The following is a 57671-nucleotide window of genomic DNA, read 5'->3' as shown; positions in this document are numbered from 1 at the left end:
CAGCTCTTCTCGCGCGGAGAATTGCGGCACGTCGAAGGCCGCGGACGCGACGGCGTCGATCTCGTCGAGCGCAGCGTCGTCCGCGGCGTCGGCCGTCAGCTGGCTCAGCGAGGCCGACGGCCTCGTCGCGTCGCGCTTCACCTCGCCACCTCCGTGGGACAGCCGGAGACGATCTGGACTTGCTCCACCCGCCCGCTCTTGAGCTTCGTGCAGGCTTCCCCGAGGAGCTCGACGACAGCGGGCGACCTCCAGCGCCAGCCGTTCTCCGGGTCGTAGGCGACCAGCTCGTCGTCCAGGTAGACGTTCGTCTGTCCCGCCTCGGGAGGCGGGTCGACCAGGTCGAACTCGCAGGAGACGACGATGCTGGCGATCTTCGAGAGGACGTTCCCCAGCGTATCGAGGTTGTCCACCTTGAAGTAGAACGGGCTCACGAACTGCGCCGCGCCGCCGGCGAGCGCCATCTGGTCGAGGACATCGCCGTAGAACTCGCTCCCCGGGATGCCGACGACGTAGACCTCGATCCCGCTCGCCGCGAGCCGCTCGATCGCGGCGACCGTATCGTCGCGATCGAGGCACCCTTCGGGGCCCGAGAGGCCCAAGGGCGAGCAGCAGTTCTCGTCGGGGTCGGGGCACTGCTGTTCGATGTTGGCGATGCACCCGTCGGCCTCGCAGCTCGCCGAGCTGTTGCAGTTCGGGCCGCCGTCGGTCGCGAGCACGACGATGGTCTTGCCGGGGAGCTCGACGAGCTTCGGCGTCAGCGCTGCGAGGGTCGCCGCGGTAGGCGTGCCGCCGAGGGGCGCGGCCCGCGTCGCCGCGCGGAACCGCGATGTCGTCGTCGAGCCCACCTGTCCCTCTGCGAAGGGAGCCCCCGGCGTGACAGCGAAGACCTCGCCGCCCGGCCTGCACGGCGCCTCGTCGGTCGCGTCCAGGGGGAACACGGCGGCGCCGACGTTGATCAGCGGGCCCAGGTTGCGCACGAGGTCGACCGCGGCGTCATGGACCCGGTCGTATCGGGTCGCGTTCGAGCTCGAGGACGCGGGGCTGAGCATGCTGCCCGACGCATCGAGGACGAAGTAGATGTTCGGCGCTTCGGCGATCTCGACCTGGTGGATCCGGTTGCCGCAGAGCCCTCCCGCATCCGCGGCCGGTGGTCCGCTCGGGTCTTCGGTGTCCGGATCGAACCCCTCCTCCGGCTCCTGCGCCTCCTGACCGGTGCCGCTGCGCGGGCGCTGCTTCGTGACCTCGTCCTCGCATGCGGTCATCGCCGCGCCGCCGAGCGCGAGCGCGGCTCCGACGCAGAGGAGCATGCCGCAGGCGCCGGCTCGCTGCTTCACGGCCGTCTTCATGGCGAGCAGCGTATCACGCCCGTTCGCGCCGGCAGCGCTGGCGCCGCCGCGCGCGCTCAGGGCTCGCGGTAGAACCTGGGCACGCGGCGCGAGATGCTGGTCAGCACCTCCCAGGCGATCGTCCCCGTGAGCCCCGCGATCTCTTCAGCGCTGATCGTGCCGCGCCCGAGCGGCCCGTCCTGCGTTCCGAGGAACACCACCTCATCCCCCAGGCGTGCTCCCGGTACATCCGTCACGTCGAGCATCGTGAGATCCATCGACACGGCGCCCGCGATCGGCGCGCGTTGACCGCGCACGAGGGCGGCCCCGCGGTTCGAGAGCTGGCGGCTCAGGCCGTCGGCGTACCCCATCGGCACGGTGGCCACGACGCTCTCCCGGGAAGCTTGCCAGGTGTGGCCGTAGCCGATCCTGTCGCCCTTCGCGATCGTGCGCAGCGCGACGATCTCGCTGCGCACCCGGATGACCGGCTTGAGGTCGGGCGCGAGCCCCGCGCACGGCGATATTCCGAAGAGCGCGACCCCCGGACGGACGATGTCGAGCAGCGCCGCAGGGAGTCGCAGCATCGCCGCGCTGTTCGAGGCGTGCCGCACCCGCGGCGTGAGGCCGAAGCTCTTCGCTCGCTGCTCGATCTCCCCGAAGAGGCGCATCTGCTCGATCGTCACGCCGAGATCGTCGGCGTCCGCGCAGGCGAGGTGGGTCATGAGCCCGTCGAGCTTCACCTCCGGGTGCTTGGCCAGCGTCGCGAGCACCGCCTCGATCTCCGAGCTCGCGGCCCCGAGCCGTCCCATGCCGGTGTCGACCTTGAGGTGGACGCCCACGCGACCGCGCTGCTCGAGCCGCACCACGCTCGCGAGGCGCTCGATCTGGCCAGCGTCGTAGACGACGGGCACGAGATCGCGCGCGATGATCTCCTCGAACCCGTCGCGCCGCGGGCCGTAGTAGCCGCCCATGACGAGGATGGGCAGCCGGATGCCGGCGTCTCGCAGCTCGATGGCCTCCTCGAGCAACGCGACGCACAGGCCGGGGATCCCTGCGCGCTCGAGCGTCCGTGCGACCGCTGGCGCGCCGTGGCCGTACGCGTCGGCCTTGAGCACGCCCCAGATCTGCGGCTTCGTCGCGCCGGTCAGCCCTCGCTCGAGGACGCGCAGGTTGTGCCGCAGGTGCGCGAGGTTCACCTCGGCGCGGGTCGGCCGCACGGCGTCCGCGGGCGCCGCTCGCCGTGGCCGCAGCACCCGCATGGGGCCTGCGCTCGCACCGAGCCCCTCGAGGGGCGACGCCGTGCCGTTGCGATCAGGAGTCGTGCTGCTGAGCTCTTTGGGCGCGTGCGAAGCGGACATCGTGTACGCCGATAGCTCTACGCTCGATCGCGGGTCAAGATTCCAGGCCATCTTGGTGTGACAAGGTGAGGCATCTGCGCGAGGAGCAGACGACGTCGATCAGAAGCAGCGACGCATGCACCGCGTGTACTTGCCGGAGCATCCTTTTTCGCAGGCGGCGGATTTGCAGTCGTCCTGGCATTCCTTCCAGTCCGTCTGGCACGACGCGCTGCACTTCGCTCCCGGCGGTGCAGCTTCCTCCGCGGTGTTCGACGCCGAGGCCGCAGCGCCGCCGTCATTCGCGGCTGGGTCTGCATGGGCCTCTTCCGTTGCCGCCGGCGCGGCCACGTCGGCGGTCAGGAGCCTGGGCGGTGGAGCGAGCGCGCTGGTCGGCTCAGGCACGGCGGGGGCTCGGCTGCTCGGCGGAGTCCACTCGCCTTCGTCGAAATCACTGGCGTGGCTGAGCTGCCTGGCCCGCAGCGTGGCGTACTCCACACGGTCGCGCGTCTGGCCGAACGTACAGAACTGAAGCCACTCGTCCCAGCACGCGCGCCGCAGGGTCGGCTTGACGTCGGCCAGCGAGTCAAGCGCCATGCAGTGCTCGAAGCGTACGTCCCCCTCGTAGACCGCGTTGATGCTCGCGCCGCATGCGGTCACCGAGGCGGCGGCTAGGCAGAGGAGGGTCCTGAACCGCACGTCGTAGAACACCGATAGCAGAAAAGCTCGGCCCCGGTGCCAGGGCCCGTCCTATCCGCCGCGGGAACCTGCCGGTCGCCCGGTCGAGGTGCTCTCCGGTTGAACTTTGGGCTGTGATGCCGTACGTTGCCGCCCCTTCGCACCGGCGGCGGCGGCACGACGCCTCCGCGCCGGGCGCCTCAACGGAGCCTGTTCATGTTCCTCATGCTGTCGAAAGGTCCTCGGAAGACCACGCGCTCCAAGTCGAAGCGCCACCGGTCCAAGCTGAAGGCGAAGAACCGCAACCGGCGCAACCGCATCTACCAGCGCACCTGATCGTTGCGCCGAGCGCGAGCGAGCCCACGGGCTCGCTCGCTGCGCGTTCTTCGATCCAATCTCTGGGGCCGGCCCTTGGAACCTAGGGGCCGCCCTTCTTCAGCTCGGTCAGCACCAGCTTGGCGACCGCCTTGAGCGTGTCGAACACCCCGACGCCGGTCCGCGCGACCCCCTCGAAATCGGGGACGTTCGTCGGGTTGAGCAGCGAGCGGAGCTCCTCGACGGTGCCGATCTCCGGCAGATCCCGCTTGTTGTACTGGATGACGTACGGGATCTTGTCCAGCGAGTAGCCCTGCTCGGCCAGGTTCGTGCGGAGGTTCTCCACCGACTCCTGGTTCGCCTCGATGCGGCCGAGCTGCGAGTCTGCCACGAAGACCACGCCGTCGACGCCTTTCAGGATGAGCTTGCGGCTCGCGTCGTAGAAGACCTGCCCCGGCACCGTGTACAGGTGGAACCGCGTCTTGAAGCCGCGGATCTCGCCCAGCGCGAGCGGGAGGAAGTCGAAGAAGAGTGTCCGGTCGGTCTCCGTCGCGAGGGAGATCATCTTCCCCTTCGCGTCCGGGTTGGTGCGCTCATAGATGTACTGCAGGTTCGTCGTCTTGCCGCAGAGACCCGGGCCGTAATAGACGATCTTGCAGTTGATCTCGCGCGCCATGTAATTGATGAAGCTCATCGACCGCGCTCCTAGTCGTTGAAGAGGTTGTCGATGTCCTCGTCGGTGATCTCGGCGAACGGCGAGTCGGCGCCCGGCTCCTGCACCTTCTTGAGCAGCGCCTCGAAGATGTGGTTGAGCTCCTCGCTCGCCTTTCGCACCCGGAGCCTCACCAACCCGAGGCTCGACTTTGAGTCGAAGATCACCACGAGGATGACGCGGTTCCCGACCAGCTGGATGTGGATGTTCGCCTTTTCACCCTCGTGGAACTGAGTGGCGAACTCGTTCTCCTTGAGGAGCTTCGCCATCCCGCCCGTGGCGGCGATGTTCCCCGCCGTCAGCGAGGCGAGCGACGTGGTGTCGAGGTTGTCGACGTCTCCGCTCGCGGCGATCAGTTGCCCGTTCTTGTCAACGATGAAGACGACCTTCGCATTGGCGTCCTTGACGAGGCGATCCACCACGCTCTGGATCTGATTGAATTCCTCCTCGTACATCACCATCTGAGGGTTGACCATCGTTCCTCCGCCAGCGCTCTCGCGATGGGGCCCTGGGCATTGCGGGCTCTGTCGCCCTTGTCATCACCGGGCGCCGCACGTGCGGTCCCCGACCATCGTCATCCAACTGGCTTCCCGCTGCGCGGGCTTGCCTTACCACCGGTACCACGTTCGCGGCGTGACGCTCGCTGCCTTGGGGCTTGCACGGCTGGTTCGCAGCGCGCAGTGCGGCTGCTCCTCGACCGTGCACCCGTACATCTTGGGACGTTTCTATCCGAAGCAGGTGCGGCGGAGCAAGGCGGCCCTTTCTGGAAGTTGGAGGATCGCACGGCCGAACCTCGCCGGCCCTTGCCGGACCCCGACGGACCTCGCTCCCCCCTGCCCCCAGGGGAGGCTTGGTTCCGGACCTTTTCCAGGCGCCTGTCCGCCCCGGCCGCCCAGAAGGCCTGCATGATAAATATCGAAAATTGTTGATATTTTCTTCGTTGAATGCGGTCGGACGGCGCTCCGCCCTCCTTCGAGGGCGCTGGTGTGGGGCGCGCTGCGTGTCATCGCGCTGTACCCGGCCGAAGATCGACGAAATTCGCGGGATCGGCGCGCGCGGCGCGGCGAGTTCATGAAGCGGCCCGATGAACGCGGCCTGGGGGACGCCCTCCTGCCGGCGTGCGTTCCGCCGGCTCCTGGGCAGCACCCCCTTGACCTCGGCCGGTCCGACGCGTCTGCAGCCCTGGCTTGTGCTTGACCGATGGCTTCGGCCACGGGATAGCGCCTCGGATGCGTGACGTGCTGAGCCGGGCCGAGCCCCGTGAGATCGAGCTCATCCCGGGGACGACGAGGGGGCGCTCCTTCTGCGCGCTCACCGTGGGGACGGCGGCCCTGGCGTGCGCCATGTCGCTCGGCGCCGATGCGCGCGCGGAGCTCGGCGCGGTTCACCCTGAGGTGCTCTCCACGCACGCGGCTGTCCGCGCGGCGAGGGGCCCCGAGGTCTACGGCGCGTTACGTGAGCTCTGGCGCACGTGGGACCGCGCGGATCCCACCCAGGTCGAGGAGGCGATCGCGTCGATCGCTGAGGCCGGCGCGACCAGCGCGCCCACCCAGGTCTATGCGGAGCTCCTCTCGGCGTACGCGCGCAGGCGTCGAGGTGATCTCGACGGAGCGGTCGCGAGGATCCAGAAGCTCGGGTTCATCGGCCGCTGGGCGACGATCGGACCGTTCGACAACGAGAACAAGGGGGGCTTCGAGCGGGCGTTCGGGCCCGAGGAGGATCTCGAGCAGCCGGTGGCTGCGGGCAGGACGTACGACGGCAAGGCGCGCGCGGTCCGCTGGCGCGTGCCCCCCGAGGCGCCGCAGTACGGGTGGTTTGATTTCGGCGACTTCATCCGTCCGGTGGAGAGCGTCTGCGGCTACGCGACGACGTTCGTCCGCGCGAAGGCCGGGACGCGCGCTCCTCGGCCGATCTCGATCTGGGTCGGGGCAGACGGGGCGTTCAAGCTGTTCTGGAACGGCGCGAAGGTCCTGGCCGATCCGGGGTACCGCGAGCTCGACATCGATCGGTTCGCCGCGCCGGTGACGCTGCGGCCCGGCTACAACCGCTTGACGATCAAGGTCTGCGGAGGTGCGTCGGCGCCCAAGTTCGCGCTGCGCATCGGCAACGAGAAGGGGGCGCCGGATCTCGATCTGGATGTGACCTCGGACATCGCAACCCAGGTCACGGCGCCTCAGGGGGAAGCCGCTGACGCGAGGCGCGCGGGCGGGGCGCGGGCCGAGGGCCCAACCTCCGGCGCGAAGCTCGCCGCGCGCGCGGCTGCCATCGAGGGGCCGATGCAGGCGTTCGAGCGAGCCGCGAGCGCCGCTCGGCCTTCGCCCGCCGTGCTGGAGGCGTTCGCGCGGTACCTCATGCTCACCGGCGGCGACGCCGAGGGGGAGCACAGAGCGCGCGATCTCGCGCGGCGCTCCGCCGAGGCCGCGCCGAGCGTGCGTCGCTACCTGCTCGCGGGTCAGCTCTCCGAGGACAGGAACCAGCAGCGCGCTTGGATCGAGCGCGCCGCCGCGCTCGCGGGCGGTCGTGAGGACACCGACGTCCTGCTCTCGCAGGCTCGGCTCGCGCAGACGAGCCCGAACTGGCGCGAGGCGGCTCCGCTCTACGAGCGCATCCTGGCCTCCGATCCCGATCATGTCGCGGCCGTCCTCGGGCTCGTGGACCTCTACGTGGAGGCTGGGCTGAAGCGCACCGCGCTCGCCACGCTGGAGCGGGCGCTCGCGCGCCAGCCGAGCAGCGTCTCGCTCCTCCGCGCCTCGGCGGCGCAGCTGCGCGCGCTCGGGCGCGACACGGAGGCCGCCGAGATGGAGGCGCGCTACGCCGCGCTGCGGTTCGACGACTCGAGCTTCCTTCACCAGCAGGTCGAGCTCGCGGTGGCGCGCCGCGACCCTGCCGGCGCGGAGCGCTGGATCGAGCGCTTCCTCCGCAGCGAGCCTGACTCCGTCTGGGCTCGCGCGGTCGCGGCGCGCACGTACCGCGCGCTCGGCCAGGGCGACCGCGCCCTCGCGGCCCATCAGCGCGCGCTCGCCATGGCGCCCGAAGACATCGGAACGCTGCGCGCTCTCTCGGACCTCTACGGCGAGGAGGGGAACCGAGAAGCGCAGCTCGAGATGCTGCAGCAGATCCTGGCGATCAGCCCTCAGGCGAAGGACGTGCGCGAGTACATCGAGCACATCGAGCCGCCGAAGCCGCGCGCCGACGAGGCGTACGCCTGGGCGCCCGACCGCTTCCTCCCGATGCGGCGCAACGCCGACCGGCAGTACCCCAAGCGCACCCTGCGCAACCTGACGGTCACCACCGTCTTCCCGAACGGCCTGGCGAGCCGGTTCCGGCAGGTCGTCTTCCAGCCCCTGACGGACGAGGCTGCGGCGAGCGCCCGGCAGTACGCGTTCGAGTACCAGGCCGATCGCCAGACCGTGAGCCTCCGTGCCGCGAAGGTCTACCGAGCAGACGGCAAGGTCGACGGGGCGATCGAGAGCGGGGAATCGGGGGCGAACAACCCGGCGCTCGCGATGTACACATCGGCGCGCACGTTCTACGTCAGCTTCCCGCGGCTCAACGCCGGCGACGTTGTCGAGCTGCGCTACCGCGTCGATGACGTCAGCCCTCGCAACGAGATCGCCGATCACTTCGGCGAGATCGAGTTCCTCCAGGGGGATGAGCCGATCGCCAGCAGCGAGTACGTGCTGATCACCCCGAAGACGAGGCAGTTCCACCTCTTCGCGTCCGACCTCCCTGGCCTCGTGCGCGAGACCAAGGAGGACGGCGAGCGGCGCATCTTCCGCTTCTCTGCCGCCTCGGTGCCGCCGGTGGCGCCCGAGCCGGCGATGCCCGCGTGGTCCGAGATCCTCGCGCACGTCCACGTCTCGACCTTCAGGACCTGGGACGAGGTCGGCTCCTGGTACTGGGGCCTCGCGCGTGAGCAGTTCGATGTCGATGATGAGGTGCGCAAGCGGGTGCGCGAGATCACGAAGAACCTTGCCGACGATCGGAGCAAGGTCCGCGCGATTTACAAGTACGCGACCGAGACGCGCTACGTGGCGCTCGAGTTCGGCATCGAGGGGATTCGCCCGAGGAGGTGTGCGCAGACGCTCGCGCGTGGGTGGGGTGACTGCAAGGACAAGGCGACGCTGATCGTCACGATGCTCCGCGAGATCGGCATCCCAGCGACGATCGTGCTCGTGCGCACCCGCATGCGAGGCGACATCGGGCCGGAGCCCGCGAGCCTTGCTCCGTTCGACCACGCGATCGCCTACGTGCCGTCGCTCGACCTTTACCTCGATGGAACGGCGGAGCACTCGGGCTCGACGGAGCTTCCGATCATGGATCGCGGAGCGATGGCGCTTCAGGTCAACGAGGGCAAGCCGAAGCTCGTTCGCCTCCCGGAGCCTGCTCCCGAGGCCTCGGTCGTGCACCGGACCGTCGACATCGCGGTCGGCGCTGACGGATCAGCTCAGCTCGGGGTCGACATCCAGGTGGCCGGTGCGTCCGCGCCGGAGTGGCGGACCCGCTACATGGCGGAGGGGACGCGCCGCGACCGAGCAGCTCGTGACCTCGCCACGGATTTCGGCGCGGTCGAGCTGGCCCCTGGGAAGGCCGGGGTTGAGGTGAACGATCTCGAGGACATCGAGCAGCCGGCGAAGCTGCGGGCTCGAGGAAGAGCCGTCGCGCTCGCTCGAAGGGAGGGCGACAGCCTGTCGGTCCCGGCTGTCCCCACGCAGCGTCTCGCCACCGAGTTCGCCTCCCTGTCGACGCGCACCCGCGACGTGATCATCCCCGCGCTCACCACGCGCCGGGACGAATGGACCATCCGGATCCCTGCCGGGTGGCGTGTCACCAGGGCGCCGCTGCCCCAGGACGTGGACACCCCCTTCGGCAAGTTCTCGCTCTCGGTCGAGCAGTCCGCGGGGAAGATCGTCGTCCGCAGTCAGATCTCCCTCACGAAGTCCCGGATCAAGCCGTCCGAGTACATGGCCTTCCGAACGTTCTGCGAGACGGCGGACCGCGTCTTCGGTCAGCGGGTGGTGTTCGGAAAGTGAGCGAGTGAGCGACGGAGCGACGCCCGGACCCCGGCCCTTCGGGGCGCCGACCGACCCCTAGCCGCTGCCTGGACACTTGACAACCCCACGCCGGATCGCCATAAAGCGCCCCCTCTACGCATCCCTGCGGCGCAGAACAGCCTCTCCGGTGGTTCGGAGCGGTGGCCGCCGGGAGCGATAGGCATTCGGATCGAGGGCATCATGCCGAAGATGAAGACCAACCGCGCCGCGGCCAAGCGCTTCAAGGTGACCGGCTCCGGCCGCATTCGCCGCAGCAAGGGCGGGCTCAACCACTGCATGCAGGAGAAGAGCAAGAAGCGTCTGCGTCGTCTCCGCAAGAACGACATGGTCGATTCGGCGATGGAGAAGCGCGTCAAGCTGCTTCTTCCCTACGGCTGACCCTGGAGCAGTGAGGTAAATTACCGATGCCGCGTGTAAAGAGAGGCTTCAAGGCCCGTCGCCGTCGCAACCGTGTCCTCAACCAGACCGAGGGCTACTTCCTCGGCCGGAAGAACCGCTTCCGCCAGGCGGTCGAGGTGCTCCGTCACGCCTGGGAGTACGGCTACATCAGCCGTAAGCTCAAGAAGCGGGATTTCCGTCGCCTCTGGATCACCAGGATCAACGCCGCCGCGCGTCTCAACGGTACGACGTACTCCCGCCTCGTCAGCGGGCTCAAGAAGGCAGGCATCGCCCTGGATCGGAAGATCCTCTCGGAGATCGCGATCCACGATCCTGCGTCGTTCGGCGCTGTGGCGAAGCTCGCTTCGCCCGCAGCGGCGAAGTGATGGCCCCGCGGGGTGGTCTTGAGCCCGCCGCTCGACCACCCCGATGCGGAACAGTCGGAATTGGCCAAGGTCGCTTCCCTTTCCTCGGCAGTTCCCGATTGTCCTAGTATTTCATATATTTGAATCGCTTCCGCTGCGAACAATCCCTTGGGTTGCATCGCAGACGTAGCGTTCGGGTGCATCCCTCGGGCGGGGACGTGCGGCTGACGTCGCTGACGCTGATCAGCGTCAGCGGTGTGAGGCAATTAGGCACCGAGCAAATGCGCAGCGTGCATTTCGTGCGCACCTGCTATGCACCACCGATGGCACCCTATGATCGCGCGATCAGGGTAAAATCCGACCCAGCTCGTCCGTTGGCGACTGGCCGACCGTTCGTTGTTTCTACAAGGAGCTCCGCATCCCCAGCCGAGGGTTGATCGACCTAAGGCGTGCTCCAGGTCCCCTCCCCGGGGACAGACCTAGCGATAAATTCCGCTGAAGCTAAACAATTGGCCGGAATTTCTAACTTTCCAGGCGGTCTGTCGCGAAAAATAACCTTCTCCGCCTTCGTCCGTCGGGTGAGGGCTCGACATTGCCATCGGGAGGCCCAGGTTCAGGAAACATCGAAGCTCACTGAGAGGACGACCTCAGCGGCTAGGCGCGGGTTCCTACACGCTGGAAAAGACAGCGAAATTCCCTTGCCTGGGCCGTGAGGGCGGATCCACCGAACCGCGTAACGCTGGCGAGCTCGAGGTGTCCCCAAGGAGAACAGGTTGCCGATGTTGTTGCGTCCCCGAAAGCGTACCCAGCCATGCAGTTCGGCTCGGTCGCAGCGAAACGCCTCGCTCGACAGGACATGGACAGCGCCTTCCGCTCTACATAGCGCACCCCGGCCGAGCTCTCAAACAGGAGAAGCGGGAACGCACGCTAAAAAAGGCACTGTTTTTGCTTCTGGAGCTGGGCTGCTACCGGGGAGTGGCGCAGGAGCATCATTCTGCAAGAGCAGACCTGCCTCAGGTGAGAAGAGTTCGACCGGAATCAAAAGAAAGCACCAGCGGTTGCCAGTTTCAACAGGGGCTCCTTCGGTCAGCTCCTCCCCTCTGTTTGGCACGAAATCGTCTCGCCTGCCGTCAAAAGGTGGCGAGACATTTCAATCTCGCAAGGTCAGCCGTTTAGAAGTGAACGCCGACACAAAGACCAAGATGAGCACGTCGACCGCCCGCCGTCCAGAAACTGCGCGGAGAAACGCCAAGTCCTCTGCTGTAGGTGCCTCTGCGCGGCTCGCGGCATCCAAGAGCTCGCAGGGGGCCGAGACCGCATCGGCTCCCCGGCGGGAGGCATCGCAGACCACCGAGTTGGAGGTCTCCGAGGTCGAAGATTTCGGGGACAACCAGTCGCCGCGCTCGCACTTTCAAGGAGCTACCACCGTGGAGGGAGCCGCCATGAGGTCGACCAAGAGCAACGCCACTGTAGTGAAGGGCGACCCGCTCGCTCAGGGTGGGACGGCCACGCCGGAAATCGCAGCGCTCGGCCTTCTGGAAGACGACCAGACGGAGGAGACGGCTGTGCGACCCCGCCCGGCCGAGATCCTCGATGAGGAGCGGGCGCCCGACTTCATCGATCTGGACCTTGGGCCGCTCGATCGGCTGCCTCAGCCCGAGCGCGCGAGGAACCAGGATCGGGAGCTGAAGGATGTCGAGGACGGGGGCGGCGACTCGATGCTCGCCCGCTATTTCCGCGACATGGCGCTCCACCCTGTCATGGGGCCGGACGAGGAGCTCGACACCGCGCGGGCGGTCGAGCGCACGGAGGTGGAGCACTGGGTGGCTCTCCTCTCCTACCTGCCTGCGGCCGAGTACATCCTCACCGCGCTCGAGGAGGATGTCGCCAAGGCGGGTGAGGACGAGGTGAAGGCTCCGCAGATCGCGGAGATGCAGAAGCTCGTTCGCCTGGCGAAGAAGCAGAAGGGAAAGCTGCTCGCCGAGCAGGAGAAGCCGTGGACCCAGCTCTCCGAGGAGCTCGCTGCGGCTGTCCGCCTGCCTGACTCGGATCGCCTCTGGATGGCGCGTGCCTTCACCATCGCGCGCGATCTCGTGCGCGAGCCGGACTTCGAGGACGACGTGAGCGATCCCGAGGAGACCCGCCCCGCGCGGCCGAGGCTCCCGATGTCTGGCTCCTACCGGCGTTACCTCGATCGGGTCGAGCGATCCTTCCAGGCGCAGCACGACGCGAAGAACCGCTTCGTGAAGGCCAACCTGCGGCTCGTCGTGTCGATCGCGCGGCGCTACAACCGCGGGCGCCTGCCGCTCATCGATCTGATCCAGGAAGGCAACATCGGCCTGATGAAGGCGGTGGAGCGCTTCGACCACAGCCGTGGCTACCGCTTCTCGACGTACGCATCGTGGTGGATCAGGCACGCGATCAGCCGCGCCTTGGCCGACAAGGGCCGCGCGGTCCGCATCCCGGTCCACATGCTCGATACGTACAACCGCGTGGCGCGGGCGACGCAGGCGATCATCGCGCGCACGGGGCATGAGCCGACCATCGAGGAGCTCGAGAAGGAGACGGGGGTTCCGCGCGAGAAGCTCGACAAGGTGAAGGACTTCTACGCGGAGACGCCCTTCTCGCTCGATCGTCCGGTCGGTGACGAGGATGGACGCAAGTTCATCGACTTCCTCCAGGAGGAGAACGCGCTGTCGCCGTTCGATCACCTGGCCAACAGGAAGTGGAGCGACGAGGTCCGTCGTCTCCTGACCACGCTCACGCCGATCGAGTCGCGGATCATCCGCTGGCGCTTCGGCCTCGACGACGAGGACGAGCTCACGCTCAAGGAGATCGGCGACAAGTACAACCTGTCGCGCGAGCGCATCCGTCAGCTCCAGGAGCAGGCGCTCGGGAAGATCCGCAAGCAGATGCGCGACTACTGAGCGACGAGCTCAGCACGAGTCGGTGAAGCGGCCGCGCGGCGTCATGCTGCGCGGCCGCTTTGCGTGAGCCGCTCGAACACGCGGCTGCGTGGGGGCGCGCAGAGGTGAGCGGGGGCCGGAGCTCACCGCGGCCCAGCGGGCCGACACGAGACAACCCGCGCTTTCACGGCGTGCGTGCGTCCTTCCAGAGCTCGTCGGTGAGCGACTCGACGAAGTGGTCGATGGCCCTTCGTGCGGGGTCGATCTTCCCTGGGACGTCGGAGGCGAGCACGGCGAAGGCGATCGGGGAACGACCAGGGGGCGCGAGGATGTAGCCAGACAAGGCCACAACCGAGGCGAGCGTCCCCGTCTTGGCGCGGATGGCGCGCTCCTTCGACCACCCGCGGAAGCGGCTGCGCAAGGTGCCGTCGACGCCGCCGATGGCGAGCTGCGCGGTGAAATCTGCGCCGAGCGCGGGATCGAGGAGCGCGGCGCGCAGCAGCCGGACGATGGCCTCCGGCGATGCGCGAGCGGCGTCGAACAAGCCCGAGCCGTTCCTCAAGACGACGTCTTGTCCGAACGCATCGAGCTCCGTGAGGGTCTCGCCGACCACCTCCGCGGCGCCCTCGGCTGTGCCGGGGCGCCCGCGCTTCTCTGCGGCGAGCGTCTTGAAGATCGTCTCTGCGTAGAAGTTGTCGCTGTCCTTCCCGAGGGCGGAGAGGAGCTCGCCGAGCGGCGCCGAGCGGTGAGCCACGAGGAGCCGCTTCTGGCGCTCACCGCCGAGCCGCACCTCGCCGGAGACGTCGACGCCCACCTCCAGCAGCATCTCCTTGAGCGCGTACGCTACGACCAGGCGGGGATCGTCGACGCGCCTCGCCAGGCTCACCGCGCGGCCGCCCTCCGGGATGTGCCCGCTGAGGTGCGCGACGAGGCGCTGGCCGTTCGGCTCGAGCCGGACCCCGAGCTTCTCTGGTGTGCCGCGCTTCGCGGTGGTCACCGTGCCCTGGAGCACCGTGAAGCCTGGGGGATCGATGGCGACGGAGGCAGCCTGCCCTGCCTTCGATGGGCGCACCGTGAAGAGCAAGGCGTTCGCGTTCAGCGAGGCTGCCGCGACCGGGGCGCGGAAGGCCGCCCACTCCTCCGGCTGCTGTTCGAAGGCCGGAGGCACGTAGCGCGTGTCAAAGTAGCCCTGGTCGATCGCGATCGCCGCGACCTTCCGGACGCCGGACGCCCTCAGAGCGCGCGCCATCTCCCAGAGATCACGCGTCCTGAGGGAGGGATCGCCCGAACCCCGGAGCACGAGCTCGGCGACGGTCCCGTTCGACGCATCCCCGTAGAGGCCGGTCAGGTAGCGGTAGCTCGGCCCGAGCAGGCGAAGCGCGGCGGCCGCCGTGAAGAGCTTCGCGTTGGATGCGGGGTTGTACAGGCCGCGCTGATCGAAGGCCGCGAGCGTCGCGCCGCTGGCGACGTCGAGGGCGAGCACGCCGACCCGTCCCCCCAGGCGGCGCACGTCGGTAACGAGCGTCTCGACCTGCGCTCGAGCGCGCTCAGGGTCGATTTTTCGAGGTCCGTGCGACGCGAGGCGCGCTGGGGGCGCGCTCGGCGAGACTGGGGCGCCCTGGGTCGGCCTCGCTGTGGGGGTCGTGCGATCAGCGGGAGCGGCGCCGCTGTCGAGCGGCTGGGAGCCGCCGGGGCGGGCGAGGAGCGACGAGAGCACGAGCGCGACCGCGGAGACTGTACGGCGGGGATGTCGAGGCATGAGGCGTCTCCGCCTCTACACCGCCTCCACCGCGGACGCCTCCTCCGGTCGACCGGTCGTCGCAGCCCGGCGTCGCTCATCGGTGCGCGCGTGTGCGCTCGGGGTTGTCCTCGGAAAGGAGAGCTTGCTAGGGTGCGCGCAGACGCTCCTTCACGCTCTGTTCGAAGGGAGGACACCGTGTCCCAGCAGCATTCGACCCGCGCGCTCTTGCCGCTCCTCATCCTCGCGGCTGCAGCATGCTCCGGCGCCAAGCCCAAGCAGGCAGGGGAAGACTACAACTTCGATCAGGCACCGTCCGATGTTGCCGCGCCCGCCGAGACGGGGAGCTCGGGCGCCGAGGCGGGGAGCTCCGGCGCCGAGGCGGGCGCGTCGGCGGACAGCGGGGGCGGGCTCAACCCCGATCAGAAGAAGCAGATGGAGATCGCCCTGCGACGCGGAGGGGACAAGGCGGCGAACTGCGCCGAGGTCGTGTCCAACGCGCCGACGGGCGAGGGAGAGGTCAAGGTCGTGTTCGACGGCCAGAAGGGACGCGTGACCGACGTGCTGGTCGGGCCGCCCTTCGCAGGGACGCCCGCCGAATCCTGCGTGAAGCGCGCCTTCGTCGGAGAGATCGTGCTGCCGTTCGAGGGTGATCCGCTCGAGGTCCCGTACACCGTGAAGCTGCCGTCCAAGAAGTCGGGCGCGGGAGCCTCCGGAACGAAGACGCCATGAAGTTCGCCTCGATCGCCGTCGTCGCCGCGCTGGGGTTGGCCGCTGCCTCCGCCGGCGCGGAGGAGCCGGCGGCGCCTCCGCGGTACCCGCCGTCCTCGACACGCGTGAAGGTCATCGTCGGCGGGGTGGCCGTGACGGCGCTCGCCTACGGCGCCGCGTTCCTCGCCGCATCGTCATGGCCAGAGGTCCCCGGGGCGAGCGAGCTGAAGATCCCGATCGCCGGCCCATGGCTCGCGCTCGCCAAGAACGGCTGCGCCGCGGACGATCCGGACTGCGGAGCGACGCTGTACGTTCGCGGGGCGCTCACCGCCATCGGTGGGCTCGCGCAGCTCGCCGGTCTGGGCCTCGTCGGCGAAGGGATCTTCATGACCACGGAGGCGCGCTCGGCGCAGCCTTCGACCCCTGCGGCGCTGACGGTGCGGCCGGCCCCGGTGATCACCACGACCGGCATGGGCATCGGCGTCGTCGGCACGTTCTGAGCTACCGAGAACCGAGAACCGAGAACCGAGAACCGCGCGGTGAGGCGCCGACGCCGGCTCACCGGCGGCGCCAGGGCAACAGCGCGGGGCCGCAGACGGGCTTGCCGGTCATCCGTCCGATGCGCTCGATCATCAGCTCGACGCTGGCGCCGTACGGTACGCGCTGATCAGCGCTCCCACCGAGGACGCGGCCCGCGCCGATCACGTCGCCCGCGCGCAGCTCGACGTGGTTGCTGATGTACGCGACGGACTCCGCCAGCGAGAAGGTCCACTCGCCAACGCGCGAACAGGAACGCGCCTCGGCGTCGACGCGGACCTGGGTCCGCAGCGCCTCGACCGAGCTGAGCTCGTCGGGCGTGACGAGCACCGGGCCGAGCTGCGTTGCAAAGTCCTTCGCCTCCGACGGGGGGAGCCCGCGCACCAGCGACCGCGCCTCCAGGCCGCGCGCGGTCCAGTCGTTCAGCACGGTGTAGCCAGCGATCGCGCGCTCCACCTCCTCCGGGGTGGCGCGCCGCAGATCGTCGCCGAGGACCACCGCGAGGTTCAGCTCGTAGTCGGGCCTGTCCTCGAGCGGGGGGAAGGGGATCTCGGCAGCATGTCCAAGCAGCGCGCGGCTGTTGCCGAACCGGTACCAGGGGCGCTCGGCGCCGGGCGCGTAGGGGCCGAGCTGGATGTACGCCGCGCGGTCGGTGGCGCAGGGAGGCAACCACAAGATCGTGGCTGGGTGCAGATGCGCCGACGCGGGACGATCTCCGCTGAGCAGCCGATCATCCAGCGCGTGAAGGCCGGCGCAACGGAGCGCCACCACGCGCGTGTGAAAGTCCGATACGCCGCGGATGTCCGCGAGCCTCGTCCCGAAGTCGCGCTCCAGCTCCGCGACGTCGTAGAGCGCTCCGTCCCGTTCGAGCGCTACGATCGGGGTGGAGGTCGCGAGGTGGAGCACGTGCGCGATTCTCATGGCGTGACCAGGCCCGCCGGGAGCCGGCGGAGCGTACCATCCCGGTCCGCCGACGCTCTCAGGCCGGCGGAGCCCCCAGCGCGTGCGCCTGCGGCCGGCGGTCGGCGTCCGATCCCGAGGGACTCGACCCTTCTTGGGACATCGGATTGTCCTTTGCATTGACGCGCTGGGAGAGCGGCCTAGAATGCCGGCGGATTCAGAGCGGCATCACGTCGCGCAGGCTTGCCGTGGGTCCCTGCCGGTTGCAGATGGGCTCGTACGGTGGGTCAGGTTCTGTTGCCGGCGCGGGGTTCCCCGTCGCGGGGTTTCCTCCGGCTTCGGTCCTGCTGACGGGGCCGTGCGGCTTGTAAGCCGGGCAAGGTATTTGCCGTGGACAGCCGACCCTTGGCGGCGCTCACCTTGGAGCGCCGCTCGAGGGACTGGTTACAGGCGCGCACACGGCGCAGCGGAGCGATGGGTCATGAGCAAGCGGACCAAATTCGTCTTCGTCACAGGCGGAGTCGTATCGTCGATCGGCAAGGGACTGGCTGCGGCCTCAATCGGGGCGCTGATGGAGTCCCGTGGGTTGAAGGTCACCCACCTCAAGCTGGACCCGTACATCAATGTCGATCCCGGCACGATGTCCCCCTACCAGCACGGCGAGGTCTTCGTCACAGACGATGGAGCGGAGACCGATCTCGATCTCGGGCACTACGAGCGCTTCACGCTCGCCCGGATGAGCCGCCAGAACAACTTCACCACCGGCCGCGTCTACGAGGCGGTCATCTCGAAGGAGCGCCGCGGCGAGTACCTCGGGGCGACGGTGCAGGTGATCCCGCACGTCACGGACGAGATCAAGCTGCGCATCCGTTCTGCTGCGGATGGGGCCGACGTCGCGATTGTCGAGGTCGGCGGCACCGTGGGTGACATCGAGTCGCTTCCCTTCATCGAGGCGATCCGCCAGCTCAAGGTGGAGTCGGGCGCGCAGAACGCGATCTCGGTGCACGTCACGCTGGTGCCGTTCATCGCGACGGCGGGCGAGCTGAAGACGAAGCCCACCCAGCACTCGGTGAAGGAGATGCGCGAGATCGGCATTCAGCCGGACATCCTCCTCTGTCGCTGCGATCGGCCGCTCCCGCGCAGCATGAAGGAGAAGATCTCCCTCTTCTCGAACGTCGCCGTCGACTGCGTGATCGCGGCCGTCGACGTCGACTGCATCTACGAGCTCCCCCTCGTGCTCCACGCCGAGGGGATCGACGAGAAGATCACGGAGCTGCTCAACATCTGGGCGAGGCAGCCGGACCTGTCGCCGTGGCAGCGCATCGTCGAGCGATTCAAGAAGCCGTCCCGCGGCATCGTGAAGATCGGCGTCGTCGGCAAGTACGTGCACCTGCGCGACTCCTACAAGTCGCTGCACGAGGCGCTCGTCCACGGCGGGCTCCACAACGACGTGCGGGTCGAGCTCGAGTACATCGACTCCGAGCAGATCGAGGCGCGCGGCGCGGCCGAGCTGCTGTCGAACCTGGACGCCATCCTCGTGCCCGGCGGCTTCGGCGATCGCGGGACCGAGGGGAAGATCGAAGCCATCCGCTACGCGCGCGAGGAGAAGATCCCGTTCTTCGGGATCTGTCTCGGCATGCAGCTCGCGGTCGTCGAGTACGCGCGCCACGTCTGCGGCATGACGGGGGCCAACTCCGTGGAGTTCGATCGCAACGCGGCCGACCCGGTGATCGATCTGATGCCCGACCAGAAGGGGGTCGTCGAGAAGGGCGGGACGATGCGCCTCGGCGCGTACCCGTGCGTCCTGGACAAGGGCTCGATCGCCGCGGAGGCGTACGGGCAGACGAGCATCAGCGAGCGGCACCGGCATCGGTACGAGGTGTCGAACAAGTACCGCGAGGCGATGGTGCAGAAGGGGCTCGTGCTCTCCGGGACGTCGCCCGACCAGCGCCTCGTCGAGATGATCGAGCTGCGCGAGCACCCGTACTTCGTGGGCTGTCAGTTCCATCCCGAGTTCAAGAGCCGCCCCCATAGCGCGCACCCGCTCTTCGCGCGCTTCGTGCGCGCCGGTCTGGAGCGCCAACGCGAGCGCAACAAGGCCGAGAAGCCGAAGCCCGGCGATTCTGCCGCGGCCCACACCCAGCAAGCCGCCTCGTCCGTCAACTAGAGCGGGGTGCCCAGGTTCGTGCGCCACGGGCTCCGTCGAGGGGCTCTGGCCGCCGCATCGACGGCGAGACGGGCGGCGCTGCGATGGTCGTCGCGGGTTCTGTCGCGAGCTCTCGCGGACGAAGGCGGCCCTGCAGCCTCCGTCCGCAGATCATCGATGACGAACGCCGCGCGCGATCAGACGTCGCCGAGGCTCGGCCGGCCCAGCGGCGGGGGGTCAAGGGGCTCGGCGTTCGTGGCCCGAGGGGCGAGGAGCGGCGAACGCTCGCCGACCTCCTTGATCAGGTTCCGCTGCAGCACGTGCGCCGGCGCGGTCCTGAGCTCCCAGATCAGGCCGAGCTTCTCCATCGCGCGCAGGACGTAGAAGCTGACGTCGATCTCCCACCAGAAGAAGCCCTGGTTCGCGCTGCTCATGTAGTGGTGGTGGTTGTTGTGCCAGCCCTCGCCGAGGGTGATCAGCGCGAGCCAGAAGTTGTTGCGGCTCGTGTCGGTCGTCGCGTAGCGCCGCGAGCCGAACACGTGCGCGAGGGAGTTGATCGTGAACGTGCCGTGCATGAGCGCGCACGTCGACACGACATAGCCCCACAGGAACGCGTCGTAGCCGCCCACCGTGAGGAGCAGCGCCATCATGCCGATCGGCCCGATCGCGTGGTAGCGGTCCAGCCAGCGGAGCTCAGGGAAACCCGCGAAGTCGGGGATGCGCTTCAGGTCCAGCTCCTCGTGCTCGCGGCCGAGCCACCAACCCATGTGCGCGTACCAGAACCCCTTGCGGAGCGGGCTGTGGACGTCGCGCTCGGTGTCCGAGTACTTGTGGTGGACGCGGTGCGTCCCCCCCCACCACAGCGGGCCCTTCTGCGTGGCCGTGGTGCCGAGCAGCGCGAGCAGGAACTGCAGGCCGCGGCTGGTCTTGTAGCTGCGGTGCGAGAAGTACCGGTGGTAGACCGCCGTGATCGCGAACATCCGGACGAGGTAGGTCGCCGCGGCGAGCGCCGCGAGCTTCCATGTCGCACCTCGGACGATGGCGACAACGGTGCCGATGTGGATCGCAGCGATCCCCAGCACGTTGAAGATCTGGCCGAGGCTGGGGCCAGGTTTCGGTACGACGACCCGTGTAGGGCTCGATGCAGGCGCTTGCGTCATGGGTTCCAAGGTGGATGGAGCATCGAGCACGCCCGTCACTGGGGCTCACGACGCCGGTCATGATTCCGTCATGCGATGCAGCAGCCGGCTCGCCGACCGATCGGCGCAGGGCGTCGGCGAGCGCGCGATCTCAGCGGCGCGCGGAGAGGACGTCGATGGCTGGCCCGGCGGAGACCCGGATCTCGCTGGCTCGAAGGGGATCGCCGTCGAGGATGTAGGGGCCGTCCCCGAGCGAGGTCGCGCTGGCCTCGGCGCCGAACCGGACCGTGAAGTCTTGGACGAGGTCGTCGAAGTGGTCCGTGCCGCCGATCCGGCGGCCCGCGAGGACGAGCGGAGCGCGCGGCCCGAGCTCTCGAGGAGGCAGGGCGCTGGCGACGAGGTGAGGGCGATCGAGATCCTCCCCTGCCCGGTAGGTGACCAGCATGTGGATCCCGAGGTCACGCACTGCAGACGAGCAGATGAGCGACCAGGCGCGCGGGGCGAGCCGCCGCCCCCCCACGTCGATCGTGCAGGGCAGCGGGTCGAGGACGCGGCGCGCGTAGGCGCCGCCGTAGAAGGACTCGACGAACACCCGCGCCACGATGCGCGCAGCGGCGCCGTAGCCGTCGCCTCCGCGCTCGTAGTAGACATCGAAGAAGCTGGCCACGAGCCCGGTGCCGAAGATGAAGCCGATGCGCTCCTCGACGCCGCTGCGCGTCGTCGCGCGCACGCGCAGGGTGGGCCGGCGGACGGCGCTCGGGATGGCCGCGCCGCTCGGGAGGCCGCGAACCTCGCTGACCGTCCGCGCGAGGAGCACGGCCGGATCGCCGGTCATGCCCCAGTTCCGCGCGACGGTCGCCACGGTGCCGCCTGGCAGCAGGACAAGAGGCGGCAGCGAGCGCTCGCCGAAGGCGCGCGCGAGGGCCGTGACGCCGGCCATGAAGCTGCCGTCGCCGCCCGAGAGCGCGACGAGATCCGTGCCTCGCTGGGCGAGCCGCTCGCAGGCCTCCGCGAGCTCCGCGACGTTCGAGGTCGGGTGGAGCTCAGCCGCGCCAGCGCACGCGGCCGCCATGCGGTCGATGAGCGACGGCCTCGCCCGGTACCGGCGCGCCGTGGTGTTGACGATGACGTCGATACGCATGGTGCCGGAGCGTGACCGCCCTATAAAACGGATTCCCCGGGTGGTCGAGCCGAAGGGGCTTCGAACGCGAACTTCGGCGCGGTAAGAGGCGCGTCATGCGCCGCGTGCTCTCCCGGTCGATCCTCGCCGGCCTCCTCTCGTTCGCCGCCGTCACCGGCTGCGCGAGCTCGGCCTCCCTACGCGCAGCCGAGGCGGGCAGGTTCGACGAGCTGCGCCGCACGTTGAGCGACGAGCTCCGCCGCGGCACGCTGGACAGCGACGACGTACGAGCGATCGCCCGCGCGGTCGCGCAGGGGGAGATCGCGCGCGCGACGCCGCCATCGGGGGCCGATCGGCTGCGCGAGCTCCGGACGTGCGCGCGCGCGCTGGAGGACGCGCTCGCCGAGCGCGCCGCGGGCTCGGACGCGATCGCCACCACAGCGGCGATGATCCTCCTCGAGGCGGGGCTCACCGACCCGGAGCGCGTGAAGCGGTACGCGGGCGACGCGGCGGCGGGGCGATACCCCGGCAAGGACACGGCGCTCCGCGCGCTGGAGACGCGGGCGCTCGTCACAGCCGAGGACGGCGCGCTGCGCCGCTCGCGGATGCTCGACGGAGATCAGGAGGTTCGCGTCTCGGCGCTTCGCGCCGCCGCCGCCGCCGCGGACCCGAGCGATCGGGAAGCGCTGCTCGAGGCGGCGCGGCTCGATCCTTACCCGCTCGCGCGGACGCTGGCGATCCGCGCCGCCGGGGCCCTCGGCGGTCAGGACATCGTGCTGGCGCTGCGCGATGTCTGGACCCTCTCGGATGAAGCCGGGCGCGAGGCGATCGCCGAGGCGTGGGCGACGCCGCGCGCGCTGGAGGGCGGCGGGCGCGCGCAGCTGCGCTGGGTGATCTCCACCCAGCGCGGCGCGCCCGCGATCGCCGCCGCGCGCGCGCTGGTCCGCGCCGGAGGCGAGGGCGCCGGCGAAGCGATCTCCGTCCTCATCGGCTCCATCCGCTCCAGCCAGAGCCGGGATCGCGTCTACGCCATCCTCTCCGCGCCGCTCCAGGACCCGGCGGTGCGGTCTGCGCTCATCGAGGCGCAGGGCGATCCGGATGAGGCCGTGGTCTTCGCCGTCCATAGCCGCCACGTCGACGCCGCGCCGCGGGACGCCGCGGCGCGCGAGCGCTCCGCGGCCGTCGCCTGGCTGATGAAGCTCGCCGCGGGGACGTCGACGCGCGCGGTGCTCGCGCGGGGAGTCCTCGCACGTGCAGGGATCCGCGCGGTCGTGCCGCTGCTGGAGCGCGACGTCCGATCCCGCGAGATCCCGGTGCGCGAGGCGGCGGGGGCGGGCCTGGTCGCGCTCGGCGAGATCCCGCGCGCCGCATCGCTCCTCGCCGACGCAGAGCCCCGGGTCAGGACGTCGGTGGCCTGCGCCATCCTCGAGGCGTTCTGAGCGTTGCTGAGGTGGTCCGGTCGCTCAGAACCTGGAGACGAGCTCGAGCCGCGCCCCCTCGAACGGTGGGAAGAACCGGCACACGCCCGAAACGCAACGCAGGCCCCCGCGCCGCTGGCCCACGAAGAGCTGTACGGTATCGACGATACGGTCGAGCGTCGTCCTCCTCGACCCGGCCTTCCACTGCAGCCCCCCGTTGAAGAAATGGCAGAGCTCGGTGTCCTTGCCAGGTTCACACCCAGGCTGTGAGGTGTACTCGTAGCCGAACATCGCCGCGAGGTGGGGCGACCACTGGAGCGCGAGGTAGTTGTCCCCTTCGACCCAGGAAGATTCGAAGTTCTCTGGCCTGTAACGGCGACGGCTGTTGCCTTGCGCCTGGATCGAGAACGCGCCGGCGAGGTGCTTCACGACATCGTAGCGGACGTAGCCCTCGCTGTAGAAGACGTGGCCAGTGTCGGCTTCATCGGATTGCCGGACTCCAGCCCACGCACGCACGTGCGAGCGGCTGCCGTCGAAATCGATCTCGGTGCCTGCCGCAGTGTCCCAGGTGTCGGTCCTGTTCGTGTCGTCCGTCTTGCAATCATCGTTCGCCTGGCGCTCGGAGAAGCTCACGTAGCGACCGAGCCAGGCATAGATGGCGGCGCTCCGGGTGAAGCGGTAGTCGACGCGCCCGCGCCCGCCGGTCACGCAGACGTTGGGCGCTCCGATCGGCTCGACGTAGATGGGCTCCGCCGTCGGAGGCTGGTTGTACGCCACACCCTCGAACTCCGGCGCATTGAACCCCGGGTTCGACAGCGACGAGACGTCGATGTTGGCCGAGAGCGGGAAGAATCGCCGGTAATGCTTCCCTTCGATGGCGACGGCGAGCGGACCGCCACGCCCGTTCGCCGCCAGATAGACCGCATAGCCGGACACGTCTTTTGCCGGTATGTCATCACGGTCGAGATGACCGCCACGGAGCTGCTGACCGGCAACCTCGACGTAGACGTCCCCGCGCTCCGCGACGGACGGAATGCTCACCGAGCCGCTGAAGGTGCGGATCGTGTTGTGCTGCCGCGCAGGGGAGGCGCTGACGACATTGAACTCCGGGAATTTCCCGCCGCACAGGCGCAGCGCGACCTGAAGATCCGCGCCGCCTTCGTCCAGGCATCGATTGAACTCTTCGGTGTATGTCTTGCGCAGCAGCAGCGCGCCGTTCGCCGCGAGCTCCACGCCCTTCAGGCTTGCCTCCAGGCGTCCGCCGAGCACGGTGTCCTCCAGGTAGTTCGGCCGTGCCCCTTCGGTGACATCGCGGGTACGAGGGTTTCCCGCCGCATCCACGGTCGTCTCGCGCGTGACAAGGTCGTCGGCGCCAGGGAAGCCGAAGAAGAGCGGCGACCCGTCGCCATGGAGCCGCCTGCCGCTCGCATCATCGACGCGCAGCGGGTTCATCTGCCCGGCGAAGGCGGTGGCTTCGAGCCTGAATAGCTGGAAATCCTTGTCGAGCACGAGCCTGCCGCCCCTCACGGTCGTATCGATGGCGAGCTCGTCCATCTTCCGCACGCTGAAAACGAGGCCGCGTCCGAGTTGGGCGTAAAAGTCGCCTGCTGTCGCCTCGATGCCCGGCTGCGTGTAGGTGAGCCAGAGCTTCGCTGGATAGACCGTCGTCAAATAGCGGGAGTGAACCTCCCGCGCGGCGTCGTTCAGATCGAACGAGACCTCGTCGTTCAGGACCTTCTGTTGCAGCTCGAAGCTGGTCGCCGAGGGCCTGGCCAGGTAGAAAGAGGCGTTGAGCCGCGTTCCGAGCTGGAGGCGCCACCAGTTGAGCTGGGCGTCGAGCCGATCGACGATCTCACCGTAGTTGTCGTCGAGATGGCGGGAGGGATAGCGGCGATCGTCGTTGCGGTTGTCGAAGTGGTAGCTGACGGCCGCGGTGTTCACGACATCGAGCGAGATCGGTTCGCCGCCGACGTTCGGGAGATCGACCGCCGCCGCCGGCGAGGCCGCGAGGAAGAGCGTCGCTGTCAGGCAGGAACGGACGAGGCGGAGCGGGCTGCGCACCGCCCGATCTCTACCATGGACCTCGCCGCCGTGGAGCGAGCGAGCCGCCGATCGCGCCGACAAGGCGCGCCGGACGGCCGCCCCGGCGCTACAGGCCAAGCGCCTTCTCGACCTGCTCGGTGAGCGCCGCCTCGTCGCCGGGCTGGTACCCGCCGCGCTTGTGAAGAATCGAGCCGTCTCGGCCGATGAGCACGGAGAACGGAAGCTCGCGCTTCGGATTGTACCGGGCGGCCACGGTCGTCTCCTCGTCGAGGAGCACAGGGAAGATCATCTCCCTGTCGTGGACCGTGCTGCTCACCTGCGCCCGCGACTCCGGTCCGTCGAGCGACACGGCGAGCACGACGAACCCCTTGTCCCTGTGCTTCTTGTAGAGCTCGACGAGGTGGGGCATCTCCGCCAGGCACGGATCGCAGGTGGTCGACCAGAAGTCGATGAGCACCACGCTCTTGCCGGCATAGTCCGAGAGCCTGACCGTCTTGCCGTCGAGGGCGGGGAGCGAGAAATCCGGGGCCGGGCTCGCCGATGAGCCGCCGGAGGCAGCTCCGCACGAGGCGGCGGCGAGGCCGAGGACAATGAACGCCAGCGAGAGCGCGCAGCGGGTTTTTCGGTTCATTGGGTTTCCGTCGCGAAGGGGCCGGCCTGAGCGGCCGACCGGCATGAGGGCTCAACGTCGCGGGCGCCCTCTGTGGCGCCCTGGCAAATTCTCCCTACACGCGCGCGCCGACCGGTGGTTCGACGACGCGCCCACGGCGAAGCCCGTTCAGAGCTCGCCGTTCATGATCTTCTCAAAGGTCCGCCAGAAATTGCTGTTCTCCTCGGGCACGCCAGCGACGATCTCCATGATCGTCATGTCCTGCGTCCTGACGATCATGTTCGCCGGGAATGCGTCGGCCTGGAAAAGCGCGCCGAGCTTGTACGAAGGGTCGATCGCCGACGGGTACTGCACGTCGTACCGGGTCGTCCAGCGGTACAGGTCGTTCGGGACCGCCGCCTCGCCTGGGGTCCTTCCGTCTGCGAGCTGAACAAGGAACTCGCCGCCCTGGGGTTGATACTTCTTGTAGAGCCCGGGCAGGACGGACTCTGCCTCGATTTTGCAGGGGCCGCACCATACGGACGAGACGTCGATCAGCAGCACCTTCGGCTTCGGCTCTCCCGCGCCGTAAAGCGAGCCTTCCGGAAAGACCTCCGTCCCGGTCGGGTTGTAGAAATCGGCGAGCTGAATCGGCTGCATCGTGTCGTTGTGTTCGGCGGCGTTGGCGTACCCGACGAACTGATAGTTCGCGATCACCCGGTGGAGGCTCACCCCATACGGCCCAGCCGGATATCGAGCGTTCGCAGCTTGACCCGTCCCCTCGGGAAAAGGAGGAGCAGGAATGGGATCCTCTTCTGCGCAGCCGACGAGCCCTAGAGCCGCCACGACGAAAAGGCCCATCCCACCGAGAACCGCGTCGATTCGCATGATGCCACCGCCTGAAGTATGGTGTAGGAGTGCTCATTCTTCTGGGCGGCACGGGGGGCGTCAAGGGCAACCTTGGCGTCGCCGCTTCGCTCGGGAGCGCGTTTCCGCAATCTCCGGCCAGGCCCGCCGTGCCTGCCCCGATCCGCGGGTGTTTCCCGCGCTGAGGTCCTATGCAGCAGGTTGTCGCTTCTCACAGCGCCCGTCGGCCCCGTCTCCGTAGTATCCACGCCTTCCTGATGCTGTGCTGCCTGGCGAGCGGGGCGGCCATCGCGAGCGGCGCATGCTCGTCGGGTACGCCACAGGACAAATGCTTCGGGGGGGTCATCGTCGACGGCGTCTGCGAGGGCAAATGCAAGCCAGAGCTCTGCCTGGAGGGCAACACCTGCGTCGGCAACCGCTGCGTGCTCAGGTGCAGCAGCCACCGCGAATGTATTCCAGGCATCCAGGACTGCGCGCCGGCCGCGGAGGACGACACGAAGGCCGAGATCCTGGTCTGCACGCAGAAGGAGAAGATGGTGGGCTTCGGTGCGCCCTGTCCATTCGGCACCGAGTGCGGCCAGTTCGGGCGCTGCCCCGACGAGACGCCGTGCAACCCGACCCAATGCAACGGGAACCCAGGCGAGTGCCAGCGCGACACGGAGCGGTGCGGCGGCGACCCCGCCTGCTCCGCCGGCAAGTGCAGCGACGGCAGCGCCTGCGTCGTCCCGGCCTGCTCTCCCGACCAGTGCACCTCGCTCGGCCTGGAGTGCCTTGGCAAGGGGCAGGGCGACGCCGAGGCCTACTGCACGATGCCGCACTGCATGGGCGACGCGGACTGCCCCGGCGGCTTCGAGTGCGCCCTGTCCCGCGATCCTCACGCGATCTGCGGCACGGACAAGGGGGATGACGGCTTCTGCGGTGAGACCGACGAGGAGTGCATCGACCCGTCCACGTTCGGGGACGGCAACACCTATGTCGAGGGCCCGGTGTGCCTGCTGCGCAGCACCTGCGTCAAGCGCGCCCAGTGCGCGCCGTGCAGCACCGATTTCGACTGCTCGTTCGCCGCGGAGCAGCGCTGCGTCGCGATCGACGGCGAGCGCCGGTGCGCCAGGTCCTGCAGCGCGGACTCCGACTGCGACCTGGACTTCCGGTGCGACGAGGGCGCGTGCATCCCGCGGTTCGGCGCCTGCACCGGCAAGGGCAACTTCTGCGAGCCGTGCCGCAACGACACCGACTGCGGCGACGCGGACTCCACGATGGAGTGCACCACCACGCTGCGCGGCGAGCGGGCGTGCCTGGACGCGGCGCTCCCCATCCGGTGCACCGCGGAGAACGCGGCCGAGGTCTGCCCGAAGTCGCCCAGCGGGCTCGTCGGCGCGTGCGTGTGCGTCGAGCAGAACTCGAGCGGGGACTGCGTGGACTCGCGGTGCTACCTGCCGTCGCGCCAGCTCGATCGCGGCGACCCCGATTCCAAGGTCGCCACCTGCTGGTAACGGCGCCGGCCGGGCGCAGGAACGGCCTGTGTCGCGCCGCGCCCGGCCAGGCCAGAGCGAGCGCCCGCGGCGACGCCGCGCTCGCCGGTTGACGGGAATCCCGAGCAGTCCTAACTCCTTCGCCCCATGCCCATCACGAAGGACGCCGCGCTCGCCGCGCTGGCAAAGGTCATCGCGCCGGACCTCCAGCGCCCCATCACCGACCTCGGTCGCGTCCGGGAGCTCTCGGTCGAGGGCGAGGCCGTCTCGCTCACCGTCGAGCTGACCAGCTACTTCAAGCAGCGGCTCGCGACGGACATCGAGGCGGCTCTGAAGGGCGCCGGCGCGAAGGGCGTCCGGATCGCGTGGGACGTCGGCATCCCCACGCGCACCATCCTTCAGGACGACCCGTCCCCGGGCGTGCGGAACATCATCCTCGTGATGAGCGGCAAGGGCGGCGTCGGCAAGAGCACGGTCGCCGCGAACCTCACCCTGGCGCTCAGCCGCGAGGGGGCCAAGGTCGGCCTCCTCGACGCGGACATGTACGGGCCGAGCGTCCCGACCATGCTCGGCGTGATGGGCCGCCCGACGTCGGCCGATGGGCAGAAGTTCCTGCCGCTCGAGCGCTTCGGCGTGAAGCTCATGTCGATCGGCTTCCTGCTGGAAGATCCGAGATCGGCGGTCGTCTGGCGCGGGCCGATGCTCCAGAACGCCCTGATCCAGTTCATGCGCGACGTGGAATGGGGTGAGCTCGACTACCTCGTGCTGGATCTTCCGCCTGGTACCGGCGACATCGCGCTGACGATTTCCCAGAAGATGAGGACAACGGGCGCGATCGTCGTGACGACGCCGCAGGAGGTGGCCCTCCAGGACGTGTACAAATCGGTCTCGATGGCCCAGAAAGTCGGGATCGCCCTGCTCGGCGTGGTCGAGAACGAGAGCTACTTCGTGTGCGACGGGTGCAGCAAGCGGCACGAGCTCTTCGGGGCCGGCGGCGGGCAGAAGATCGCGGAGTTCGCCGAGGCGCCGCTGCTCGGCCAGATCCCGATGGATCCGGCCATCCGGGAGTGGGGCGACGCCGGCACGCCGGTCGTACAGGCTGCCCCGAGCAGCCCGATTGCGCGCGCTTTCGTGGATGTGGCGGAGCGGCTGGCCGGCCAGGTCAGCGCCCACAACCTCGCGAGCGGGGGCGGCCTCCGCATCGATCGGAGCGGGGGGACCAACAAGCACCTGCCCATCATGCGGTAGGCTCTCGCGTAAACGTCCCGGGTACGATATGGTTCCGGCCCCTTCCCCCATTCAACCGAGGGGGCCGCTGGAGAGAACGCGAGCACGTTTCGCCCCCATCGGCATGCGTTGTCGCGCGAGGCGCGGATGAATACCCACGAAAATACCACCACGCCGGCGGACGCGCCGGGAGCTCCGGCCGACCAGGGCGGCCCGCTCGAGTCGTCGAACGCTGCGCCCGAGCAAGCAGCCCAAGCCCATGAAGGGGGGTCCACCCCCCCGACCGAAGCGAGCCACGAGCCCGGCGAAGAAACGTCGCCGCAGGCGAGCTCGGCCCAGTCCGAGGCGACACCGGCCGCGGCGGCGAGCGCCGCCCCGGCGAGTGATGCCGACGACGAGTGGGAAGAGCAGCCGGGCGACGACATCGGCAACCGCGTTCCAGGCCTGCCGCGGGACGATATCGGCAACCGCAAGCCGGGGTTCTCGCCCGGCAGGCGGACCCCTCCGGCGGCCGCGAAGCCCGCGCCGGCCGCGAGGCCCGCGCCTGCCGCGAAGCCCGCGCCGGCCGGAGAGGCCGGTGCGGCCGCGCAGACCGAGGGTGGCGCTGGAAAGAAGCGCCGTCGCCGCCGTCGCCGCAAGGGCGCGGAGGAGGCCGGCCAGCCCGAGGGCGAGGCGGCCGACGCGGCCGAGGCCAGCGGCGCGGAGGCGGCCGACGCGGCAGAAGAAGAGGAAGGCGAGGAGGAGCAGGCGGCCGACGAGGCGGGCGGGCAGCCGCAGCCTGGTGGCGAGAAGCGCAAGCGGCGCAAGGGGCAGGGCGCGCCGCCGCCGCGCGAGCGCCCGGCCTTCAGCATCGGCGAGGAAGTGTTCGGCAAGGTCAGCAAGATCACCGACCACGCCATCTGGATCGACATCGCCGGGAAGGCGACGGGGCTGTTCGACCGCCGCGAGATCCTCGAGGAAGAGCCGCCCGTCGAGGGGGATCAGTTCATCGCGACGGTGGCGAGCACCGGCGTGCGCGGAGGCATGCTCCTCCTGTCGAGGGCGCCTGTGCAGCTCGATCAGGCGCGCGCGCGCGCCGAGGCTGCGCTCCAGAGCGGCGAGTCGATCGAGGGGTTCGTGACCGGGGCGGTGAAGGGCGGGCTCGAGGTCGATCTCGGCGGCCTCCGCGCCTTCGCGCCGGCGTCGCACGTCGATCTGCGCCACGGCGCCGACCTCAACTACCTCGTGGGCCAGCGGCTCGACTTCGGCGTGACCCAGTTCGCGAAGAAGGGGCGCGACATCGTCGTGTCCCGCCGCAAGATGCTCGAAGAGGAGAGCCGGAAGGCGCGCACCGAGGCGCTCACGTCGATCGAGCCCGGCTCGCTGCACAAGGGCATCGTGCGCAAGGTCGTCGCGTGGGGCGTGTTCGTCGCGCTCCCCGACGCCGGCGGGGTCGAGGGGCTGGTCCACATGAGCGAGGCGAGCCACGACCGCGGCGCCAAGCTGGCCGACCTGTTCAAGCCGGGCGCGGAGATCGACGTGAAGGTCCTCCGCGTCGACGACAAGGGCAAGCTCTGGCTGAGCCGCAAGGCCGCCACGGTCGACCCGTGGGACGCGGTGAAGGAGAAGTACGCGGTCGGCACGCGCCACAAGGGCAAGGTCGCTCGCCTGCAGCCGTTCGGCGCGTTCATCGAGCTCGAGCCGGGCATCGATGGGCTCATCCACACGGCCGACCTCTCGATGAAGCCGATCCAGCACCCGAACGAGGTCGTGAAGGTCGGCGACGATGTCGACGTCGTCGTCGCGACCTGCGACGCCGCGGGCCGGCGCATCGGGCTCCACCCTGCTCCGCCCGAGGGCGAGGAGAGCGAGCCGCGCCAGCGTGTTCAGCAGGGCAAGGCGGTGAAGGTGGCTGTCACGCAGGTGACCGAAGGGGGGCTCGTCGTCCGGGTGCTCGGCACCACGGGGCGAGCGGCTCGCGGCTTCATCCCGGCCGGCCACACCGGTACGCAGCGCGGCACCGACCTCCGGAAGGAGTTCCCCATCGGGACCCAGCTCGACGCGAAGATCATCGAGGTGGATCCGCGCCGGGGCGAGGCCAAGCTGTCGATCCGCGCCCTCAAGGAGGACGCCGAGAAGCAGGCGTACCAGCAGTACCGCGCGGGCGTCGCGCGCGAGGCCAAGTTCGGCACGTTCGCCGACCTGATGAAGAAGAGCTGATCCCGGGGAGGCGCGCGCCGCCCGTGCGGCGGCGCCTCCGCCTCCCTCCTCCGCCAGCCACCGCCCGCGGTCCGGCGCGCTTCGCGCTACTCGCGCCCCAGCGCGTTCACGGGATCCATGCGCGCGGCCCGCCGCGCCGGGAAGAACCCGAAGACGATCCCGATCGCCGTGCTCACCCCGAGCGCGACCGCGAGCGCGGCCGGCTCGAGCCTCATCGGCCAGCCGAACGCGCGCGAGAACCCGAGGATGACGCCGTACCCGAGCGCGCTGCCGACGACGCCGCCCAGCGTGGCGAGCACGAGCGCCTCGAGCAGGAACTGCAGCAGGATGTCGATCTCCCGGGCGCCGATGGCCATCCGGATGCCGATCTCCCGGGTGCGCTCGGTGACGCTGACCAGCATGATGTTCATGACGCCGATGCCGCCCACGACGAGCGACACCGCCGCGATGCTGATGAGCAGCGCCGAGAGCGCCGCGAAGATCGCGTCCTGCATGGCCTGGAACTCCGCCTGGCTCCGGACGGCGAAGTCGTCCTCGTCGTTCTCGCCGATGCGGTGCCGCTGGCGGAGGATCGCCTCGGCCTGCTGCCTGGCGCGCTCCGACGTCTCGGCCGACGTCGAGCTCAGCAAGATGGCGTGAACCTCCCCGGGCCGCGTGGCCATGACGTGCGACCGCATCGTGGTGATGGGCATCAGCACGATCTCGTCCTGGCTCTGCCCGAAGGGCGACGCCCCCTTCTCCTCCAGCACGCCGAGCACGCGGTACATCTGGCGGCCGATCCGCACCATCCGGCCGACCGGATCGAGCGATCCGAACAGATCGCGCGCGGTCTGGGCCCCGATCACGACGACCTTCTCGGAGAGGTTCTCCGAGGCGGGGCTCCACGGCTCTCCCTGCGCGACCTTCCAGCTCCGGATCTCGAAGTAGTTCAGGCGCGTCCCGACGAGCGTCGGGCTCGCGTTCTGGCCCTCGTGGATGACCTGGGCGCTCGACCTGAGGAACGGCGCGACGAGCCGGATGCTCGTCGACTCGCGCGCGAGCGCCTGGCCGTCGAGCTCCGAGAGCCTGGCGCCCGCGGTGCTGCGGACGCCCGAGGCGCGGGCGGATCGGGCGAAGACGATGAGCGAGTTGGAGCCGAGGTTCGAGATCTGCGCGTTGACGTTGGCGCGCGCGCCGCTCGCCAGCGCCGTGACGGTGACGACGGCCGCGACGCCGATCGTGATCCCCAGGATCGTGAGCCCGGCGCGGAGCTTGTTCCGGCGGACGGCGCGCAGCGCGATCACGACCGCGGAGAACACCCGGGTGAGCGTGGCGCTCATTCGTGCCTCAGGGCGGCGATGGGATCCTGACGGGCCGCGCGGCGGGCCGGGAAGAACCCGAAGACGATCCCGATCGTCGCGCTCGTCCCCACCGCGACGATGACCGCGCTGGCCGGCAACGTCATGTTCCAGCCGAGCGTCGCGGCGAGGGCCTTGATAACGCCGAGCCCCGCGCCGAGCCCGAGCACGCCCCCGATGAGCGACAGGGTGATGGCCTCGACGAGGAACTGGACGAGGATGTCTCCCTCGGAGGCGCCGATCGCCATGCGGATGCCGATCTCGCGCGTCCGCTCGGTGACGCTGACCAGCATGATGTTCATCACGCCGATCCCGCCGACGAGGAGCGACACCGCGGCGATCGAGGAGAGGAGCATCGTCAAGGTGTCCAGGATCCGCTCCTGGGACGCGCGGAACTCCGCCTGCGTGCGGATCACGAAGTTCGGCTCGCCGTCCGGCGCGATCTCGTGGCGCTGCCGGAGGATCCTGTCGATCTGCTCCACCGCGCGATCGACGGTCCGCTCGCTCGTGGCGGCGGCGACGAGCATCTGCACCCGGCCCGGCGCGCTCGGCACGATCCGCGATCGGAAGCTGCCGATCGGCATGAGCAGCCGGTCATCCTGGTCCTCGCCGAACGGCGATTGCCCCTTCTTCGCGAGCACCCCGATCACCCGGAACGGGTGCTTGCCGATCCGGATGTACCGGCCCACGGCCTCGCCCGAGCCGAACAGATTCTCCCGGACGGTCTCGCCGATCAGGCAGACCTTCGCCTTGAGCTGCTCGTCGGCCTCGGTCCAGCCCTCGCCCACCCCGACGCTGTACGAGAGGATCGAGAGGTAGCTCCGGGTCACGCCCATGACCTGGGTCGCGACGTTGGCCTCTCCGGCCACGACCTGCGTCGACGTCGAGCTGAACGGGCTCAGCGCGACCACGCTCGTCGACTCCTTCAGGATCGCGATCCCGTCGGCCTCCGACATCCTCGCGTTCTCGCGGCGCTTCAGCCCCGACGCCTGCGTCGACTGCGGGAAGATGTAGATCGAGCTCGCCCCCATGCCCGAGATCTCGCCCAGGACGCGGTTGCGTACGCCCGTCCCGAGCGCCACGACGATCACAACGGCCGAGACCCCGATCAGGATGCCGAGCACCGTCAGGGCGGCGCGGAGCTTCGAGCGGACAATGGCGCGCAGCGCGATCCGGACGGCGGCGAGGTAGCCGCTCATGGCGAGAGCTCGTCGCTCTCCGCCGCGGAGAGCGGCAGCGCGGCCAGCGCCGCGGCCGCGTCGACGGGGCGATCGTTCCTGAGATCGCTGCGGATCTCGCCGTCGCGCATCGTGATCACGCGGCTCGCGCACGCGGCGATGTCCGGCTCGTGCGTCACGAGGACGATCGTGATCCCGCCCCGGTTGAGCCGCTGCAGCAGCCCGAGCACCTCGTAGCTCGTGCGCGTGTCGAGGTTGCCCGTGGGCTCGTCGGCGAGGAGCAGCGGCGGCGAGGTGACGAGCGCCCGCGCGATGGCGACGCGCTGCTGCTGCCCGCCCGAGAGCTGGTTCGGCGTGTGGTGCAGGCGCTCTGCCAGCCCCACCGCGCCGAGCGCGTCGAGCGCCCGCTTGCGCCGCTCCGCCGCGCCGACGCCCCGGTAGACCAGCGGCAGCTCGACGTTCTCGAGCGCCGTGGTGCGCGGCAGCAGGTTGAAGCCCTGGAAGACGAACCCGATCAGGCGGTTCCTGACGATCGCGCGCGCGTCGTTGCTGCGCCGGGTGACGTCGAGGCCGTCGAGCCGGTACGTGCCGTGCGTCGGCCGGTCCAGGCACCCGATGATGTTCATCAGGGTGCTCTTGCCCGAGCCGCTCTGCCCGACGATCGCGACGAAATCGCCGTGCTGGATGGTCAGATCCACGTGCCGGAGCGCCCTCACGACGACGGCCTCGGTCGTGTAGTCCTTGCCGACGCTCGAGAGCTCGATGAGCGGCTCGTCTCGGGGCGCCGCGGCGACGTCTTGGCTCTGGGGCAGCATCACGCCTCAGAACAGCCGAGGGCCGCGCCCCCTGCCGCTCGCTGACGGATCGTCGTTCTCGTCGGTGACGACCTTGAGCGGCCCGAGATCGGACCCGAGCGCGGTGAAGATGCCGTCGGTGATCCCGACGTCGACGACGCGCGGCTCGATCTTCTCCGCCCCGGGCGTCGCGTCGGTCAGCACGTAGATCCGGCCCTTCTTCGGCGGGAGCGGCTCGAGGGGCGGCGCCTTGATCTCCTTGCCGTCCTTGTCCCGCGCCGGGGTGGGCTTGAACCGGAGCGCCGCGTTCGGCAGCCGCCGCACCCCCCTGGCCTCGGCGGACCGGACGCTCACCGTCGCCGTCATCCCCGGCCGGAGCTTGACGTCGGGGTTGTCGACCTCGACGACCGCCGCGTACGTCACGACGCCGGACTGGCTCAGCGGGCTGTAGCGCACCTGGCTCACCGTCCCTCGGAACGTCTCGCCCGGGAACGCATCGACGCTCACGTCCGCCGTCATGCCCTCGCGGAGCCGCCCGACGTCCGCCTCGTCGATGTCGGCGAGCACGCGCATCTTGCGGAGATCCTGGGCGATCACGAAGAGGGTCGGCGCCTGGAAGCTCGCCGCCACCGTCTGCCCGGGGTCGATCGCGCGGCTGATGACGACCCCGTCGATGGGCGAGAAGATGCGCGTGTACTGGAGGTTCGTCGTGGAGGAGCGGAGCACCGCCCTGAGCTGCGCCACCTGCGCCTTCGAGGCCGCGAGGTCGGCGAGCGCGACGTCGTAGGCGCCCTGCGCCGTGTCCAGATCGGCCTGCGAGCCCACCCCCTCCGCGACCATCTTCCTCGCGCGCTCGAGCCGCTGCTTGGCGGTCCCGAGCGACGCCTCCGAGCGCACGACGCTCGCGCTCGCCGCCGCGATCTGCGCCTGGTTCGAGTCGATCTGCGCCCCGAAGAGCGTCGGATCGATCTCGGCCAGCACGTCGCCGGCCTTCACGATGCTGTTGAAGTCCACGTAGACCTTGGTGATTCGCCCCGAGACCTGGGCGCCGATCTGCACCTCGGTGAGCGGCTTGACCTGCCCCGTCGACTGGACCACTTCGAGCACGTCGCCCGTGGTGATGTCGCCCGTGACGTAGCGCGGCGGCGGCGGGGGCCTCGTCCGGATCCGCCAGACGACGATCCCCGCGACGAGCGCCGCGATCGTCGCGAGGACGCCGAGGCGAGCGAGCCAGCGCTTGGTGCCTACCCGGGAGAGCTCTTGCTCCAGGCTCTCTCCCCCACGTCGAGGACGCGGTCCGCCCTCGCGCAGGCCCCGGGCTGCCGCGCCGCCGGGGGGCGCCGGCGCGGTCGAGGCCGGTCGCGTCTCGCCCGGCGCCGCCTCTCCGGGACGGAGGCGCTCCGTTTCCGGGGTGGCCTGCGCAGCAGGGGGCGACGCGTCGAGGGGGTCGCGGCCGGTCGCCCGAGCCATGGAGTCGGCCATCGGACGTCCTCATAGCATGCTGCCGCGCGAGCGCGCCTCGCTTGAAACCGCGGAACCGCCGTGGCAGACCAACCGCCGCCCCATGGAGTCGCTGCCCATCGCAACGGATACGGTCGTCACGCTGTCCTACGTCCTCTTCAACGAAAGCGGAGAGACGGTGGATGAAGCATCGACCGCGGAGCCGCTCGTCTACACGCACGGCTATGCTCAGATCGTGCCCGGGCTGGAGCGCGCGCTGGAAGGGCTGCGCGCCGGCGAGCAGCGCGAGATCACCGTCGAGGCGGAAGATGCGTTCGGCGAGCGCGATGACGCTGGCGTCTTCGAGGTGGACAAGGCGGATTTCCCCGATGGGGGCGCTGTCGAGGTCGGCGACGAGTTCGTTGCCCAGGGCCCGGACGGTTCGCCGATCGCGCTCCGGGTCATCGAGATCCTCCCCGAGGGGTTCCGGGTGGACACGAATCACCCTCTGGCGGGCCAGAAGGTGCGCTTTCAGGTTCAGGTCAAGGACGTGCGCGCCGCCAGCGAGGAGGAGATCGCGCAGGCTCAGGCCGAGCTGGAGGAGCGCATCGAGGATTCCGATGGCGAGGGCTGCTGCGGTCACGACCACGACCACGATCACAGCCACCATCACGAGCACGGCGATGGTGGGGTGCTCGTGACGCTCTCGAAGAAGTCGTCATAAGCCCACCGCGAACTGGTGGGTTGTCCGAGGAGATCACATCATGACCGTAGGTGAGAAGGGCAAGCTGACGGAGCTGCAGCTCGACCGCCGGGTGCGCGAGCGCCTCCTGGCGAGCGGGACGCTCAGCGCCGGGACCATCGAGGCGCACCTCGCGGGCTTGCCGGACCTGGAGGAGCACGCCGAGGGGATCGCCGTCGATCAGCCGGCGCTCGGCGCGTCGGCGCAGGGGTCGCGGATCGAGCCCGAGCTCGACGACGAAGGGGCAGAGTGAGCGACGCGAAGAATCGGGAAGAGCTCCCTCCGCCGGGGAGCCCCCCGGAGCTGCCGACGCTCGACTTCTCGACCTTCGTGCTGTCGATCATCGGCTCCGCGTACGTGCACCTCGGCGACGCGCCCAGCCCCGACGGCAGGGAAGAGCAGAACCTGATCCTCGCGCATCAGGACATCGATTTGCTGTCGCTCCTCCAGGAGAAGACGAAGGGGAACCTCTCGGGCGACGAGGAGAGGTTGCTCGAGCAGGCGCTCTACGATCTGCGGATGCGCTACCTCGAGGTCTCGAAACGATCGTGACCGCTGGCGCCAGGGCTCTCCTGTGGGTCCTCCTCGCCTCGCTGGTCGCCTCGTGCAGCAAGGCCTCTCCTGGCCACTCTTCCAGCGCAAGCAGCTCCACCGTCCCCTCGGGCGCCGTGCCGGTGACGACCGCGCCGCCGCCTCCGTCCGCGCCGCCTCCTCCTCCGATCGTCCGCTCCGAGGGCATGCCCGGCTCCTTCGCGCCGCTCGCGCGCAGGGCCGATCCAGCGGTCGCGACGGTCAAGGCGCGCGTCGAGCGGCAGCAGCAGCCGGGCGGCCGCCGCCGCACGGTCGCCGAGGGGCTCGGGACCGCCTTCGTCTATGATCCAGAGGGCTTCCTGCTGACGAACAACCACGTGATCGAGGGGGCGACCGACATCCTCGTGAGCTTCGTCGACGGCCGCGACATCAAGGCGACCGTCATCGGTCGCGACAAGCACACGGACGTCGCCGTGCTGAAGGTCGACGAGAAGGGGCTCCCGTCGCTCCCCCTGGGCGACTCGGATACCACCGAGGTCGGCGACTGGGTGGTCGCGATCGGCAACCCCTTCGGCCTCTCCCACACGGTCTCGGCGGGCATCCTCTCCGCCAAGGGCCGCACCCGGGACGATGTGAAGGGGCTCGACCCGAGCGGCTACTTCAACTTCCTCCAGACGGACGCGAGCATCAACCCCGGCAACTCCGGCGGCCCGCTCCTGAACCTCAAGGGCGAGGTGGTCGGCATCAACGCGGCCGTGCGCGCCAACGCGAACAACATCGGGTTTGCGATCCCGATCAACATGGTCCGGCAGCTGCTCCCGATGCTGCTGCGCGACGGCAAGATCCGGCGGAGCCAGGTCGGGGTGATCGTCGACGTCCTCAACTCGATCGAGGCGGGGCGGCTCAAGCGCCCCGATCGAAAGGGGGCGTGGGTGAAGACCGTGGTGGCGGGGGGACCCGCGGACCGGGCTGGCATCGCGCCGGACGATGTGATCCTCGGCTTCGAAGGAAAGACGATTTCCGACCCGAACGAGCTCCGGTGGATGGCGAGCATCGCCGGGGTGAACAAGGTCGTTACGCTCCGCGTCGCGCGGCTGGAGCGGGTCTTCGATGTCCGCCTCACGCTGGGCGAGCTGCCCGAGCTCAGCGATGAGGCCGATGAGCCGTGAGCCGGACGGCCGCCGTCTGCCGCCCGGCACGCCCGCCGGCTGCCGCGCGCCGTGCGCGGCCGCCTGCTCCGCGACCTCCCTCGTCCCCCAGCCTCCTCAGGTAAGCTGACCCCGTGGCCATTGCACCTTCTCACCCGGACGAGCTCGAGCCGGTCGCACCTCCCGGTGATCCCGGCGAGGGCGACGCGGAAGGCGACGACCTGTCCGCGGAGGGCGACCACCCCGAAACGAAGCAGATCCACCCGCGCCTGAATAGCGCTTCCGCCCGTGCGTCCAATCGCGAGGCGCGACGGCGGGAAGCGGAGGAAGATCGTGAGCTCATCGAGCGAGCGCAGAAGGGGGACCAGGCGGCTTTCCGCTCGCTCGTGGAACGGCACCAGCGCAGGGCGTTCGCGATCGCGATGGGGCTCGTCCGCGACGAGAACGACGCGCGCGAGCTCGTGCAGGACGCCTTCCTCCGGGTCTACAAGGGCCTCGGCTCGTTTCAGGGGGGCTCCTCGTTCTTCACCTGGCTTTACAGGATCGTCACGAACCTGGCGATCGACCTCATGCGGAAGCCGGGGCGCCGCGACCTCGAGCTCCAGGAGAACCAGGCGGCGGACGAGCAGTCCGACTTCCCGCTCGTCGCTCGGATCGACGGCGCGGACCCCCTCAACGTCGTCCGGCGCCGGGAGATCGCCGGGCGCATCCAGGCCGCGCTCGACGCGCTGCCGCCCTACCACCGAGGCGTGATCCTGATGCGGGAGGTGGAGGGCATGTCGTACGAGGAGATGGCTCAGGCCATGGGGGTCTCGAAGGGGACGATCATGAGCCGCCTGTTCCACGCCCGTCAGAAGCTTCAGCGCGCCCTCGCCGACTGTTACGCGGAGGAAGAGGGCAAGGCCCCAGCAGAGGACCCGGAGGAGATCGCGTGAGCACCGCCAACAGCAGCAAGGCGAATCACGGGGAAGCGAGCGCCCCGCCGACGGATCTGGAGCTGATGCTCTATGTCGACGGTGAGCTCGATGAGGCGCGCCACCGGCAGGTGGAGGAGTACGTGCTCCACGACCCGCGCTGCCGGGCGAAGGTCGCAGCGCTCGTCACCGCGGCCGACATGGTCCGGGACAGCGCGCTGGCCTCGAGCGCGGCCGACGGCATCGCCGACGGGGTGATGGCGAAGATCCTCGAAGGGCAGGCGGGCGCCGCGCGGGTCGACGGGGGCGGCGCCGCGCGGCCGCTCGCGGCGCCGCCGTCGGGCGAGCCGCCCCGCGCCCGGGCGCGGCTCCAGGGATCGCCGGCGAACGACAACGCGCGCGGGATCTTCGCGCTGACGGCGCTCGCCGTGGCGGCGGCCGCCGCCTTGATGGTCTGGGGCAAGATGGGCGTGGAGACGCCCACCGCGGAGCTGACGACGTCGGCGCCCTCCGCGTTGCTCGCCCCGCCGCCCGCGGCGCCCTCCGCGTCGCTCGCGGCGCCGGCGAAGGAGCCGGACGCCGCGCCGAGCTTCGAGGGGGAGGCCGAGCCCGGCGTCGAGATCGCCGCGGTCGACTTCGGGGCACGCATGGGCACCATCTTTTACGTCCCGCAGGAGGCCGTGGCTTCAGGCCCGACGACCACGGTGGTCTGGCTCTCCGATGACGGTCCGGGAGGACAGTGATGAGATTTCTTGCGAGTGCGATCACCGCGACCATGGTCCTTTCGCTCGGCGTGAGCCCTTCCCCTGCCGTCGCGCAAGAGAAGGCGCCAGCCCCCCCGCAGGCCGCGCCGTCGGACGCCGAGGTCACGTCCGAGATCGTGATCCTCCACGCGACGAACGATGGGAAAGGCATCGACCCGAAGATCGGCAAGATGCCCGAGCTCGGGAAGCCGCCGTTCTCGTCGTACAACAGCTACAAGCTCCTCGAGCGGCTGAAGGTCACCCTGCAGAAGGGGAAGCCGACCACGACGAAGCTGCCGAACGGCAGCGTCCTCATGGTGTCGCTGAAGGACGTGGTCGCCGCGAAGAAGAAGGACGAGCCGAGGCGCTTCGTCGTCAGCGCGAGCATCCAGAAGCCCGGCGGCAACTCGTTTCTGCCCCTGCTCGAGGTGAACGCCAAGGCCGGAGAGAGCTTCTTCGTCGCGGGTCAGCAGCACATGGGCGGCGTGCTCGTGCTCGGCATCAAGGTCGCGCCCTGAGCCGAGGGAGCTCGCCCCTGCTCAGCGGCGGGCCGAGGACGGCAGCGCGATCGGCAGATCCAGAGAGAAGACCGTCCCGCGCGGGGCGCGCGCATCCGCGCGGATGCTGCCGCCGTGCGAGGCAACGATGTTCCTTACGATGCTCAGGCCGAGCCCGGTGCCGGTCCCGTCGGTCTTCGTCGTGAAGAAGGGGTCGAAGATCCTCGGCAGGTGCTCGGGCTCGATCCCGTGCCCGTCGTCGCGGATCGTCACCGTGATGTAGCCGTCCTCCGGCGACATCGCGGTGGAGATGCCGAGGCAGCCGCCGCGCTCGTTCATCGCGTGCGCGGCGTTCGTGAACAGGTTCACGAACACCTGCGTCAGCGGATCGATGACGCCGCAAACCGGAGGGATCTCGTCGAAGCGCCGCTCGACGGTGACGCCCGTCTGGTCGAGGAGGTGCTCGCAGAAGACGAGCGCGCGCTCGATGATGTCGTGGAGCGAGACGGCGCCCGGCTTCTCCGTGGACGGCCGCGCGTAGGCGATCAGGTCGCGCGAGAACCGGCGGATGCGATCCGCCGCGTCGTTGATCCTCGCGAGCCGCTCGATGTCCGAGGGGTCGAAGCCGCCGCGCTCGCCCTTGCGGCGCAGGTACTCGGAGTAGGCGAGGATCGAGGTGAGCGGGTTGTTGAGCTCGTGCACGACGCCTGCGGCCATCTTCCCGAGCGAGGCCAGCTTCTCGGCCTGCATGACCTGAGCGCGCAGCGACTCGTGCGCGCGCGCCTCGCGGAGCGACGCGCCCAGGGTGAGCACGAGCCGATCGACCAGCGCCTGTACAGGCGCGCTGTCGAGGTACGCGGCGTCGTCGGCCGCGATGTGCATCGTCGAGCGACCTCCGGGCTCGATCGCCACGACGCGCTCGAAGGCGAACTCCGGGAGGAGCCGCGCCGGATCGCGGCCGTCGTCGCGGCGAGCGCGCGGCGAGACCCGGACGGCCACCTGCGCCCCCGTCGCGCCGGGGATGTAGATGCCGAGCCCGCAGGCCGTGAGCACCTTCGCGGCCGCGCCGAGCAGCGCCGAGGCGCGCTGCTCGATGGAGGCCGACGGATCCAGCTCGCTCGACGCGATCAGCAGGCTGTCCACCCACTCGAGCGGGATGTCCCGGGTGAGGGGCTTCCGGAGCGTGACGGGAGCGTCGGACAATGGCTGCTCCCCCAGGCGCTCCGCTGTCTTTCCGCTCACCCGATCACCCTGTTCGGGTCGTCGCCGCTCGATCGGTCGAGATCGATGATCTTCGCGGCGCCGACATAGGATTTCGTCTCATAGCGGGTGATCTTGCCGATCTTGCGGACGATCTCCGCCATCCGCTCGGCTTCGCTGCGGATCGTGGTCGCGGCCCCCTTGATGGGGGACGCGTCGTCGATCCGGCGGCAGATCAGCTCGGCGTAGCCGAGCACGCTGGTGAGCGGCTGGTTCAGCTCGTGCGCGGCCGCGCCCGCGAGCTCGGCGATGATGGCCTGCTTCTCGCGAGCGCGGAGCTCCTCCTGCGCCTCGGTGAGGCGGGCCTCCATCCGCATCCGCTCCCGCAGGTCCGTGAAGATGCCGACCGAGCCGACCGGGACGCCGTTCTCGAAGATCAGCGCCGCGGAGAGGTGCACCGGGATCCGCGACCCGTCCCTGGCCAGGACCTCGGTCCGGTAGCCCTCGAGCCGGCCGGGGCCGCCGTGCTCCTTCGCGTGGATGAGCCTCATGATGTGCTCGGCGTTGTGGTCGGGGTAGAGCGCGCGGGCGTTCATCGCGCCGACGACCTCCTTCGCGTCATACCCGTAGATCCGCTCGGCGGCGCGGTTGAAGAGCAGGACGACGCCCTCCATGTTGGCCGAGACGATCGCGTCGACCGAGCTGTCGATGACGCGCTCCAGGAACTCCTTCGTCTTGGTGAGCTCCGCCTCGGTGGCGCGCTCCGTGGTGACGTCGCGGAAGCTGACCAGGACGGCGCCGCTCTCCTCGCGAAGGACGCTGCTGAAGCTGAAGCTGAGGATGAGCCGCTCGTGCTCGCCCCGCCGCACGGTGAAATCCACCATGTGCGGGAACGATCCCTTGGCGAAGCCGGCCCGGATCTCCTCGAGGAGCGGGTGCTCGCGCGCGTCGACGAGATCGGCCAGGTTCGCCCTCTCGAGGTCCTCCGCCGTGCGCCCCGTGATCGCCTGCGCGCGCGGGTTGGAGAAGAGGATGTGGCCGTCGGGATCGACGACGACGATGCCGTCCGCCGTCGAATAGAAGAAGTCGGCGTAGCGCTGGAGCGCCTTCAGCCGGCGCTCCGCCTCGAACCGCGCGAAGGTGCTCTGCTGCGTCTGGTCGCGGAGCGACTGCAGGATGCGCGCGTTGCGCAGGGCGATCGCGGTGGCGCTCGCGACCGTGCGGGCCAGCGAGAGCTCGTGCGCGTGGGGCGCCACCGGCTGCCGGCCGCGCAAGAAGAGCACGCCGAGCGGCTTGTCCTCGAACAAGATCGGCAGGAGCGCCAGCGAGCGGAACGCGTTCTCCGGGAGCTCCGCGCGCACGATGTCGAACAGCGGGTGCGCCTTCGCGTCGTCGATCACGAGCACGTCGCCCGTGCGCATGACGCGCTGGATCTCCGGGTACTTGCCGAGATCGATCGGGAGATCCCGCAGCTCCTTGTCGTCGCTCGCGGCGACCACGTAGCCGACGTCGCCCGCGTCGCGCACGAGGACGATGCTGCAGCGGTCGACGCGCGCCACCTCGGCGATGCGCCGCACGACCGTGAAGAGGATGTTCCGGAAGTCGAGCGTCGAGGAGAGCGCCTGCGTGAGCTCGAGGACCACCTTCGCGTCGTGCTCTTTGCGCGCGAGCGCGTCGACGTAGTCCCGGATCCGGAGCTGACCGCGGATGCGCGCGATGAGCTCGGCAGGGCGGAACGGCTTGCGGATGAAATCGTCGGCGCCGAGCTCGAAGGCGCGGGCGACGTCCTCGTCCGCGTCGAGCGCGGTCAGCACGACGACGGGGACGTCCTGCGTCCGGGGGGCGTCCCGCACGGCGCTGAGGACCACGTAGCCGTCAGGGGGCGGCATCACGAGGTCGAGCAGCACGAGCGCGGGCACGCTCGCCTTGAGCCATGCGAGCGCGTCCGCGCCCGAGGTGACCGCGACGGCCTCGATGCCCGCGTCGGCCAGCGCGTGCAGCAGCATCTGCCGGCTGACGGCGTCGTCGTCCACGACGAGCACAGGATCACGGCGAGGCACACGCCAAGCTTAGCGACTCCAGGCTGGGGCGATGAGAGAATTCCGGGCCTCGGCGCGGCGCTGGCGCGGCGTTGCGCACTGCATTGCGCTGCCCGCGCGGCGCTGGGATCAGGAGAAGAGATCTCCCTGCTTCGTCGCAGGAGCCGCGAGGCCCAGGTGCTCGTAGGCGCGGCGGGTCGCGACCCTGCCGCGCGGCGTGCGGCCGACGAAGCCCTGCTGGAGCAGGAACGGCTCGTACACGTCCTCGATCGTGTCGCGCGGCTCACTGAGCGCCGCGGCCAGGGTGTCGATGCCCACAGGGCCGCCGTCGTAGTGATCGACGATGACGCGCAGCAGCCGGCGATCCATCTCGTCGAGGCCGGCCGCGTCGATCTCGAGCCGCTCCGCGGTCTTCCGCGCGATCTCCATCGTGATCGCGCCGTCGCCCAGCACCTCGGCGAAGTCGCGGACGCGGCGCAGGAGGCGGTTGGCGACGCGCGGCGTCCCTCGCGCGCGCGCCGCGATCTCGCGCGCTCCGCCGGCGTCGATCGGCACGTCGAGCAGGCCGGCGCTGCGCTGCACGATGCGCTGGAGCTCCTCGACGGGGTAGAAGTCGAGGCGGACGACGTGGCCGAAGCGCGACAGAAGCGGCGCGGTGAGCAGCCCGGTGCGGGTCGTCGCGCCCACGAGCGTGAAGGGCTTCAGCGCGAGCTGGATCGTCGTCGCGTAGGGGCCGTCACCGGTCATGATGTCGATGTTGAACGACTCGATCGCGGGATAGAGGCTCTCCTCGACCGCCGGCGTGAGCCGGTGGATCTCGTCGATGAACAGCACGTCGTTGCGCTCCAGCTTCGTCAGCAAGCCGGCCAGCGCGCCCTTGTGCTCGATCGCCGGTCCGCTCGTGACATGGAGCGCGACGCCCATCTCGCGGGCGATGATGTGGGCGAGCGTGGTCTTGCCCAGGCCGGGCGGGCCACAGAACAGCATGTGGTCGAGCGGCTCGCGCCGCCGGCGCGCGGCTTCGACGAAGACCTTGAGGTTCTCCGTGTGCTTGGCCTGGCCGACGTACTCGGCGAGCGAGGCAGGCCGGAAGAGGCGGTCGAAGCGATCGTCGTCGCCTGTCTCGGCAGGAGAGAGCGCCCGTTCAGGCATGCCACGGGCGTACCGCGTGCAAGCAGCGAAGGGAAGCGATCCGCGCTGCGGCGTGGGTCGCCGCGGGGCCCTGGTCGAGGTCAGCCGAGCGCAGGGGTCGAGGTCAGCCGAGCGCAGGGACAGAGGACAGGCGGGGACGTCGGGGGGGCGGGATGCGCGGCAGACGAGCGCGGCAGAGCGGCCGGCCGTCGGGGGCGCCGTCCACCTCGAGAGAGCCGCCGTGGAGCTCGATCACCGATCGCGCGTGGCTGAGGCCCAGCGTCAGGCCGCGCCCCCGGGCCGTGGTCTGCCGGCTGAACAGGGCCTCGAGCTCGTCCGGCGGCACGTCGCGGCTGCCGTACTCGATGTCGATGCGGACCTCGTTGTTGAACTCGCCGGCCATCGTCGCCGTGAGGCGCACGAGGCGCGCCGACGGGTCGGCCGCGCCCGTCCGGAGCGCGTGCGCGACGATGACCGCGATCGCGCGCGTCGCGTAGGCTTGATCGACGGGGATCAGCGGCAGGGTGTCGCCGACCTCGATGACGACCTCGCCGCCGGCGTCGCTCGCGAGCTCGCGCGCCTTGCGGAGCGCGCCCGCGATGAGCCAGCCGACGGACGTCGGCTGAGGCTCGAGCGTAAGCTGCCCGGCCTCGACGCGGGCGGCGTCGAGGATCGACTCGATGAGGCCAAGGAGCTCCCGGCCGCGCGTCGCGATGAGCTCCAGGCTCTCGCGCTGCGCGGGGGTCAGATCCTCCTGGCCCACGAGCTCGGCGAACCCGAGGATGGCGTTCAGCGGGCTCTTGAGGTCGTGGCTCACGCTCGCGAACAGGAGGCCGCGCATGCGCTGCGCCGCCTCGCGGGCCTCGAGCGCGCGCTCCTGCGCCGCGGCGAAGACGCGGAAGCGCTCGGCGAGGTCCTCGATGGCGTGCCCGAGCCGGGCGACGACGGCGAACCGGGCGGGGCGCGCGATCTGGGTGGCGCCGCGCAGCACGCTGTCCGTGCCGAGCAGGCGCACCTGCTTCGTGGCGTGCACGAGATCGGCCGCCAGGACGCGGCCGAACAGGTTGCCGAGCGCGCCGGCGACCAGCACCGCGAGCAGCGCGACGAGCGCGCCCCAGATCGCGGCGGAGGGCTCGAGGTCGGCGGAGAACCGGGTGTTGACGCAGCCGTAGTCGAGCGGCGTGATCACGGCGATCTGCCCGTCGGCTTCGCGGCCGAAGGAGGGCTCCGAGCCCACGCAGTCGTGCTCCACGCGCGCGAGGAACCCGAACTCCGCCGCCGAGGCCACGACGTCGTTGCGGCCGGCCGCGTCGATGGCCCCGAGCGACGGGTCGAGCGCCGTGCGCGCGATGAGCCCCGCGGTCGAGCGCCGGCTGCGCTCGATGAACGTCTGGAGGTGCGCGTTCGCGATGAGCACCGCCCCGACGCCGACGAGCAGCACCGGCGTGGCGACGGCCAGGAGCAGCTTGGAGGTGACCCGCCGGCGCGGCGTCTGGTAGAGCTCGGCGGTCTCGAGCAAGGCGCCGATCGCCTCGGCCGGGCTGATCTCGAAGAGGCTGAACGCCGCGGCGCGCGTCAGCACGTAGTGCGGGATCGCGGACGCGCTGAGGATCGTGATCGCGAGGATGAGCAGGCTGACCGCGCGGCCGTCGTCGAGCTTCTCCGGCCTGATCCCGGGGATCATCATGAGGCCGGAGATCGTCGAGCTCGCCAGCACGAAGCGCAGCGCCAGCGAGGTCGGGAGCCCGGCGAACCGCTCGAGCTCCTCGTGATCGATGTCGCGCGAGCCGATCACGAGCGAGCGCAGCAGGTTCTCGTGGGTGCGCAGCCGGAGCAGCGTCAGCAGCGTGGTCGCGCAGATCGCGGCGAGCGCGATCTTGGCGCCGACCGAGAGCACGCTGGCGGCGACGCGCTGCTCGAGGATGAGCAGCTTCGGCGCGAGCGCCGCGATCGCCCCGAACGCGGCGACGCCGACCAGCGCCTGGCGGACGAGCACGCGCCTCGCGAAGTGGATCGCGTCGTCCCTCATGCGCTCCTCGGTCATACGATCCTCCCCTGGGGGCCGCCGGCGCCGGGGTCGTTCCCCGGCGGCGCCGCCACGTCGGGCGCGGGCGGGGTCGGCGCGAACAGGGGCTGCTGCACGATCCACATCGGCAGGGTGATCGTGAAGGTCGAGCCCCGCCCGAGCTCGCTCTCCAGCTGGATCGTCCCGCCGTGCATCAGCACGAGGCGCCGCGCGATCGAGAGCCCGAGCCCCGTCCCGGCCCGGCGCGAGCGCACGTCGCCGGTCTGCCGGTACTCCTCGAAGACCGCCGACGTCTCCTCCGGCGGGATGCCGGGGCCGGTGTCCTGGACGACGATCGCCGCGTAGCGGCCGCGCCCCGTGATGTTGACCGTCACCGAGCCGCGCGCCGTGAACTTGACGGCGTTCGAGACGAGGTTGGTGAGGATCTGCCGCACCCTCCGCGGATCGGCGTGCGCGACGAGGGCGTGATCCCCGGTGACGCGCAGCTGGAGGGGCTTGTCGCGCGCCGCCGCGGACGCCTCCCGCATCACCTGATCGACGAGGGCGCGCAGGTTGACGGCGCGACGGGAGAGCTGGAGCTTGCCCGTCTCGAGCGCCGACAGGTCGAGGATGTCGTCGATGAGCGTGCGCAGGTGCTCGCCGCTCTGCCGGATGACCGACAGCGCCTCGCGCGCGTCCTGGCTGAGCGGGCCGTCGACCTCGCTCTCCAGGACGTGCGCGAACCCGAGGATGGCGTTGAGCGGCGTGCGCAGCTCGTGGCTCAGCCCCGCGAGGAACGCCGAGCGCTCGCGGTCCATCGCGGAGGCCTGCTGGAGGTCCGCCCGGTAGGTGCGCTCCGCCGCGGCGAAGCGGGTGATCAGCAGGTTGAAGGCCGCCGTCAGGAGGCCGACCTGGTCGAGCGATCGGATCGGAACAGGCTCGGCCTGGATCACGTCCGTGGGCAGCGCGCTCTGGCCCTGTCCGCGCGCCATCGCCGTGATGCGCTCGCGCAGGTAGTCGACATCGTCGCGCGCCGACTTGGTGAACGAGAGCGCGACCGCGACAGCCACGCCGAGCAGCAGCACCGTGAGCGCCGCGACGGCGTTGCCGAGCGCGATCGAGTCGGGCGGCGGGCTCGGCGCCGAGACGAAGGTGAGCACCGAGAGGTGAGAGAGCGGCGGGTGCAGCGGGCGCGCCGCGAACCGGACGCGGCCGAGCGAGGTCGTCGTCTCGCCCTTGCCCAGGGTGAGCATCTGGACGATGCCGGCCCTGGCCGGCGCGCTGAAGCTCTCGTTGATCAGCACGTGGCCGCCCTGATCGACGAGCAGGATCTCCGACCCAGCCCGCCGCGCCGCCTCCCGCAGGAACGCCGCCCGCTCCCCCTCGATGGTCCCGCGGAGCCGCGCCGAGAGCGTCGCGGCCAGCACCTCGGCGCGCAGGCTCGCGGCCTGATCGCTCATCCTCGCGAGCTGGCCGATGCCGATCAGCGCGATCGCCACCGCCGTGGCGATCCCCACGACGATCACGATCGCGGGCGCGAGCGGCACGAGCGGCGTCGTGCCGCGGGGCCAGCGGATGAGGCGACGACGGCGGGCCACGGCGGAGTCAGGATGCTAGCGCGCTTCGGGCGGCGCACGGGCTACCTCGGGCGCGCGGAGGGAACTAGCGAGCGAGCGCCCTCGTGGGCGGCTTTACCTGGGATCGGTCGCCAGGAGCGCGAAGACGGAGTGGTCGAGCCAGCGGCCGTCGCACCACTCGGCCTGCCGGGCGATGCCCTCGAAGCGGAAGCCGAGCCGGCCGATGACCGCGAGGGAGGGATGGTTGTCCGTCGCGGCCGCAACCCGCACGCGGTGCGCGCCCATGTGGCCGAACGCGAACCCGAGCGCGGCCCTCGCGGCCTCGGTCATGAGCCCGCGCCCGGTCGCCTCCTTGCGGAGCCAGTAGCCGAGCTCGCAAGAGCGGTGCAGGTGGACGCACGCCTCGAGCCCGACCACCCCGGCGAGCGAGCGGTGCGCGCGCTCGCGGATGACGAAGCGCAGCGCCCTGCCGTGATCCCAGTCGGCGGCGCACGCCTCGGCGAAGCGCACGCTCGCGGCCGGATCCGTGTGGAACTGCACCCAGGGAAGCCAGCGCTGGAGGGTCGCGCGCGAGCCGTTGACCGCGAGCCAGAGCTCGGGCCCGTCGGACGGGTCGATCGGCACGAGGATCAGCCGCTCGGTCTCGATGGGACGGGCGCGGACCTCGCTTCGAGGTGGGAGGATGAGCATGGGGTCACCGGCACTGGATGCGGGCGGCGTAGGGCTCGAGATGACCCGCCTCGTAGTCAAGCCAGGCGACATACCACTCTCCGGGCTTCGCGCCGGGGCTGATCGAGGGCGCCGGCTGATCCCCGCTGACGCGGGCGAATTTCGTGGGCGCGCCGATGCCGTCGCGGTTGATCGATGCCGTGAGCATGCGGCCCCCCTCGAACCAGACGAGCTGGGCCTGCCCGCTCGGCGCGATCGCGATCGACGGGCGCGCGCCCGACTTCGAGAACCGCTTGCGCCAGAGCGGCTGGCCCTTGGCCGGATCGATGTAAGCGGCCGACGCGCCCCCGAGCGGCGCCTCGCCGTGCCAGACGACGAAGCAGCCGCCCGCGCCGCAGGCGAGCGAGGGGCTGTCGCTCCGGACCCGATCGCTGTTCACGAGCGACAGGTCGCCGAGCGCGCGGTCGGCGCGCTTGCCGGGGCTGGCCGGCGGGAGCCCCTTGCCGGCGTTCGCGAGCGGGAGGCGCATGTACTGGATGACCCGCGTCGGCTCGCGATCGAAGCGGAAGGCGAGGTGCATCACGTCGTTCGTCACCGCCACCGAGGGGAAGCGGGCGCGCGGCTTCGAGGGGCCCGTCGGGGTGACGTCGGTCAGCCGGATGATCTCGCTCGCCGGATCGAGGTTCGGCGAGAGGCGTCGCATGAAGAGGTCCTCGGAGGCGGTGTCGCCGTCGTCCGACCACGTGATCAGGAACCCCTCGGCGGCGCGCGCGAGCGAGGGCCACGAGTTCCCTCCGCGGGGGAAGGGCGCGACCATCACGGCGGGGCCGTCGATCCGCCCGTTGGCGTCGAGCCAGCGCACGTGCACGCCGGCCTCCGGCCCCTTGCCGTCCCAGTACGTGAGCACCAGCCGATCGCCCGCGGAGGTCAGCTCGGGGCGCCCGATCGCGCGGCCCTCGGGCGTCACGTCGAGCGCCGGCGACGACGGCCGCATCGCGCCGTCCAGCGTCGTCGTGTAGGCGTGCTCGGTGCCCTCGTGCGAGTCCGTCCAGGTGACCACCGCGCCGCGCGGCCCGAGCGCGATCGAGGGCCGGCTGGCCCCGACGACGCGCCCGCCCTCGCGCACCAGATCGTGCGTGCGCGGCCTCGCGAGGCCGGTGAGCGCGCAAGGCGCCTTGCCGCTCGCGTCTTTCAGGGCGACCTGCACGTGCTCGATCAGGGTCCGCGGCACGGGGTGGTTGCCCTTGTCCTGAGCGTCTTTCAGCAGCCTGAGCGCGGCCTTGAGATCGCCGGCGGCGACGGCCTCCTGCGCCTGCGCGACGAGCGGCGGCCACGCCAGGGGGGGCGGCTCGACGCGGGCGTCGGTGCGCGCCGGCACGTTGGCCTTGGCGGACGCCGACGCCGAGGGGGCGCTGGTGGCCACCGACGGCGCCGCGCTGCTCGACGAGACGGGCGGCAGGGCCGTCGGCTTGAGGAACTGGCGGTAACCCGCGTAGGCGCCGCCCGCGGCGAGCGCGAGCACGCCGAACACGACGAGCGCGCGCCCCGCGCCGCCTCGCTTCGGCGTTGATGCGTGCGCCAGCGGATCGGGGACCGAGGTCTCGCCCGAGCCCCCGGAGAACGTGATCTGCTGCCCCGCGCCCTGGCTCATGCGCCCGGCCATCGCGGCGCCGGGCGCGCCCGAGATGTCCAGCCCGGCGAACGGATCTCCCCCGCGCTCCGCCGGACCCGACGGGACGGTCCGCCGCGTTTCGTTGGGGGTCACACGGACGACGCCCGGCGGGTCGAACGACAGGTCGGCCGGCGCGTCGCCGCCCGGCATGACGAGCCCCGCCTGCGACGGCTCCGCGCCGCGCGGCGGCGTCGGCTGCGCGACGCCGAGCGCGACCGACAGCTCGTCGGCGAACTCCTTCGCGGTCTGGAACCGGCGATCGATGGAGCGGTCGAGCGCCTTCTCGAACCACGTGGTGAAGCTCGCCGGGAGGTCGGGGCGGAGCGCCGCCGGCTGCGGCAGGGGCGCGTTGGCGATCTGCGCGAACGTCATCGCGACGCCCTGCTCGGTCTGCCAGACGGTGCGGCCGGTGAGGCACTCGTAGGTGATGCAGCCGAGCGCCCAGAGATCCGCGCGGTGGTCGACCGCTCCCTGGCCGCGCACCTGCTCCGGGCTCATGTACGCCGGCGTTCCGAAGACCGCGCCCTCGCGGGTGAGGCGCGCCTGCGCGTCGCCGCCGTCGACCGGCGCGTAGAACTTCGCGAGGCCGAAATCGAGGATCTTCGCGCAGAGCCGGCCCTCCTCGTCCTTCGTGAGGAAGATGTTCTCCGGCTTGAGGTCGCGGTGGACGATGGAGGCGGCGTGCGCCTTGGTGAGCCCTCGACACACCTGGGAGACCACCGTCACGGTGGTCTCGGGGTCGAGGTACCTGATGACGGTCATCCGCTCGTACAGCGACTCGCCTTCGAGGAGCTCGAGCACCAGGAAGGGCCGCCCATCGTCGAGCTTGCCCGAGTCGTAGACGTCGCAGATGAAGGGGCTGCGGATCGACGCGGCGGCCCGGGCCTCTCGGAGAAAGCGCTCGACCACGACGGCTGAGGTCGTCAGCTCCTGGGCGAGCACCTTGATCGCCACGCGTTTGCCGATGTCGATGTGCTCGGCCTCGTACACGGCAGCCATGCCGCCGCGCCCGATCTCGCGTGTGATGCGGTATTTTCCGGCGAGGACCGTGCCTACCGGGATCTTCGCTTTGTTCGGCAAAGCCATCAGGCAGGGCTGTCCCGCGACTGGATTCGCCAGCGCAGCCTATTCGAGCCGCGTCACAAGAACAATGGCGAGCGCAGCGCGACCCGTCGGGGAGGGGCGGATCCTCGCCCTGGAGCCGCGCGAGCGGGCTCAGCGGTTCCACGAGAGCACCGTGAAAGTGGATTCCACCCGGGGCCGGTCATGGACCAGGGCATGGCCACCGCTCCGGTGGCGCGGTGCGTAGGCAGGTTCTCACCTCCCGGCGCCGCCGCCGCGCAAGCGAGCTCTGCCTTGCACAGGTAGAGCTGTGAAAAAAGTAAGCGGGCTCTGATTTTCGGACGTCCGATGCACTTTTCTCACGCTCGCGCGGTGCGCGAAACATTCCGGAAACATGAGCTTGGGTACACCAGCCTGGACCTTCGGTCGCGCGCCAGCGTCCGGGGTGAAGGGTCGCCGATCCGGCTCTGCTGGATGGGTCCCTGAGTCGTTGACAGTGTCGGGCAAGGCTCGGTGGACCGGGCCCCCCGTCACGGATCGGAAGCCGGGCGGCGCCCGGCACATCGATGGGAGGCCGCCGGCGGAGGTGTCCCCCCTTTACCAGCTCTGCTCCGGCGGGGCCTTTCGGGTGAGCGCCCGGGTCTTTTACCCTGGCGGGCACCCGGTCACCACAGGCGTGCGCAATGAAAAAGGTCGAGGCGATCATCAAGCCGTTCAAGCTCGACGAGGTCAAGGACGCCCTCGCCGAGGTCGGGATTCAGGGCATGACGGTGACCGAGGTAAAGGGCTTCGGTCGGACCGGCGGCAAGAAAGAGGTCTATCGAGGGTCGGCGTATGTCGTCGACTTCGTGCCGAAGGTGAAGGTCGACATCGTCGTGCCGGACAGCATGGTCAGCGACGTGATCGACGCCATCGAGAAGAGCGCCAAGACGGGGCGGATCGGCGACGGCAAGATCTTCGTCGTCCCCGTCGAGGAGGCCGTGCGGATCCGCACGGGGGAGCGCGGCGAGGACGCCATCTAGGAGGCGCGCCGCCGGCAGAGCGTCACAGGGCATTCGCGGCGGGTCACAGGCTCGAGGATCGATAGAACGACAGATCGATTGATCGACAGATCGACAGATCGACGACCGAGAAGCGAGCACGAGCCCGCGCACCGTCGAGTCACATACAGCGAGAGCAGCGAGTCAGCGAGGTAGAGAAGATCATGAAGGCGAAAGATGTCGTCGCGTTTGCGAAGGAAAACGACGTAAAATTTGTCGATCTCAAGTTCATCGATCTGCCCGGCATCTGGCAGCACACGACCATCCCGGCGTCCCGCCTGAACGAGGATCTCTTCGAGGAGGGGATCGGCTTCGACGGCTCGTCGGTGCGCGGATGGCAGCCGATCAACGCGAGCGACATGCTGATGACGCCCGATCCGTCGACGGCGAAGCTCGACCCGTTCCATGCCCAGAAGACGCTGAGCATGATCTGTAAGATCAGCGATCCGGTGACCGGCCAGCCCTACGGCCGCGACCCGCGCTACATCGCGCAGAAGGCCGAGAACCACCTCCGCGCGAGCGGCATCGCCGACACGTCCTACTTCGGGCCCGAGGCCGAGTTCTTCGTCTTCGACTCGGTCCGCTACGAGAGCTCGCAGCGCGGAGCCTTCTACGAGATCGACAGCGAGGAAGCGGTCTGGAACTCCGGCAAGGCCGGCCCGAACCTCGGGCACAAGATCCGGTCGAAGGAGGGCTACTTCCCCGTCGCGCCGACCGACACGCTCGGCGATCTGCGCGGGCAGATGATGTCGACGCTGATCGAGACCGGCATCGGGGTCGAGGTCGGCCACCACGAGGTGGCGTCGGCCGGCCAGTGCGAGATCGGCATCAAGTTCTCGACGCTGACGGCGATGGCCGACAACCTCATGTGGTTCAAGTACGTCATCAAGAACGTCGGCCGCAAGAACGGCAAGTCGGTGACGTTCATGCCGAAGCCGCTCTTCGGCGACAACGGCAGCGGCATGCACTGCCACCAGTCGCTCTGGAAGGAGGGCAAGCCGCTCTTCGCCGGCGACGGCTATGCCGGGATGTCCGACACGGGCCTCTGGTACATCGGCGGCATCCTGAAGCACGCGAAGGCGCTCGCCGCGCTCACCAACCCGACGACGAACAGCTACCGCCGGCTCGTCCCGGGCTACGAGGCGCCCGTGAACCTCGCGTACTCGAGCCGCAACCGCTCGGCGTCGATCCGCATCCCGCTGCCCCCCGGCAACAGCCCGAAGGGCCGCCGCATCGAGGTCCGCTTCCCGGACGCGAGCTGCAATCCGTACCTCGCCTTCGCCGCCATGATGATGGCCGGCCTCGACGGCGTCCAGAACCGGATCGATCCGGGCGACCCGCTCGACAAGGACATCTACGCGCTCTCGCCCGAGGAGCTCAAGGAAGTGCCGCACATGCCGGGCTCGCTCGACGAGGCCCTCGGCGCCCTGGAGCGCGACCACGAGTTCCTGCTCCGCGGCGACGTCTTCACCCGCGACATCATCAAGACCTGGCTCGACTACAAGCGCGAGCGCGAGGTCGACGCGATCCGGCTCCGCCCGGTCCCGCACGAGTTCTTCCTTTACTACGACGTCTGATCGCCCCCACCCCCGAGGGCAGCGCAGGGGCCGGCGCACAAGAAAATTGCGCTGCGCCCCTCGCTGCCTGGTCTCTTCCTCGCTCGCCGTCGTGTCCGGCGAGCGCCGGTGACGCCGAGTCGAAGCGTCGCGGCACCGCAAAATCGACGGATCTCTGCGCCCGCGGAGGCGACGAGACGGGCTATCGCCCCCTCGCACCGCGAACTTTTACTTCCTGCTGGAGCGCGCCGCACCGCGGTACCGCTCGTCCATGGCTCGGGTTATCCTCCGGTCCGGCTCCGATGGGGGCGGCGTCAAGCCAGCTCCTCCTCGGTTCCCTGGTCCCGCGGTCCTCCGGCCCGCCTGTTTCCTCGGTTCCTTCGGTTCCTTCAGTTCCCTCGGCTCCCCAGCGACACCTCGGCGCAGCAGTGAACCCCGGCGATCTCATCCAGTCTCGCTACCGGCTCGTGAAGCTCCTGGGCCAAGGCGCCAGCGGGTCGGTGTGGGCCGCGAAGAACGTGCTCATCGACCGCGACGTGGCGCTCAAGGTGATGAGCCCCGAGGTGGCCGGGGACGCCGTCGCGCTCCAGCGCTTCTTCAACGAGGCGAAGGCGAGCGGGCGCCTGCGGAGCCCGAGCATCGTCGAGATCCTCGACCTCGGCCAGGCCGAGGACGGCTCTCCGTTCCTCGTGTTCGAGCTGCTCGTCGGCGAGGGGCTCGACGAGTGGCTGCGGCGCGAGGGCACCATCGAGCCGGAGGTGCTGGTCGAGCTCTTCCTCGGCCTCGCGCGGGCGCTCGACATGGCCCATCAGCAAGGGATCGTCCACCGCGATCTGAAGCCCGCGAACATCTATGTGCATCGCAACCACCTGGGCGAGCTCGTGGGGAAGATCCTTGACTTCGGGATCAGCAAGGTCCTGGAGAAGGAGCACAACTTCTCGCTGACCCGCACGGGCTGCGTCGTCGGCTCGCCGGCGTACATGTCGCCCGAGCAGGCCGCGGGGCGCGAGGACGTGGACGCCCGCGCCGACATCTGGTCGCTGGGCGTCGTCATGTACGAGGCGCTGACCGGGACGACCCCGCATCAGGCGCCGAACTACAACGCGCTGATGGTCCGGATCCTGAGCAAGGACTGCGATCCGATCGCGGCGCGCAGGCCAGGGCTCCCGCCGCGCCTCTGCCAGCTCGTCGAAGCGTGCCTCCGCCGCGAGCGCGACGAGCGGATCGCCTCGGCGGACGCGCTGGCGAAGGAGCTCGAGGCCGTTCTCCGCGAGCTGCGCGCCGAGCGCTTCCGGGGACAGAAGGGGCGGCGCGCCTCGGACGTCGGCCTGAGCGGCGACGTCGGCCTCGCGCCGGAGAGCGCGGCGGCGCGAGGCGGAGACGCCGCCGGGACGCTGGGGCGGCTCGTGCAGCACGGCAGGCGCCTGCCAAAGGCCATGCTCGTTGCGGCGGGCATCGGGGTGGTGCTCTGGGCAATGGCGCTCGTGCTCATCGGCAGGTACTTGATCCGCTGAGCGTAGCGGCGCCGCAGGGCGAGCGAGCGTGGTCGGCTCGCCCACGGCATGCGCGCCAGGTTGCTCCTTGCGGCGGTGCGCGTCGGGGCCCCATGTTGGCCCCACGTCGAGCCGTCACCCGAGCTCGAAGCGAGCATTGATGGAAAGGATGCAAGTCGATGGACGACCACCAGACGCATGAAGCGCACGCCCATGTTCATGGGCAGGGATGTGGACATCAGGCGTTGCGGCATGAAGACCACGTCGATTACCTGCACGACGGACACCTGCATCACCCGCACGGCGATCACTTCGATGAGCACGTGCTCTCGGTCGGCAAGGAGAACCCCGACGCGTGCACGCCGAGCCACGTGTGCGCCGATCACGAGAAGGCGCACTCGCACGGGGCAGGATGCGGCCATCAGGCCGTGCCCCACGGCGATCATTTCGATTACCTCGTCGGGGCGCACCTGCATCATCCGCACGGCGATCACTGCGATCACCACGGCTCGGTCCAGCTAGGGTGAGCTCCTGAAACGACGTTCCGGGGAGCCGGGCGTCACGCGGGCGGCGCGCCGTTGTCGTGCGGTGCGCCGCTCGCGCTTCTGCGATGTGCGTGCGCGCAGGGCGCATGCGGCTCCTCTGGCCCGGACGCACCGGCGCCGCGCATGCCGCCGAGCCACGCGCGAGGGCCGAGCCTCATGAAGCTCGAGAGCAGGAGCGCGCCGAGCGCGGCCGCGCAGATCCACGCGATGGTGGAGTGCTCCTGCGGCGCGAGGTCGTGGAGGTCCGGGATCGCCGAGAGGGGGACGAGGGCGTTCGCGACGAGGCCGAGCGCGACGGCGAAGGCGACGCTGAAGAGCGCGGCGGCGGCGGCGGCGCGCGCTCCGAACGCCCGACGCAGGGCGCCCAGCGCCGCGATGTGGGTCGCGGGCCCCGCCACGAGGAACGCGAGCGCCGCGCCGACCGGGAGCCCCTTGTGGATCATCACCGCGGCGAGCGGCGCCGCGCCTTGCGCGCACACGTGCGCGGGCACCGCGAGGAGCGCGCTCACGAGGACGTCGTCCGGCGCGCCGAGCGCGCGCGCCGCGGCCGGCGCGATGGCCGCCTCGAGGACGGCGGCGAGCAGAAGGCCCGCGACGTACCAGGCGGCCATGTGATCGAGCGCTGGACCGACGGCCTCGGCGACGGCGGCGCGGAGCCGCGCGCCCGGCGACGCCACGGTCCCGGCGTCGACGGGCGGCGCGCCGCCGGAGGGCGCGGTGATCGAGCCTTTCGTCCTGGCCACCCTGGCGACGAGGAGCGCGACAAGCGCGGCGAGGAGCGCGCCGCCCGCGACGCGCGCCGCGGTGAACGGCAGGCCGAGCATCCGCAGCGAGAGCAGCGCGCCGGCGGGATCGAGCGCCGGCGCGCAGAGGACGACGGCGACGGCCGAGGCGACCGGCGCGCTCGCGCGCGGGAGCCGCTGCATGCGCGGCGCAACGCCGCAGGCGCAGAGGGGCAGCGGCGGCCCGGACGTCACGCCGCGGGCGGCCCGGGGCAGCGCCGCGCCGCCGCGCAACGAGCCGGTCGAGCGATGCAGGGCGCTCGGAGAGAGCGCGCGCAGGAGCCCGGCCACGGCGAGCCCGGCGAGCACGGCGGGCGCCGTCTGGATGAACAGCGGGCCGAGCGACTCGGCGATCGACAGCTCGGACGCGTGCGCGCTCGTGAAGGAGCTCTCCGGGTTGGGG

Annotated in this window: 47 protein-coding genes (2 of these 47 running past the window's edge); 22 read left to right on the top strand and 25 right to left on the bottom strand. The window is 70.1% G+C overall.

Annotated features, from left to right (window positions below; translation table 11 throughout):
• The 6 genes from rimI to WMF22_RS39140 form a co-directional block, all read right to left on the bottom strand.
• Positions 1-141 carry the 5' end (the start) of a ribosomal protein S18-alanine N-acetyltransferase gene (gene rimI, locus WMF22_RS39165; protein WP_437295048.1) on the bottom strand. The gene continues 384 nt to the left of window position 1, outside the view, so the window shows 141 of its 525 coding nt (coding positions 1-141); its start codon is at positions 139-141; its stop codon lies off the left edge, out of view.
• Positions 138-1346, bottom strand: coding sequence for a vWA domain-containing protein (locus WMF22_RS39160; protein WP_438033051.1), 1209 nt, complete (start codon positions 1344-1346; stop codon positions 138-140). The genes rimI and WMF22_RS39160 overlap by 4 nt, the downstream gene beginning before the upstream one ends.
• Positions 1347-1402: 56 nt before the next feature.
• Positions 1403-2683, bottom strand: a complete 1281-nt coding sequence (gene alr / locus WMF22_RS39155; RefSeq protein ID WP_231864449.1) for an alanine racemase — start codon at positions 2681-2683, stop codon at positions 1403-1405.
• Between the two features lie 99 nt (positions 2684-2782).
• Positions 2783-3319 (bottom strand): hypothetical protein, encoded by a 537-nt coding sequence (locus WMF22_RS39150; RefSeq protein WP_438033050.1) that lies wholly within the window; start codon positions 3317-3319, stop codon positions 2783-2785.
• A gap of 436 nt (positions 3320-3755) precedes the next feature.
• Positions 3756-4346: a GTP-binding protein gene (locus WMF22_RS39145; RefSeq protein ID WP_012239857.1), complete on the bottom strand. Its 591-nt coding sequence runs from the start codon at positions 4344-4346 to the stop codon at positions 3756-3758.
• Positions 4347-4357: 11 nt separating this feature from the next.
• A complete protein-coding gene (locus tag WMF22_RS39140) occupies positions 4358-4840 on the bottom strand; it encodes a roadblock/LC7 domain-containing protein (protein ID WP_012239856.1) in 483 nt (160 codons plus the stop codon).
• A gap of 753 nt (positions 4841-5593) precedes the next feature.
• Between WMF22_RS39140 and WMF22_RS39135 the strand changes: the two genes are divergently transcribed.
• The 4 genes from WMF22_RS39135 to WMF22_RS39120 all read left to right on the top strand — a co-directional run bounded on the left by WMF22_RS39135 (position 5594) and on the right by WMF22_RS39120 (position 13088).
• Entirely contained in the window at positions 5594-9397 is a 3804-nt protein-coding gene (locus WMF22_RS39135) for a DUF3857 domain-containing protein (protein ID WP_438033049.1), read from the top strand.
• A 201-nt stretch (positions 9398-9598) separates the two neighbouring features.
• Positions 9599-9796: a 50S ribosomal protein L35 gene (rpmI, locus tag WMF22_RS39130; protein WP_012239854.1), complete on the top strand. Its 198-nt coding sequence runs from the start codon at positions 9599-9601 to the stop codon at positions 9794-9796.
• Positions 9797-9822: 26 nt separating this feature from the next.
• The gene (gene rplT, locus WMF22_RS39125; protein ID WP_012239853.1) at positions 9823-10182 is read left to right on the top strand and encodes a 50S ribosomal protein L20; all 360 of its coding nucleotides are present in this window, start codon (positions 9823-9825) and stop codon (positions 10180-10182) included.
• Positions 10183-11603: 1421 nt separating this feature from the next.
• The gene (locus WMF22_RS39120; RefSeq protein WP_437295044.1) at positions 11604-13088 is read left to right on the top strand and encodes a sigma-70 family RNA polymerase sigma factor; all 1485 of its coding nucleotides are present in this window, start codon (positions 11604-11606) and stop codon (positions 13086-13088) included.
• A 163-nt stretch (positions 13089-13251) separates the two neighbouring features.
• Here WMF22_RS39120 and dacB read toward each other — a convergent pair whose 3' ends face one another.
• Positions 13252-14826: a D-alanyl-D-alanine carboxypeptidase/D-alanyl-D-alanine endopeptidase gene (gene dacB / locus WMF22_RS39115; RefSeq protein WP_438033048.1), complete on the bottom strand. Its 1575-nt coding sequence runs from the start codon at positions 14824-14826 to the stop codon at positions 13252-13254.
• Positions 14827-15003: 177 nt separating this feature from the next.
• Here dacB and WMF22_RS39110 point away from each other — a divergent pair, with 177 nt between their 5' ends.
• Both WMF22_RS39110 and WMF22_RS39105 read left to right on the top strand, forming a co-directional pair.
• A complete protein-coding gene (locus WMF22_RS39110) occupies positions 15004-15537 on the top strand; it encodes a hypothetical protein (RefSeq protein WP_437295042.1) in 534 nt (177 codons plus the stop codon).
• Positions 15534-16016, top strand: coding sequence for a hypothetical protein (locus WMF22_RS39105; protein ID WP_438033047.1), 483 nt, complete (start codon positions 15534-15536; stop codon positions 16014-16016). The genes WMF22_RS39110 and WMF22_RS39105 overlap by 4 nt, the downstream gene beginning before the upstream one ends.
• Positions 16017-16074: 58 nt before the next feature.
• On the opposite strand, the gene WMF22_RS39100 is transcribed toward WMF22_RS39105, so the two are convergent.
• Positions 16075-16974: a fumarylacetoacetate hydrolase family protein gene (locus tag WMF22_RS39100; RefSeq protein ID WP_437295040.1), complete on the bottom strand. Its 900-nt coding sequence runs from the start codon at positions 16972-16974 to the stop codon at positions 16075-16077.
• Positions 16975-17434: 460 nt separating this feature from the next.
• Here WMF22_RS39100 and WMF22_RS39095 point away from each other — a divergent pair, with 460 nt between their 5' ends.
• The gene (locus WMF22_RS39095; protein ID WP_437295039.1) at positions 17435-19120 is read left to right on the top strand and encodes a CTP synthase; all 1686 of its coding nucleotides are present in this window, start codon (positions 17435-17437) and stop codon (positions 19118-19120) included.
• A gap of 176 nt (positions 19121-19296) precedes the next feature.
• Here WMF22_RS39095 and WMF22_RS39090 read toward each other — a convergent pair whose 3' ends face one another.
• Together WMF22_RS39090 and WMF22_RS39085 are read right to left on the bottom strand one after the other, a co-directional pair.
• A complete protein-coding gene (locus tag WMF22_RS39090; RefSeq protein WP_437295038.1) occupies positions 19297-20259 on the bottom strand; it encodes an acyl-CoA desaturase in 963 nt (320 codons plus the stop codon).
• Between the two features lie 130 nt (positions 20260-20389).
• On the bottom strand, positions 20390-21379 hold the full coding sequence (locus WMF22_RS39085) for a diacylglycerol kinase family protein (RefSeq protein ID WP_437295037.1): 990 nt from the start codon (positions 21377-21379) through the stop codon (positions 20390-20392).
• Between the two features lie 95 nt (positions 21380-21474).
• On the opposite strand from WMF22_RS39085, the gene WMF22_RS39080 reads away from it, so the two are divergent.
• A complete protein-coding gene (locus tag WMF22_RS39080) occupies positions 21475-22797 on the top strand; it encodes a hypothetical protein (RefSeq protein ID WP_438033046.1) in 1323 nt (440 codons plus the stop codon).
• A gap of 24 nt (positions 22798-22821) precedes the next feature.
• On the opposite strand, the gene WMF22_RS39075 is transcribed toward WMF22_RS39080, so the two are convergent.
• From WMF22_RS39075 to WMF22_RS39065, 3 genes are all read right to left on the bottom strand, one after another.
• The gene (locus WMF22_RS39075; protein ID WP_437295035.1) at positions 22822-24837 is read right to left on the bottom strand and encodes a DUF6029 family protein; all 2016 of its coding nucleotides are present in this window, start codon (positions 24835-24837) and stop codon (positions 22822-22824) included.
• Between the two features lie 88 nt (positions 24838-24925).
• Positions 24926-25450, bottom strand: coding sequence for a TlpA disulfide reductase family protein (locus WMF22_RS39070; RefSeq protein WP_437295034.1), 525 nt, complete (start codon positions 25448-25450; stop codon positions 24926-24928).
• A 147-nt stretch (positions 25451-25597) separates the two neighbouring features.
• Positions 25598-26125, bottom strand: a complete 528-nt coding sequence (locus WMF22_RS39065) for a TlpA disulfide reductase family protein (RefSeq protein WP_437295033.1) — start codon at positions 26123-26125, stop codon at positions 25598-25600.
• A 407-nt stretch (positions 26126-26532) separates the two neighbouring features.
• On the opposite strand from WMF22_RS39065, the gene WMF22_RS39060 reads away from it, so the two are divergent.
• The 3 genes from WMF22_RS39060 (at position 26533) to WMF22_RS39050 (ending at position 31173) form a co-directional block, all read left to right on the top strand.
• Entirely contained in the window at positions 26533-27768 is a 1236-nt protein-coding gene (locus WMF22_RS39060; protein WP_438033045.1) for a hypothetical protein, read from the top strand.
• 126 nt (positions 27769-27894) lie between these two features.
• Positions 27895-28995, top strand: coding sequence for a P-loop NTPase (locus WMF22_RS39055; protein ID WP_437295031.1), 1101 nt, complete (start codon positions 27895-27897; stop codon positions 28993-28995).
• Positions 28996-29121: 126 nt separating this feature from the next.
• Positions 29122-31173: a S1 RNA-binding domain-containing protein gene (locus tag WMF22_RS39050; protein WP_437295030.1), complete on the top strand. Its 2052-nt coding sequence runs from the start codon at positions 29122-29124 to the stop codon at positions 31171-31173.
• A gap of 86 nt (positions 31174-31259) precedes the next feature.
• Here WMF22_RS39050 and WMF22_RS39045 read toward each other — a convergent pair whose 3' ends face one another.
• Genes WMF22_RS39045 through WMF22_RS39030 form a run of 4 tightly spaced genes read right to left on the bottom strand, consistent with a single transcriptional unit; the run spans position 31260 to position 35964 of the window.
• Positions 31260-32492, bottom strand: a complete 1233-nt coding sequence (locus WMF22_RS39045; RefSeq protein WP_437295029.1) for an ABC transporter permease — start codon at positions 32490-32492, stop codon at positions 31260-31262.
• Positions 32489-33709: an ABC transporter permease gene (locus tag WMF22_RS39040; RefSeq protein WP_438033044.1), complete on the bottom strand. Its 1221-nt coding sequence runs from the start codon at positions 33707-33709 to the stop codon at positions 32489-32491. Before WMF22_RS39040 ends, WMF22_RS39045 begins: the two co-directional genes overlap by 4 nt.
• A complete protein-coding gene (locus tag WMF22_RS39035) occupies positions 33706-34503 on the bottom strand; it encodes an ABC transporter ATP-binding protein (RefSeq protein ID WP_438033043.1) in 798 nt (265 codons plus the stop codon). The genes WMF22_RS39040 and WMF22_RS39035 overlap by 4 nt, the downstream gene beginning before the upstream one ends.
• Positions 34504-34509: 6 nt before the next feature.
• A complete protein-coding gene (locus WMF22_RS39030) occupies positions 34510-35964 on the bottom strand; it encodes an efflux RND transporter periplasmic adaptor subunit (RefSeq protein ID WP_438033042.1) in 1455 nt (484 codons plus the stop codon).
• 16 nt (positions 35965-35980) lie between these two features.
• Between WMF22_RS39030 and WMF22_RS39025 the strand changes: the two genes are divergently transcribed.
• The 7 genes from WMF22_RS39025 to WMF22_RS38995 all read left to right on the top strand — a co-directional run bounded on the left by WMF22_RS39025 (position 35981) and on the right by WMF22_RS38995 (position 40518).
• Complete coding sequence (locus tag WMF22_RS39025) at positions 35981-36646, top strand: FKBP-type peptidyl-prolyl cis-trans isomerase (RefSeq protein WP_438033041.1); 666 nt, start codon at positions 35981-35983, stop codon at positions 36644-36646.
• 40 nt (positions 36647-36686) lie between these two features.
• Positions 36687-36917 (top strand): hypothetical protein, encoded by a 231-nt coding sequence (locus WMF22_RS39020; protein ID WP_012239832.1) that lies wholly within the window; start codon positions 36687-36689, stop codon positions 36915-36917.
• Positions 36914-37216 (top strand): DUF1844 domain-containing protein, encoded by a 303-nt coding sequence (locus WMF22_RS39015; RefSeq protein ID WP_012239831.1) that lies wholly within the window; start codon positions 36914-36916, stop codon positions 37214-37216. Before WMF22_RS39020 ends, WMF22_RS39015 begins: the two co-directional genes overlap by 4 nt.
• Positions 37213-38364, top strand: a complete 1152-nt coding sequence (locus WMF22_RS39010) for a S1C family serine protease (protein WP_437295024.1) — start codon at positions 37213-37215, stop codon at positions 38362-38364. The genes WMF22_RS39015 and WMF22_RS39010 overlap by 4 nt, the downstream gene beginning before the upstream one ends.
• Before the next feature lie 113 nt (positions 38365-38477).
• On the top strand, positions 38478-39278 hold the full coding sequence (locus WMF22_RS39005; protein ID WP_437904457.1) for a sigma-70 family RNA polymerase sigma factor: 801 nt from the start codon (positions 38478-38480) through the stop codon (positions 39276-39278).
• A complete protein-coding gene (locus tag WMF22_RS39000) occupies positions 39275-40000 on the top strand; it encodes an anti-sigma factor family protein (RefSeq protein ID WP_437295022.1) in 726 nt (241 codons plus the stop codon). Before WMF22_RS39005 ends, WMF22_RS39000 begins: the two co-directional genes overlap by 4 nt.
• Positions 40001-40032: 32 nt before the next feature.
• The gene (locus tag WMF22_RS38995) at positions 40033-40518 is read left to right on the top strand and encodes a hypothetical protein (RefSeq protein ID WP_438033040.1); all 486 of its coding nucleotides are present in this window, start codon (positions 40033-40035) and stop codon (positions 40516-40518) included.
• A gap of 21 nt (positions 40519-40539) precedes the next feature.
• On the opposite strand, the gene WMF22_RS38990 is transcribed toward WMF22_RS38995, so the two are convergent.
• From WMF22_RS38990 to WMF22_RS38960, 7 genes are all read right to left on the bottom strand, one after another.
• On the bottom strand, positions 40540-41700 hold the full coding sequence (locus WMF22_RS38990) for a sensor histidine kinase (RefSeq protein ID WP_438033039.1): 1161 nt from the start codon (positions 41698-41700) through the stop codon (positions 40540-40542).
• A 35-nt stretch (positions 41701-41735) separates the two neighbouring features.
• Positions 41736-43757 (bottom strand): PAS domain S-box protein, encoded by a 2022-nt coding sequence (locus WMF22_RS38985; RefSeq protein WP_438033038.1) that lies wholly within the window; start codon positions 43755-43757, stop codon positions 41736-41738.
• A 108-nt stretch (positions 43758-43865) separates the two neighbouring features.
• Entirely contained in the window at positions 43866-44888 is a 1023-nt protein-coding gene (gene ruvB / locus WMF22_RS38980; RefSeq protein ID WP_012239824.1) for a Holliday junction branch migration DNA helicase RuvB, read from the bottom strand.
• A 103-nt stretch (positions 44889-44991) separates the two neighbouring features.
• Entirely contained in the window at positions 44992-46911 is a 1920-nt protein-coding gene (locus WMF22_RS38975; RefSeq protein WP_438033037.1) for a sensor histidine kinase, read from the bottom strand.
• On the bottom strand, positions 46908-48470 hold the full coding sequence (locus tag WMF22_RS38970) for a sensor histidine kinase (RefSeq protein WP_437295017.1): 1563 nt from the start codon (positions 48468-48470) through the stop codon (positions 46908-46910). Before WMF22_RS38970 ends, WMF22_RS38975 begins: the two co-directional genes overlap by 4 nt.
• 93 nt (positions 48471-48563) lie before the next feature.
• Positions 48564-49139, bottom strand: coding sequence for a GNAT family N-acetyltransferase (locus WMF22_RS38965; RefSeq protein ID WP_012239821.1), 576 nt, complete (start codon positions 49137-49139; stop codon positions 48564-48566).
• A gap of 4 nt (positions 49140-49143) precedes the next feature.
• Positions 49144-51876, bottom strand: coding sequence for a serine/threonine-protein kinase (locus WMF22_RS38960; RefSeq protein WP_437295016.1), 2733 nt, complete (start codon positions 51874-51876; stop codon positions 49144-49146).
• Between the two features lie 659 nt (positions 51877-52535).
• Between WMF22_RS38960 and WMF22_RS38955 the strand changes: the two genes are divergently transcribed.
• From WMF22_RS38955 to WMF22_RS38940, 4 genes are all read left to right on the top strand, one after another.
• Positions 52536-52874, top strand: a complete 339-nt coding sequence (locus tag WMF22_RS38955) for a P-II family nitrogen regulator (RefSeq protein ID WP_012239819.1) — start codon at positions 52536-52538, stop codon at positions 52872-52874.
• A 182-nt stretch (positions 52875-53056) separates the two neighbouring features.
• Positions 53057-54469, top strand: coding sequence for a type I glutamate--ammonia ligase (gene glnA, locus WMF22_RS38950; RefSeq protein WP_437295015.1), 1413 nt, complete (start codon positions 53057-53059; stop codon positions 54467-54469).
• 407 nt (positions 54470-54876) lie between these two features.
• Positions 54877-55962, top strand: a complete 1086-nt coding sequence (locus tag WMF22_RS38945) for a serine/threonine-protein kinase (protein WP_437295014.1) — start codon at positions 54877-54879, stop codon at positions 55960-55962.
• 158 nt (positions 55963-56120) lie between these two features.
• Positions 56121-56468, top strand: a complete 348-nt coding sequence (locus WMF22_RS38940; RefSeq protein ID WP_437295013.1) for a hypothetical protein — start codon at positions 56121-56123, stop codon at positions 56466-56468.
• A gap of 32 nt (positions 56469-56500) precedes the next feature.
• Here the strand turns inward: WMF22_RS38940 and WMF22_RS38935 are convergent, their stop codons facing one another.
• Positions 56501-57671 carry the 3' portion of a permease gene (locus WMF22_RS38935; protein WP_438033036.1) on the bottom strand. Its footprint extends 677 nt past the window's final position, so 1171 of the gene's 1848 nt are visible here — the last part of the coding sequence; its start codon lies beyond the right edge, outside the window; it ends in the stop codon at positions 56501-56503.

The sequence above is a fragment of the Sorangium sp. So ce204 genome (assembly GCF_051526795.1).
Classification (GTDB): Bacteria; Myxococcota_A; Polyangia; order Polyangiales; family Polyangiaceae; genus Sorangium; species Sorangium cellulosum_B.
Note: the sequence above shows the minus strand (reverse complement) of the source record. Positions and strands in the feature narration are given on the sequence as shown.

What these genes read in the sequence shown, in the direction of transcription:
- WMF22_RS39160 (WP_438033051.1), bottom strand. Translation starts at nt 1,346, where the DNA reads ATGAAGACGGCCGTGAAGCAGCGAGCCGGCGCCTGCGGCATGCTCCTC.
- alr (WP_231864449.1), bottom strand. Translation starts at nt 2,683, where the DNA reads ATGTCCGCTTCGCACGCGCCCAAAGAGCTCAGCAGCACGACTCCTGAT.
- WMF22_RS39145 (WP_012239857.1), bottom strand. Translation starts at nt 4,346, where the DNA reads ATGAGCTTCATCAATTACATGGCGCGCGAGATCAACTGCAAGATCGTC.
- WMF22_RS39140 (WP_012239856.1), bottom strand. Translation starts at nt 4,840, where the DNA reads ATGGTCAACCCTCAGATGGTGATGTACGAGGAGGAATTCAATCAGATC.
- WMF22_RS39135 (WP_438033049.1), top strand. Translation starts at nt 5,594, where the DNA reads ATGCGTGACGTGCTGAGCCGGGCCGAGCCCCGTGAGATCGAGCTCATC.
- rpmI (WP_012239854.1), top strand. Translation starts at nt 9,599, where the DNA reads ATGCCGAAGATGAAGACCAACCGCGCCGCGGCCAAGCGCTTCAAGGTG.
- rplT (WP_012239853.1), top strand. Translation starts at nt 9,823, where the DNA reads ATGCCGCGTGTAAAGAGAGGCTTCAAGGCCCGTCGCCGTCGCAACCGT.
- WMF22_RS39120 (WP_437295044.1), top strand. Translation starts at nt 11,604, where the DNA reads ATGAGGTCGACCAAGAGCAACGCCACTGTAGTGAAGGGCGACCCGCTC.
- dacB (WP_438033048.1), bottom strand. Translation starts at nt 14,826, where the DNA reads ATGCCTCGACATCCCCGCCGTACAGTCTCCGCGGTCGCGCTCGTGCTC.
- WMF22_RS39105 (WP_438033047.1), top strand. Translation starts at nt 15,534, where the DNA reads ATGAAGTTCGCCTCGATCGCCGTCGTCGCCGCGCTGGGGTTGGCCGCT.
- WMF22_RS39100 (WP_437295040.1), bottom strand. Translation starts at nt 16,974, where the DNA reads ATGAGAATCGCGCACGTGCTCCACCTCGCGACCTCCACCCCGATCGTA.
- WMF22_RS39095 (WP_437295039.1), top strand. Translation starts at nt 17,435, where the DNA reads ATGAGCAAGCGGACCAAATTCGTCTTCGTCACAGGCGGAGTCGTATCG.
- WMF22_RS39090 (WP_437295038.1), bottom strand. Translation starts at nt 20,259, where the DNA reads ATGACGCAAGCGCCTGCATCGAGCCCTACACGGGTCGTCGTACCGAAA.
- WMF22_RS39085 (WP_437295037.1), bottom strand. Translation starts at nt 21,379, where the DNA reads ATGCGTATCGACGTCATCGTCAACACCACGGCGCGCCGGTACCGGGCG.
- WMF22_RS39080 (WP_438033046.1), top strand. Translation starts at nt 21,475, where the DNA reads ATGCGCCGCGTGCTCTCCCGGTCGATCCTCGCCGGCCTCCTCTCGTTC.
- WMF22_RS39070 (WP_437295034.1), bottom strand. Translation starts at nt 25,450, where the DNA reads ATGAACCGAAAAACCCGCTGCGCGCTCTCGCTGGCGTTCATTGTCCTC.
- WMF22_RS39060 (WP_438033045.1), top strand. Translation starts at nt 26,533, where the DNA reads ATGCTGTGCTGCCTGGCGAGCGGGGCGGCCATCGCGAGCGGCGCATGC.
- WMF22_RS39055 (WP_437295031.1), top strand. Translation starts at nt 27,895, where the DNA reads ATGCCCATCACGAAGGACGCCGCGCTCGCCGCGCTGGCAAAGGTCATC.
- WMF22_RS39050 (WP_437295030.1), top strand. Translation starts at nt 29,122, where the DNA reads ATGAATACCCACGAAAATACCACCACGCCGGCGGACGCGCCGGGAGCT.
- WMF22_RS39045 (WP_437295029.1), bottom strand. Translation starts at nt 32,492, where the DNA reads ATGAGCGCCACGCTCACCCGGGTGTTCTCCGCGGTCGTGATCGCGCTG.
- WMF22_RS39040 (WP_438033044.1), bottom strand. Translation starts at nt 33,709, where the DNA reads ATGAGCGGCTACCTCGCCGCCGTCCGGATCGCGCTGCGCGCCATTGTC.
- WMF22_RS39035 (WP_438033043.1), bottom strand. Translation starts at nt 34,503, where the DNA reads ATGCTGCCCCAGAGCCAAGACGTCGCCGCGGCGCCCCGAGACGAGCCG.
- WMF22_RS39030 (WP_438033042.1), bottom strand. Translation starts at nt 35,964, where the DNA reads ATGGCCGACTCCATGGCTCGGGCGACCGGCCGCGACCCCCTCGACGCG.
- WMF22_RS39025 (WP_438033041.1), top strand. Translation starts at nt 35,981, where the DNA reads ATGCTGCCGCGCGAGCGCGCCTCGCTTGAAACCGCGGAACCGCCGTGG.
- WMF22_RS39020 (WP_012239832.1), top strand. Translation starts at nt 36,687, where the DNA reads ATGACCGTAGGTGAGAAGGGCAAGCTGACGGAGCTGCAGCTCGACCGC.
- WMF22_RS38995 (WP_438033040.1), top strand. Translation starts at nt 40,033, where the DNA reads ATGGTCCTTTCGCTCGGCGTGAGCCCTTCCCCTGCCGTCGCGCAAGAG.
- ruvB (WP_012239824.1), bottom strand. Translation starts at nt 44,888, where the DNA reads ATGCCTGAACGGGCGCTCTCTCCTGCCGAGACAGGCGACGACGATCGC.
- WMF22_RS38975 (WP_438033037.1), bottom strand. Translation starts at nt 46,911, where the DNA reads ATGACCGAGGAGCGCATGAGGGACGACGCGATCCACTTCGCGAGGCGC.
- WMF22_RS38965 (WP_012239821.1), bottom strand. Translation starts at nt 49,139, where the DNA reads ATGCTCATCCTCCCACCTCGAAGCGAGGTCCGCGCCCGTCCCATCGAG.
- WMF22_RS38960 (WP_437295016.1), bottom strand. Translation starts at nt 51,876, where the DNA reads ATGGCTTTGCCGAACAAAGCGAAGATCCCGGTAGGCACGGTCCTCGCC.
- WMF22_RS38955 (WP_012239819.1), top strand. Translation starts at nt 52,536, where the DNA reads ATGAAAAAGGTCGAGGCGATCATCAAGCCGTTCAAGCTCGACGAGGTC.
- glnA (WP_437295015.1), top strand. Translation starts at nt 53,057, where the DNA reads ATGAAGGCGAAAGATGTCGTCGCGTTTGCGAAGGAAAACGACGTAAAA.
- WMF22_RS38940 (WP_437295013.1), top strand. Translation starts at nt 56,121, where the DNA reads ATGGACGACCACCAGACGCATGAAGCGCACGCCCATGTTCATGGGCAG.